Genomic DNA, 57,671 nt, shown 5'->3' with positions numbered 1-57,671 from the left:
TGTGCGAGGCGGCGGCGGAACTTGTCGCCAAAGGCCTACACCCGCGCCCCGAAATCATGGTGCCTCTGGTTGGCTCCGTGCGCGAACTCCAACTTATCCGCGAAGAAGGCGAAGCCATTATCGCCACCGTCGCAGAAGACAAGGGTGTGGACCTGTCAGGCGTCACCATTGGTGCCATGATCGAATTGCCGCGTGCAGCCATGACAGCGGAAGATCTCGCTGAAGAGGCAGACTTCTTCAGCTTCGGCACCAATGACCTCACCCAAACGGTGTGGGGCTTCTCGCGTGACGACGTCGAAGGCGTCTTCTTCCCGCAGTACATTGAGGCCGGTATCTTCGGTGTCAGCCCCTTCGAATCCATTGATGTTCACGGTGTCGGCGCTGTTGTGGCTGAGGGTGTGCGCCGTGCGCGCTCCACGAAGCCCAACATCAAACTTGGTGTCTGTGGCGAGCACGGTGGTGACCCGCTGTCGATCCACTTCTTCCACAAGGTGGGCCTTGACTACGTGTCCTGCTCGCCGTTCCGCGTGCCCGTTGCTCGCCTCGAGGCAGGACGCGCCGCGGTGGAAGCTGATATCGACGGCACCGCCTGAGCGCGTGGCGACCGTGGGTGTCCTGCGGTGACACTATTTAAGGTGGCCAGTAGGTATCCACGAAACTGACGTTGCCAGCGTAACTGTTGGGCCGCCTCGTTTATCCATGCGATAGACGAGGCGGCCCTTCGTCTTTGCGGTCACGTGCCGCAGGTGAACATTGGTCTCAGCATTGGCCCAGGTGAAGGGGAATAATGCCACTATGTAGCGATACTGACGCGCAATGCACTTTCCGCACTAGGCTTAGACGGACAGATGACAACTGCGTTACGGGAACTCAGCAGGAGGATGCCGTTCAATGAAGGTTGATTTCGAAGATCTTGGACTTGCAGAACAGCTTCTTCGCCGACAAGCAGTGGAACATGTGCCTGCTATGCGCCAGCACCTTAGCCAATGGGGGCAACTTGACGCCTCGGACCTGGGCCTCATACTTCAAGGACTGCAGCCACTCAACGTTGCCTTGCTTGACAGTGGCGACAAAATCCTTGACACCGTTGGTCAAGTTTACGGACTCGGTGCCGAAAAGATGGCCAATACGTTGGATGCCTATATTACTGTCGAACGCGAAGCGCACAATAGAATCAAAGAGCTTGCAGCACAAATGGGTGCCAGCGTCGGCCCCTATAAGGATCCTCGCGACACAATGTCCAGACTCGGCGGTGCCGTTGATGGTGCAGGGTCTTTCTATGGGCAAGGTGGCGATCCGAACCTGTTTGTCCAAGCCTTTCAGGACGGATATCGTGCTGGGGAGTGGCTTCGTGACATGCCCGGGAAATTAGAAGCCCGGGGTAAGGATGCCGTTTCGTCTGATCGTGGCGTAGTAGAACAGGTTGACGTTCAGTCTTTCCTTGTCGCGCCAACTGCGTCTGAAAGTGAAATTGAGGACCTGAGGTGGAATGCAGGGTGGTTGCTTGGCGGTCTCGATTGGCTTTGTGAGCAACTCATCGGGTTTTCTCTACTGGAAGAAATAGTCTTCAAACCGTTTGCAGGTGATTACAAGGCAGTGCAAAAAGCCAGCGGCGTCTGGGCGATGACTGCTGATGCTATGCAAGGGATCAGCCAAAATACCTCCGGTATGCTCCCAGCGTTATCCGAATGGGTGGGCAAGGGTGCACTCACCTTCAATGCTACTGCTGCCGCTGTGGCACAGGTCGACACCGTGCTCGCTAATGCGGCCTCTGCTGTTGCCAGCGTGCTGAAAGCATTTGCCTTACTGGTACGCACGATCGCGATAGCTATTGGTAAAATCCTGCGATTGATTTCCTACAAGCTTGCACGTATGGCCGCCGAAGCAATGATTCCGGTTGCTGGGTGGGTTGCAGCAGGGATTGAAGCAGTGGCACTTGTCGGAGAAATACTTGATAGCGTGAAGATGGCGTACACCATTGTCAATATGGCGTATGACTTTATCTCTAATATGGTGGAAGTCAAGGCAGGATTGGTCGATTCGTGGATGCAAGCAATGGACCTCGTTGAGGCCCTTGTGCGTGGAGGAGCAGCGCGGCTATGAATATTCCGGACATCGAAGAACAAATCCGTTCCCTGCAACAGCAGCTCCCACATCTTTCAAATATGATGGCCAATCTTCAGAGCAGCATCGCTCGCATTGATGCGCTGTCCGAACAGATTGACCGAGAAACCGAAATTGACCGACGCAAAGCTGAAGAGGCAGATGCGGCACGCGCTGAACGCGCCAGAAAAGGCGAATTAGGGCCTGAATGGCAAAAGGTTCAGCGTCGGATTGACCAAGGACACACCACCTTGGATGCTGTGCTATCTGGTCGCGATGATAGTGCGGAGGCGCAACATGTTTTCGGTGATATGAAGGCAAGGACCGCCTACCTTAGAACACAATGGGAAGAAGGCGAGCGCACTGGGCAGGACACACCGATCGGTGCTGCGCAGCGCATGATGGCACAACAGCGTGAAGTCACAGAAGGTGCCCTCGACACAATTAAGCACCAGGCGGGAGGGCAGTGACATGGCATATTCGTTGCGTGTTGACGATGGGACGATTACCCAATTACAAAACGACGTCGCTGCCCAATGCGGTCAGATGACGACGCAGCTTGGCAAGTTGAACCAGGGCATAATGACGTTACGTCAGGGATGGGAAGGCGATAGCGCTCAGGCGGGTTCAGCGTATTATTCCCAGTGGGTGCAGCAGATGGGCCAGCATACTGATTTACTGTGGGATATTTCGCGTGCCTTGGGTGAAATTGAACAGCAATATCAACAGGCTGATGCAATGGTTGAGGCACTATGGTCCCTGTGAATCGGACGTTGACGTGGAGTATAGGTAGCGTGCACCCCGTGGCGACAATGACGACGTCGCTTCGCTCAACTGAAGCCATAGCGTTGGCGACGAATGTGTTGCCTCGCCTGAAGTATCAGCTTGAAAAAGTTCAGATTCAACATGTATTAAATGAACGTGCAGCCAATTGGCAGTGTGTGTCTTATGCGCGAGGGCGCGGGTTTGGGCCACGTGAATTATTGGCCTCGATGGCGCGTGACGTTGTTCCGTTCTACGTGCCAGGCGTGTCCCAATACGATGGGGAACAGCGTCTTGTTGTTGCAGCTCGGGATCGCGAGCAGGGAAGCGAAATATTTGTTGCTGAACTTGGTGTCTCGCCGCGTTTTGCAGCGCGCTTCGTTGCGGTCGCAACCGAAACGATTATCGACGCTATCGCTCAGTGTGGTGCGACGGTAAGTGAACCTATCGCCTTGGCCCCGCAGCAGGTAGACGGTTCCTGGCCAGTGTCATACCGGACTTTTATCACTCTGCAGCAGGAGGCGAAAAAGCGGGGTGCAGGTCGTTAGCTTCTAAGGGGAGAGCGGTCGAGAAGAATATCGTCGTGCAGGGAATAGATCATCCTCGCCATGAATTACGTAACGTTGATGTTGTGAATTAATGACACATTTGGTGACGCCGTTGTTGACTATGTCGATTTAGGTCGATCGAGGGTGCTGCAAAAGTGCAGGATATTGACATTTTGGGTGGCCTGTGTTCAAAAAGGACCAATGACCCACTTAGGGTATGTAGGTAAGCCTATGCTCACTTCTATGCTTTTAGCGTCATGTCCCAGAAATACACGTGCGCGCCTAGTAACCATTGACGTTGATCCTGCACATCGCCTACGCCTGCAGGAACTCGGAATGCGTCCAGGTGCCGAATTCCATCTCACCAACCGCGCAGCTTTCGGCGGCGTCGTCATCAATATCGCAGGCACACGTATTGCCGTTGATCGACGCTCCGCGCGCCACATCACAGTTGAGGAAATCGCATGAGCTGCCATTGCGGAACCGACCGTCCTGCCCCCATCGCAACACCACATGCCGAGGCTGGTAACGAGACAGAACCCACCATCCTGCTGCTAGGAAACCCCAACGTCGGCAAATCCACACTCTTCAACATCGTCACAGGCGCCCGTCAGGCAGTCATTAACGCCCCCGGCACCACCGTTGAAGTTATGTCAGGTCGTTGGTCGTCCATTGGTGCCCGCGTCCTCGACATGCCGGGCACCTATTCACTGATAGCCAACTCGCCAGACGAACAAGTTGTCGTTGATACCCTCGCAGGCGCACCAGGTTCCTTCACTGATCCCGCACGAGGCCGCAGCGTCGACCTTGCGCTGGTCATCCTCGATGCGACAGCATTGACCCGCTCGCTGTACCTGCTTGGGCAAGTTGCCCGAACCGGGCGGCCCGTAGCAGCAGTCGTTACCTTGGCGGACGTCGCAGAGCACGAAGGCCACAGCGTCGATACATCAGCGCTGGCAGCCACCCTTGGCATACCAGTGATGATCATCGACCCGCGTAGTACCAAAGGCGTTGACGGCCTCGACGACATGGTTCACGCTGCGCTGTGCACACGCCCTCGAGTCAACGGCATCGCCCCAGACCCATCAGCACCCGGCTATAACCAGGTTGCCGCCGCCGCGGCCCTTGACCAGAGCCGTGAACGTGCCGAACGCGCTGAGGACGAAGGCCGCAACATGCTTGCCGTCGCCTCGGCAGGCTGCGCATGCGCACAAACCGGCCAGGCTCGCGGCACACAATGCTCCGCCCCTGACTCTACTGCCGCAGCCGCCGCAAAACGTGACGCTTTGGCTGATGCGGACGATATCTTCACCTGGGTTGAGGACGTCGAAAAACGTTCCTTCGGTGCCCACCAAGAAAACGCCACCCCGTCGCGTTCGGATAAAATCGACCGACTACTCTTGCACCCCATCGTCGGTATCCCTGTCTTTTTTGCCCTCATGTGGCTTCTGTTCATGGTGGCAGGCAACTGGGTAGGGCCCGTCCAAGATCTCTTCGATGGTTTCTTCGCCAGTGAAGAAGAAGGTGCCATCTCATTGGCGAATCTGGTCAATGCAGCGCTCGCAGCCCTGGGCTGGGAGGAAACCTGGCTTCAAGGGTTGCTTGTTGGAGGTCTGTGCACGGGCCTGGGCGTCGTCGCCTCCTTCCTGCCGCTGATGTTCGTCATCTTCCTCCTCATTTCCATATTGGAAGACTCGGGCTACATGGCGCGCGCCGCCTTCCTGGGTGACCGGGTGATGCGTAGCATCGGACTTGATGGCCGCGTCATCATGCCACTGATTATGGGCTTTGGATGTAATCTGCCTTCCCTTGCAGCAACCCGCACCCTGCCCAACGCCAAACAACGTCTGGTGACAACCCTGATCATCCCCTATACCAGCTGTGCAGCGCGCCTGACCATCTACTTTATGATTGCGCGTATCTTCTTCCCCAACGACACGGGTCTGGTGGTTTTCGCACTCTATGTACTGTCACTGGTGATGGTAGTGATCGGAGCGCTTGTCCTTAAGCCCTTCATCACCAAGGGAGCCAACCGAGCGCCACTAATGCTGGTGCTACCGGCCTACCAGATGCCACGTGTCTTCGTTACCTTGAAGAACACATGGATGCGCGCATGGGCATTCGTCAAAGGCGCAGGCAAAATCATCATTGCGATGACCTTGGTGGTGTGGCTCATGTCCGCGATCCCTATGGCATCAGGCTACTCGTTTGCGCAGTCAGATCTGCCGATGGAAGATTCCCTCTACGGCCGTACAGCGCAGGTCCTTGAACCTGCTTTTGCTCCAACTGGTTTTGGCGAATGGCATATGACTGGTGCGCTCATGACTGGCTTCGTGGCAAAAGAAACGGTGATCAGTTCCATTGTCGCCTCCTACAACCTTGACCCTGAGGTTGACGGTGGCGATGCAGAAGACGGCGGCGAAGATCTTGGTAGCCTGCCAGAACTCGTCACGGCCTCCTTCGAGAAATCAGCAGGTTCTGCGGCACCCGTCGCAGCCTTCGCCTTCCTGGTATTCGTCCTCACCTACACTCCGTGCCTAGCAACTGTCGCAGAGCAGGCGCGCCAAATTGGGGCGAAATGGGCAATTGGTGGTGTCCTTGTTCAACTTGCTGCAGCATGGGTGTTGGCCGTCGTGATCTACCAGATTGGTCGATTGTTCTTCTGATGTCTTACTACCACAGCAGTGGCACCGCAGCCGGTCAGCCTGGGGCACGTCAACGCCTCTACGTGGCCTTACGGCGCGGTGCCACTGTGCACTCTGCAGCAGTCCAAGCGGGCATCTCCCTTTCTCTTGCCGAGGTGATGGTTGATGAGATGCAGCGTGTGGGCTTACTTGATCGGGCAGAAACGCTTTGCGCATCTGGCCTTGGGGCGTGCGGTGGCGGGAACTCCGCAGAAGTGAAATTACACTGCGCTGGATGCCCTATCCTGCCCTGATGCCCTGATGCCCTGATGCCCTGATGCGTTGTCCGGTCCCGAGATCACCAATATCGTCGACGGGCTGGCGTCACGAGGCGTGGGCTGAGGCTGCCGTCATGAGGCGTGGGGCCCTAAGGCAAGCGTGACGCCAGTAGCGTCGCGAGGTGCTGACCGCCTCGGGAAGCAAGCTGCTGCGCCTGCGTGCGACAGGAAAAACCGTCCGCTAAGTACACCGCCTGCGGATGCTCTGCCAACGCAGGCAAAAGGGAACGCTCGCCAACAGCCACCGACAATTCATAATGTCCCTGCTCCATGCCGAAGTTTCCAGCAAGACCGCAACAGCCCTCCAACTTCGTTACCTTCGCACCCAAGGATGTGAGCAGTGCTTCATCAGTAGACCACCCCATCACCGAATGATGGTGACAGTGTGGCTGCGCAACGACTTCAACGCCAGACAAATCAGGTAAGTACCGCTGGTCTTCAGGTAGGGATGACAGTACTTCCGCCAAAGTCTTCACTGCCCCCGCCACCAACGGTGCACGAGTATCGTCGGGAAGCAAATCTAAAAGATCATCACGCAGCACAGCTGTACAGGACGGTTCCACACCAACGATTGGAATACCGTTGGCAGCAAAGGGCGCCAAAGCATCCAAGAGTCCGCGCAGCCGTTTCTTCGCACCGTCCAATTGCCCAGTCGTAATCCATGTCAATCCGCAACACACATCAGGCGCGGCGATCACCGTGAGCCCTTGAGCTTCCAGGACCTCAACGACTGCACGCGCCCCTGAGTCATCCAAGGTCTGGGAGAAACTATCTGCCCAAACAACAACGAAACGAGGCGCCGCCTGGGCAGACGGCAATGTAGATGCCATCGCGCGCTTTCGTGCCCACTGGCTAAAGGTACCTGCCTGCAAAGAGAGCATCGGGCGCCTCGTATCGAGGCCGATAACCTTAAACACCAGGTTTTTCAACGGCGCAAACCCAAAGACTGCATTACCTAAATGGGCCAATGCGGGTATGCGCGCAGTGATGCGTAGCCACCGTGGTAACCATCCCAGCGTCCAATGCGATAGTGGACGCAGACGGCCTCGGAAGCGACGAAATAACACCTCTGAACGATATTTCGCCATATCCACGCCCGCCGGACAATCTGACGAGCAGGCTTTACAAGCCAAACATAGATCCAAGGCCTCAAGAAGGTCAGGCGAATCTATCCCCGCAATGAGCTGCCCATTGGCCGCATCTTGCAGCGTGCGTGCCCGACCACGTGTCACATCCTTTTCTTCCAAGGTGGCCTGGTAGGAAGGGCACATAAAGGAACCGGGAACACTTGCGCGGCACTTACCAACCCCCGTGCAGCGGTGGATTGCCGCCGTGAAATCGCCGCCATCCTCGTGGAAAGCAAAACCACCGTCAGCAGGCATCTTTCGGGCATGCGGGCGCCGCAAATAGGCATCGAGACGATCAATACCCGGCTGTGGATCCTGGCCTTTGCCGCCCGTGTCAACAGCGTCCGGGCTGGCGGGCGCCGACAGCGAGCTGGTAGATGCCCGCAATGCTGCTGCCGACACCGCCCCAGCAGAAGCTGACGCCTCCCAGCTGCCGACGCTGGCACTGCGCTCCTGGGCGCGCACCTGTGCCTGAGCGGGCGATAACGGCGAGGTGAGCACCCCAGGGTTGAGGAAGTTATCGGGGTCAAATAAATACTTCACCTGCGCAAATAGGTCAAGCATCGTGGGGCTGTACATATAACGCAACAACTCGGTGCGTGCCCGCCCGTCACCGTGTTCCCCTGATACGGAACCCCCGAAGGACGCGCACAACGCAGCAGACGCTTCCAAGAAACGCCGTGAATGGGCCACCCCATCTTCCGTTTCAAGCGGCATATTCAACCGGATGTGTACGCAGCCGTCACCGAAATGCCCATACAGCAGGCCGTCAATGTTGTACTGCTTCATTAAGGCAGTAAAACCTCTGAGATAGTCGCCAAGTTTTGCAGGAGGAACAGCAGCGTCCTCCAACCCTGGCCACGCCTGTTCACCGCCGCGCCCCGTGGCAGGGTCATAAGGGGTGCGCCCACCCAGCCCAGCGCCGTCAGCGCGGATTCGCCACAGCGCTAGGGCTTGTGCTCCAGGTGGGTACACCTCGAAAGCGTCAGTGTGGGCAGCCTCGGCAAGCGCATAGGCACGGGCAAGAGAATCCTCGGGGCAATCGCCCCCCATTTCGCACATAATCCAGCCCTCACCTGCTGGTAAGGCAGGAACAGCGCCGGGTCCGCGATGAGCTTTCACCACGTCAACAAGGCGCGAATCGAGGCCTTCCACGGCCAACGGACGATGCTCCAACAGTGTGGGGACGTCGTCAGCGGCAGCGATCATATCGGGGTAGCCCAATACGACAAGCACAGGCGCAGTGGGCAAGGGCACGAGTTTCACGGTGATCGACAGCAGCGTCACCAACGTTCCCTCAGTGCCAACGAGCATCGCCGCAAGATTGCGGCCACCTTCGGGCGTAAGATGCTCCAACGAATAGCCAGATACTTGACGTCCAAACTGTCCAAGTTCGGTGCGTATTGGCGCCAGGTTGGAACGAATCAGCGCAGCTAATCCTGGCACCTCATCAAGCGCCTCGTCATGGGATGTACGTGCAGTAAAGCGGCGCCCCTGACCATCGACACAATCCAGAGCCACGATATTATCCGCTGTGCGTCCCCAAGCTGTTGCATGGGGGCCACAGGCATTATTACCTACCATGCCGCCAATACTTGCCCGGTTGGAACTCGACGGATCAGGTCCGAAACGCAAACCATAGGGGCGTGCTGCTGCCTGCAAGGTCTCCTGAATACAGCCGGGTTCGACCACCGCCGTTTGGGTTTCAGGATTGATTGACAGCACGCGGTTCATGTGGCGCGTGAAATCAATGACAAGGCCAGGGCCAATGGCATTTCCCGCGCACGAGGTGCCGCCACCTCGGCTTGTCACCGGAATACCTGCAGCGCGGGCTGCGTGAAGCGTGGTAAGGACGTCGTCAATAGTGCGAGGCATGACGACCGCAAGCGGTGGGATACGGTAGTTGCCGGCATCGGTGGAATAGCGTGCACGGGTGCCCGCAGAGTAGTCGACCGTTCCACTGATACGTGCTGAAAGGTCGGTGAGGAAGGCATGATCTTTGGCGTCCAGTGCGCTGCCGGGTCCCGCAGATGTCATAGGGGTATTGTCCCACCGTGCAGCGCATTCGTGGTCTTTGCGTCCATGACGCGCAGTGGACGGTCTGAACGATATTGGTGAACGCGCGGCTTCAACATAAAAATATGTACACAACACGTGTGGCATGCGGAATGTTGTGCGTACAGGCACGTGGGGATATGGGACAATGAAACGGTAGCGTGCTCAAATGTTTAGGGGAGTGGGATGGCACTGTTCGAATTCGAGGACGGTCGGCTTATTCCTGCGCAGTTTGGGCGGAATGTGCCAGGTGGGCTCACCCCAGAAGTGATTGACGCAGTCTGTTCACAGGTCCTTGAGATCGTTTCACGTCCACTTTTCCCCATCACGTGGCGTGACCTTTCGCCTGTCGACGACGGGCAGTTGGCTGAACCGCGTCTTATTGCTCTTGATGCGTCCGGGCAAGTGGTATCCGTTGAAGTCGTGCGTCACCTCGACTCCGATATCCTCATCTCGTCCCTGTCTCGCCTAGCGCAAACTGCGGCACTGTCGTGGTCTGACCTGGCTCGGGAATATCCTGGTGACGTTGACGGTTTCAAACTTGGATGGTTGCGTTTTAAAGATTCTATGCCGCCATCAGCTGGGTCTGGCCCACGCCTCGTGATTGTGGTGGCATCCATTGACCCTGCAGTGCGACCTGCTCTTGATGTCCTGGCAGCCTCCGGTGTCGAGGTCCATGAAATGGCTTTCCGGCAAATGAGTAACGGGCGGACATTCCTTGAGGTCAGTACCGTGGGGCCGCGAATGTATGGCCACGCCCCCCAAGTGGTGGTGGGCCGCAGTACACAGACTGGGCAAATTGAGGCCGTCGCTCAAGAACAGCTGACAAGTGATGTCACCCTGCCGACTCTGGGGGTCACGCCGTCTGCTGTCGACACGCTTCCACATGTGAGTGACGAGGCGGTGCCGCTTGCCGCTCAACACGAGCAGCAAGCAGGGGCACAGGATTCAGCGCCCGACTCTTCTTCGCTCGTGGCGGCAACGTCAAATGACGCCGCCGCCGCAGATGAAGCTTTCAATGAGGCGCCTGCGGCCAATGATGAGGTCGCTATTGCGACACCTGCGAACACCGTGCCTCCGTATGGTCCATATGAGGCGACCGGCGCAGCGCGATATGCTCCGGTGCATACACCTCCTCGGCCTCGCCGTCCCATTAAAATGCAGCCCGTGAAGGACGAAGCTATTGTCGGTGACGGCGTTGACGCTGTTACTGGTGTTGGCATTGGTGAGCACTCCGTTGCTGCAGAGGTAGACGCTGATGTAGCGTCACATTCGGCTGTTGACCGTGGGCCGCTCAAGGACCGGATTGAACAAGCACGTAATGAAGGTGTGCCTGTTGTGGACCGTGACGCGCAGGGATTACATGCCCTTGCAGCGGTTATCGGTGGAGACGTGCCGCTGGTGGCAAAACCGTCAGCTCACCTTCCTGATTCATTTGTTTTGGGTGCTGACGGCAACCTGTACTTGAACGGGATGGCATTTACCAGCCCACAAGAGGCGATGTCGCATCTCGGCGTTGCCAACGAGGATGCCGGTGCGCCCGAAGTGGCGTGGCACCTCCTCCACATCCTTGATTTGCAGGGGCCAACCCTTGACGAAGCCCTTGACGAGGTTAACCGCGACATTATCCGTGAGTATGCCGACCCCACGTGGCGGCAACACCGCTCTAAACACTAGTTGACGCGCGCAGTTCTCAGCGCAAATTAACACCCGCGGCCGCGTAATCCCAGCGCGGCATGTCTGTGCATCACAAAGACAGTCAGTGCGCCACGAAGGCACTTAGCCAAGCCGACATCGTCGCATAGATCTGTCGACGCACATGAGGATCCGATAAAAACAGGTCATGTTTGCCGTCAAAACGAGCAATCGTCACCAGCGGTCCTAAACGTGCCGACCTCGCGGCAACAACATCAACATCGAGGACAACGTCGGAGGTAAAAACCTTTGGTGACGGCTCGGAGTCAAAATAGGTGGACGTTGACATCATCGACAGCACCGGGCAGTCAATGCGCGCAGACTTACTGATGACATTATGTCCCGCCATCACTGCTTCAAGCCAACCTGCAAACACAGGATAGCCACCAGGGCGCTTCCACTCGGTGACATAATCCCAACCTGCCACAGCTGGATCCTTAGGGTAGGGAAGCAGTGACTCAGGTAGGTCGAAGCCAGAGTTCACCCACCCACCACGAAGCGACGGATGATAATGGTCCGTACCTTCACCACCGGGTATTTCCAAAGTCGGATAATACGGGGTAATACGACCAAGCAAGGTATGTATGGCTGGACGCATTGACGCCATGGTGTGCATCTCTAACCACGCTGCGTTGAGTATGAGCCCTGCGACAGCGCCAGGATGACGATGTGCCCACAATGTTGTGAGCAGACCACCTGTCGAATGCCCAATGAGCACCAGTGGAAGTGAGCCCACTTCCTCACGAATGACATCCAGTGCTTCAGAAATATCTTCGTCGTAAGTTGACATGTCATCGACAAAACCAATGGTTTGTCCGGGACGCAGTGATCGCCCGTATTTACGTAAATCGAGGGCGTAGAATGCTCCGCCGCTGCCAGTAATACACTCGGCAAGTTCCGTTTGGAAAAAATAGTCGTTGCGCCCATGAATATACAGAGCAACAAAATGGAACGGTTCAGGCGTGCGCAGAGCAGGATCCCAGGCAGGTACATGCCGTATCAGGGTCGCCACACATTCGCCTTCATTGTCCGGCAGCAGTGGCAGTGTGCGTGACTCGAAATCTTTGCCTAGGATGTCTTGTCTCCATTGCCCTACTGGAGGCGGACCGGCAACACCCCACGGCGCCAATACGTCAACCTGCATATGCGGGACAGTCGCAGCGGGAACAGACTGATGTTTCGCTGAACTTTCAGGGTCAATAGTTGTGCGCCGCATACCTGTGTTTTCATCCGAGGTCGAGGATGGTTTTGCAGCAAAATTACTCGAATTCACCCCACCAGGGTACGTCCAGAACACAGCAAATGCTGGACGAATAGGGCAGTGGGCGAACATATGTTCATGACCTTATCCGCAAGGCCGAATGAACGAACAGGGAGTGAGGATTGGACGTGCATCCAATTCTCACTCCCCGCTGCCTAGCTTCCACACCACATGCTCTGGGTTGACACGATGGCGGAGTGCGCCTCGGCGATTACGCTCTGCGGCGGCGCGAAGAGACCAGCGTGAGCACACCTGCCGCAGCTAAGGTGGCAGCAAAGGTCGCAAGCATCGCAGCGGTAGTCCCTGTCTTGCTGAGTTTTGAGACAACTGAAGCAGAGGAAGTTGGTGGAAGAGGCTCAGGATCCTTCGCCGTATGACGTGTCGTGCAGCCTACTGTTGTGTCGCACACGCCGCGGTCATCAGTGGAAGTCGCCGTATTATCCAGCGTCTTATCGCCGCTGCCCTTGACGGTCACTGAGTAAGTGATCGTCACAATATCGCCCACCATCAGGTCACCCGTCCATTCGAGCACACCATCGTCAATGGTGACGTCACCTGATGTGGCTTCCACGTCATCATTCATTGTGGCGTCGTCAAGCACCGCTGACAGGTCATCGGTGAGTGTCGCACCACGTGTTGGCAGGTCTCCTTGATGGGTGACCACAAGCGTATACACGATCTTTTCGCCAGAAAGTACAGTGGATCCGCTTGCGCGCTCAGCAGTCTTCGAATAGGTGAAGCTGGCCTCACCATCAGAGTCGACTGTGGCGTCGTCAGAATCGTCCACCTCTGTGTCACGCGGCGATACACCGCTGACAGTGGCCACATTGTCGATACTGTGGCCTAATTCGAGATCCTCAGCTGTCACCGTGTAGGGAGCTGTCCACACGAGGCGTTGCCCTGGTGCCAGCGCATCGACCGTACCGGTGGAGGCATTCGCGTCCAGCGCAGGTGGCGCATCCAAAGTAATAGCGTCACCGTTGGCATTGGTGAAGGAATCTTCCGTGAGGCTCACATCGGACAAGACGGTCGTGCCCGTATTGGTCGCAGTGAAGGTATAGGTGATGGTCTCACCAATACGAACACTGGTCCTATCAGCGTCCTTGACCAAGCTGATGTCAGGGCGTGAAATACCTGCATCGATATCGTCGCGATCAGTGTCGGCGGCTAACGCAACTTGTGAAACAACACCGTGAGCGTCCGCATCGGAATCCACCGTAGTGTCACTACCAGCGTGAGTTGGTGTGAACTCGTAACCCTGGTTGACTAGCCCCTCAGGAAGCCTAAAGGTCACTGTGTATCCATTGGCGTCAGCCGATCGTAGTCCATCAAATACGTAGGTGCCATCAACGACGCTTGTTGTTGTCACGTCGACCGCATTACCTAAGTCGTCAGTGCCAGTTAAACGCACGGTCACACCTTCAACACCGGTTTCACCAGTATCTTGTATGCCGTTGCCATTCGTGTCGAACCAGACGGTGTCACCAATACTTGAGGCGACGGCTTGTTCAGGGCTGGCGATGGGGCCGAGGGTGAAAGTAAAGCCCTCAGCGGCAGCTCCCACAACGTTGTCGTAGGTATCGCCGTCGTGCCCGCCAACAGCAGTTGTGGTGACAAGGAATTCAATCCGTGACGACGAGGCAAAAGGACCAGGCTGAATAGCGCGAATGGCCGTGACCTCGGCAGCAGATGCCGGGCAGTCACCCACACCGCTCACAAGGTTGCCACCAGCAGGCGCATCACACCAGGCTGTTGACCCGGCGGGGCCATTGGATGTATGCCGCGGGTCGGTGCTGATTGTTGCAGGGGCAGCTTTGGAATACCGGTAGGTGAGGTTACCAACAACGGTTTCCACTGATGCGAAGCTCATCGTGCCGTTGAAACTGGAGGCATTCAGGCCATTGGACGGCAGCACGTCAATAATGTCTGCATTTGATACTGGGGCGCCAGCTGCCAGCGTGTTGGACAGGCGCACGCGCCACACATTGTTCTGCATGGTGCTTTGAGCTGCACGGTTAGTCTGTACTACCGGCGTGACTGCTTTCTTTTCCAACTTCATTTCTGCGACATTCGTAATCTGAATATCAGCTTTAGCGGTGCGTCGATTTTCGCTGGAGGCGTCACCATTTGACCAGACCACCACCGTATTGGTGTAGGTGCCGTCAGCGGCTGATGGTAGGGCCTCTGCAATGAAGGTGATCGGCGTGATCGGTGTATTCACTTCATGGGACGGCAGCACCCAACGCAGGTAGGTGTCGCCTGGTGCACATGCGGTGCGCTGAGCGTCAGCAGGCGTTTCGTTGGCAACCAGAGTCGGTGTGAGTGAGGCCTCAACAAAAGCTTGCGATGCGGGCAAACAGTCCTCTACCCACACGTCACGCAGAATGCCTGTTGTGGGTGCAGGCGAGGTGAGTGAAGGAGCCAAACGGTATTCAGCCTGCTGGCCGCCGACAAGGCTGGGCGGCGTTGAGCTGAACTCTCCACTTCCAGCCATACGGACGGTTTTGCTGATCCGTGCCTGCGCGTCGGCGAGGAGCAGACGGTCACCCAAAGCGCCAGAATGAGCGTTGGCGTTGTATGTTGAGGGGGACCAACTGGTGGGGGTATCGGCCAGCATCTCGTCGAGGCTCATTTGCACATTGGTGCGACGTTTGGCTGCCACGTAGTTCGGAATCTTCGTTCCAACAGCAGCACCAGAATCCGCGACCTGGAGGCCAACCGAGATTTGCATGAAGTACCCTGCACCAAATGCGGGATAATTTCCAACCGGAGAGGGCAGGATGGTGTGAATACGTACACGGTTCACTGCTGTGTAGATCCCTTGTGCGGCCTTGGCTACGTCGTTGCCGGGAACGTCAGCCGGGTTGTCGTACCACTGCCCAACCGTGTTATCGCACACCGAATCTGCGCCGCTATCTGGTGCCACATTTTCCGAGGCGGAATACTGGATTTTGATCGCGGGCACTTCGGCGGTCGAGGTGGCATTGCGGGCATCAGTGCCAGCAGCGTTGGGAAGATTATTGTAGCCGGAAACCCACACTGCGGTTCCTGACGAGGGCACCATCTGTCCACCAGCGAGGGTGGAGGCTGGCCAGTTCTTTGCTTTAAGGTGCAGCAGCGAGTTATCCCATGCGTCGCACATTACTTGGCTGATTGGCACAGGGTAGGCGGGTGAAGCGCCACGGGTGTAGAGCAAGGAAATAACTTCCTGGCCAGGGGCAACGGTGATTTCACCACTGTTGCGGGTACCTCCACCTGGAAGGCCCTCAGCACGCCACGAATCCGCTGGATCAAATTCTGCGGGCGTAAGGTTATTTGCCGTTCCTGGCACCCCACCGAAGTTCTTTGAGAAACCGCCGCCTGCGGTGATGAGGTACTGGGAACTGCGGTAGTCGTTGCCGGTGTACTGGTTGGCAATCGTTTGAACATCGTTGGCGGTAAATCCGGTGGTGTGAAATGCGGTGTAGCGGTTTGTGAACGGTAATGACCACGTTGCGGCAGTCGAATTGTGGATCCCAAAGTCAATGATCGTATCTGCTGGGGTGTACATGTCAAAGGCCAATGAAACCGCGTATGCGCGGTTACCTGCCAGCGCCGTGCCCACCGGTCGTGCGGCTTGAGTGGGGATGGTGCGCAGTGACATATCAGCGCCGCTGACTGTGAAATTCACGGGTGTGCCGGGCCCACCTGGTTGTGCGATTGCCATGGTGCCGGAGTTACGCACAGCGTTGGTGGCTGTCAGCGGAATCCCGTTTTCGGTGATACCAATCTTGGAACCGGGTGCAAGATAGTTCCGTTGCTGAGCAACGATACGTGACCCGTATTTTTGCAGATTGGCCTCCATCGCAACGTATTGTGCTTCAGTCAGGCCCGGGTACAGTGTGCGTGGGCTAAGGTCATCGGTGAAGGTGATGTCGCCAATGGCGGGCATGGCGCCCTTGCCATCAGTGGGCGCAAATATTAGCGCGGTGTAGCCTGTGACGAAGCAGTGTTTCGTGCGGTCCCATGGGCACGGTGAATACGCAGGTCCATACCGGTACCCCGTGTTATCAACCAGAGCGGTGCTGTTCTTGGTGAGGTCCCATTTCAGGGCTGCCGAGGCGGTGACGGTAGGCAAAGCATTTTGAGGTGCGATCGGGGTTGTTACACCATCTGCTGTGATATTGGCTGATGTTGGTGTTAATGCGGTGCCATGGTGAACCACGTTGAGGACTTTAGCGGTGATATTTACCGTTGCAGTCGAATTAGCTGGCCGCGACCCCAGGTTGCAGGTGAGGGTCTGGGCGTTGAGTTCATTGACAGAATTTGCGGTCAACGGCAGTGCAGGTGTTCCTGCGGTGGCAGGTGTGATCGCACTGCCTGCACCGCTGCATAAAGCTGGCAGGGTCGAAAACTCCATGCCCTGAGGCAAGGCGAAGGTGATGGTGGTGTTATTGGCGTTGTTTGCGCCAATCTGATACTGCAGCTGGTAGGTCACCGTGTCATTGACGCGGACAATGCCGTTGGAAGGGCCGGAGTCATTGCCCGCGTTATCGTTGGCATCGAAGGTAGCGGTGCCGTCGTTTGTGACCACCACATTCAGTTGAAGCGGAGCATTCGGGTCGGCGTTACCAGGCGTATTTAACAGCAAGGTAGTTGTGGCGGCGATGGCGATTACCGCACCTGCAGCGCCAATACGGCGGAAGAACGTCATCTGTGTTTCCTCATCAGTCGGCGTGTGGGCAGCGTCATGTGCCGCACATCGTCGTCGCGGCGCCGCTGGGATATCAGCGCCATTTAATAGTCTTTTCAAGTACAGCAGATGCTGAATGAGCCTGTAAAGCCTGTGTGCCTATTTCACATACGTGCCTGGAAGGGATGGTGCCTCGGGTGCTCGATGGCAAAGAAATTCCTCGAAAAGCGCAGCTAGCTGGCTGTGCTCAATGAGGAAACCGTCGTGGCCGTGGTCAGAATGGATTTCACGATAAAAGGCGCCAGGGACGCCGTCCGCAATTGACCACACTTGATGAGGGAAAAACAGCCGATCTGAGTCAACGGCGACGACCAGCGTGCGGGCAGTGACCTGGGCCAGCGCCTCTTTAAGTCCACCTCGGTCACGTCCAACGTCGTGAGAGATCATCGTGCGACACAGGGTCACATAGGAGCCAGCATCGAAACGGCGAATGAGCTTATCGCCGTGATGATCCAGGTACGACTGGACTGCAAGCCGACCCCCATGAAGAGGGTCTTCCTCGTGCTGCGCGAGTCTGCCAAAACGCGCATCCAATTCGCTGGGAGAACGGTACGTGGTGTGAGCGATCTGGCGGGCGAGGGCAAGCCCGGAGGTGGGGCCAACCGCATTGTCGTAGTAGTCGCCCCCGCACCATGCTGTGTCGAGTTCAACGGCACGAATCTGTGTGTGCGCCCACGCCACCTGTTCAGCGGTACTTTGCGCACCTGAGGCAACGACGATGAGTCGGCACACCCTTTGCGGGTAGGCGACAGCCCATTCCACTGCGCGGTGCCCACCTAAGGATGCGCCCACAACAAGATTCCACGCTGCAATGCCCAGGTAATCGGCCAGGCGCACCTCCGCCTCGACCTGGTCACGTGTGGAAATCACCGGGAAGCGTGACCCCCAAGCGCGACCATCTGGGTGAAGAGAGGCAGGTCCGGTAGAACCTTGGCAGCCGCCAAGCACATTGGCTGCTACGACGTAGTAACGCGTAGTGTCGATGATCTTTCCTTCACCAACGATGTCGCTCCACCAGCCTGCTGTGGGCTGGCCAGGGGCGGCGCCGCCTGTGACATGCGCATCTCCAGTGAGGGCATGCTCAATGAGTACCGCGTTACTGCAGTCCTCATTGAGCGTCCCCCAGGTCTGGTAGGCGAGGCGGATGGCAGGTAGGCACCGCCCATTTTCGAGGCGCAGCGGCCCCAAGTCAGCGAAGCGGCGCTGGGCGATCGGGTCGCCTTCATGCCATCCGCCACTGACGGGGATCGGCGAGGAGGGGAGGGGACGTGCAGACATGGTCTCTCCTGACTAATCGCAAGCTGGCCCGAAGCTGTACCTAGGAGCGGGCAGCCGCGAAGCCGAGTTCGAGGTCAGCGATTATGTCGTCCACATGCTCGATGCCAATGGATAGACGAATCGTGCCCGCCTCCACACCTGCCGCTCGGAGCTGTTCCTGGTTGAGTTGCGAATGCGTGGTGGACGCGGGGTGGATGGCAAGGGTTTTCGCGTCGCCAATATTTGCCACGGTGGGAATGAGTTCCAGCGCGTCAACGAATGAACGTCCAGCTTCCAGTCCACCAGAGATAACGAATGAGAACAGTGCCGAGGCTCCTCGTGGGGCATATTTTTGCTGAAGAGCGTGGAAGGGGGAACTTTCAAGTCCTGCGTAACTCACGGATTGCACCTGCGGATGTGCTTCGAGGTAGCGCGCAACAGCTAACGCATTTTCCACGTGGCGGTCGAGACGCAAGGACAGTGTTTGGATGCCTTGCTCAATGAGGAAAGTGTTGAGGGGAGCGGCAGAGAAGCCATAGTCACGTAACCCTAGGGTGCGTGCACGCAGAATGTAGCTGAGGTTAACACCGAATATTCCGTCTTTGCCGAGGTCACGACCATAGACCAGCCCGTTATATGACAGGTCGGGGGTGTTGAAATGGGGGAACCGCTCAGGCTGTTCGGTGTAGTCGAAATTGCCAGAATCAACGATGAAGCCGACGATAGACGTGCCGTGACCGCCCAGGTATTTTGTTGCCGAGTGAACAACAACGTCGGCGCCCCACTCAAAGGGACGGATAAGATACGGTGTGGCCACGGTGTTGTCGACGATGAGAGGTACCCCAACCTCGTGTGCGGTGGCGGCGACGTTTTCAATATCGAGGATTTCACCATTGGGGTTGGTGATTGTTTCACCGAAGAAGGCCACTGTTTTTTCGTCTGCTAGCTCTTTCCATTGCGCAGGATCAAGTGGGTCAGTGACAAAACGGGTCTCAATGCCGATGCGACCCAGGGAGTTTTTCAGCAGGGTCACGCTGCCACCGTAGATAGAGGGCGAAGCAACGATGTTATTGCCAGAGTCTGCAATATTGAGGATGGCGAGGGTTGTGGCCGATTGGCCTGAGGATAAGGCAAGCGCTCCAACGCCACCTTCAAGGGCTGCCAGACGTGCTTCGACAGCATCATTGGTGGGGTTCGTGATGCGTGTATAAATTGGGCCTAGTTCTTGCAGGGCGAAGCGTTTGGCTGCCTGGTCTGCGCTGGCGAATGCAAATGAAGAGGTTTGATGGATGGGGAGGCTTGTTGCGCCTGTTGCTGGGTCGCGGTCCCATCCAGCGTGGATCTGTTGTGTTTCGAATTTCCAATGTGCCGCGTTGCGTTGCGTGGTCATGGTAGCTCCTCAGGTGTCGTAAATTGGGTCTTCTGATGGAGCGGGCTTATGTGGTGCCGTTGGCCGGGATAAGACAAAAAGGGGTCGCGACCGTGGGCGCCACCCGCACTTGGGGGCGCTGCTGCACGGCAGTGCCTCACACGCGTTGAGCTCGACCCCGCGGCACAATGGCCATCCGGCTGTCGGCTATGCGAGCGCTGACGTGCAGTCAGCTGGGCATTCGGCAGGTTAATGTCATGGCATTAGATTATTGTGCGCGCATTGTGGCGTTGCGCCCTGTCCGTTGCGCAGACATCTGTAACACGGGTGTCGTTTTTTCGAGGCGCTTGGTTGCGCATGCAGATCCGACCGGCGTGCCTGACCGTGTCTGCCTCTTCCTTGCCTTGTTTGCGCATGCCCGACCCGATCCTGGGCGCGCTGCCGTCCTATTTGTCGCGTGCTCCACCCCTTGCCTTGTCGCTGTGCTTGGTGGGGCTGTCGGTGACAAAGTGAAAAAAATATGTGAAGTGAAAAGGACTTGCATGATAATGGGGTGCCTATTAGTGTGGAGTGCGGACTTTACTGTATGACGACAGTCAATTGACTCGACGGGTAGGACAGTGGCGCGACGACACTTTCTCACGGCTGCCTTTGCAGCAACGATGCTGCTTTTGCCGGGCCTCGCACAGGCCACCCCCGGCACTGATGATATTGATGCCGCCCGCAAAGCCGAAGAAGTTGCGGCGTTGTCCGTTGCCCAAATTGAAGTGCAACTGGCGACGCTCAGTGCCGAGGCCGAAGCTGCAGGGATGCACTCAGCCCAGGTCACAGAAGAATACAATGCGGCGATGCAAAACCTGGACATTGCGAAGGCGACGGCGCAGGCGGCGCAGGCTCAAGCAGCGCAAGCGGAATCTGATTTTGAAGCGTCAAAGAGCCGCGTGGGGGCGGTTGCGCTCGCGGCTTATCGCGATGGAGGCGCGTCTCTGAACGCGTTCATGCCGTATATGCAATCTGATGGTTTGCGTACGATCGAACGGCAAAGCAAAGCCGTTGACATGTTGTCTTCTCATGCAGATCAGCGGATGCAGGAGGTTGCCGCCCTTGAACAGGTCGCGCAGGTGATGCGTGATGCGGCTGATGGTGCGGTGGTGCGTGAACAAGAGGCCGTTGCGCAGGTTGAAATACGAGCACAGGATGCGCAGGCTGCTTTTGACGAGGCAATTGCGATTCAACAGCGCGTCGAGGCTGAACGTTTGGTGCTTCTTGAAGAACTTGCTCAACGTCAAAATACAACTGTTGCCCTCATTCAGGAGCGACAGGCAGCTATTGAAGAGCAGCATCGTATTGCGCAGGCACAGGAGGCTGAGCGGCAAGCGGCAGCACAACAGGCTATTCCCACGCCGACACCTATTCCGGCTCCGACTCCAGCACCTACGCCAACCCCAACACCCACGCCAACCCCGACACCTACGCCCGCCCCGACTCCAGCACCTACGCCAACCCCGACTCCGACACCCACGCCGACCCCAAGCCCTGCACCATCGAGTGGCGTTGGACAGGGAGCCTTGGCATTTGCACTCAGTCAAGTAGGGAAACCCTACGTGTGGGGCGGTACCGGCCCCAACGGGTATGACTGCTCGGGTCTGGTGATGGCTGCAATGCGCTCCCAAGGCGTGTCAATACCTCGTGTCACCTGGGATCAATACGCTGCGGGTACGAAGGTGCCCTACAGTCAGAAACAACCAGGGGACCTTATTTTCTGGGGCTATCCGGCGCACCATGTGGCAATCTATGTCGGCGATGGAAAAATCGTGCACGCGCCGCGCCCTGGTCGCAGCGTCGAAGTGATTTCCATCTACGGGACGCCCCACGGCTACGTCGTGCGCTACTGAAAGGTAAAGGGGTGCGCAAATTGCGCACCCCAACGCCCCTTCGTGGGCAACTCCACGCGTTCTAGTGGGCGTGGTGCCCACCAGCAGCTTCAAATTCTTTGAGCCGCTCAAATGAACGCCGGATTTCTTCTTCGGCTTCTTCGCGGCCAACCCAGTGAGCGCCCTCCACAGACTTTCCTGGTTCAAGGTCCTTGTACACTTCAAAGAAGTGCTGGATTTCCAAGCGATGGAACTCTGATACGTCGTCGATCTCGGTCCTCCACGACGCACGTTGATCCGAGGCTGGCACACACAAAACCTTGTCGTCACCGCCTTTTTCGTCGCGCATGCGGAACATGCCAAGGGCACGGCAGCGAATAACACACCCTGGGAAGGTGGGTTCTTCTAACAGGACAAGAGCATCCAAAGGGTCGCCGTCTTCACCAAGCGTATCGTCAATAAATCCGTAGTCATCGGGATAACGGGTCGAGGTGAACAACATTCGGTCCAAGCGGATGCGTCCAGTCTCGTGGTCGATCTCGTACTTGTTACGGTTTCCCTTCGGAATCTCGATCGTGACGTCGAACTCCACTGTGATCTCCTTCGTCGGGGACCACGCCGCGTTGGCGTAGTACCGGTTTTCCTCCACATCTCTACTACCCTGTTGGGTAAATAGTCACCAGGGGGACCCATGAAACGTGGAACTGTTGTTGCGATTGTAGGGGCAACAACACTGGCATTGCTGACATCTACCTACGTTGTGGCAAATATCTTCGATCGCGTGCCAGGAGTGTTAACCTTAACCAAGGTCGCAAGTCCCACACCTGCTGCCGAACTGCCGCGGGCAGAATTGAGCGCAGGTTCACAAATGGTTGCCTCAGCTGGAAATCCGCTCACTTCAGCCGATCTTCAAGACGCATGGCAGCGCCTCGCAGCTGCGGCTGCCGCTGGTTTGGATGGCACAACGACGGGCGAAACCCCAGACCATTGGACCTCGTGGGCGCTGGTCACCGATCTTGAAAGCGGTGAAGTCCTGCTTAACGAAGGTGGCGACGAGGTTCACACGCCCGCTTCAATCACCAAAGTACTTGCTGCCTTCACTGCACTTAGCCACCTTGATCCCGCATCGCGCCTGTCCACGGGGGTTGCGGCGCAGGACGGTGCCCTGTACCTGTGGGGCGAAGGCGACCTGCTCCTTGGCGCAGAGCACGGCGACGCCTCGGCAACCGCAGGCCACGCAGGCCTGGCCGACCTCGCCACCCAAGTCGTCCACACACTCAACAGTGAAGGACGTACCTCCGTCACCCTGCACCCCGCGCAGCCGCTGAGTGCAGGTCCCGCATATGTCAGTGCGTGGATGCACCAAGGTAATGCCCACTATGAGGGCCGTGTCGCAGCCTATGCCTTTGACTCAGGCAAGATCAACGGAGAAATCACCGCCTACTACAACGACCCTGTCGGGGTCGTGTCCGAGCGTTTCGCTGAACATTTACGGGCGGCGGGTATCAGCGTCGATATTGCCGAGGCCAGCGCAGTTCCACCCACCGCCAAAGAGATCGGGCGCATCCAATCCGCCACTGTTGCACAACAGCTTCGATACATGCTGCGTCATTCTGACAACACGATGGCTGACCAGTATTGTCAGCTTGCCGCCAAAGCTGCTGGTCGCGAGGTGTCATACCGAGGTGCCACCGAACTTGTGGCCAACACGCTAAAAGATGCGGGTATTCCTACAGCAGGGCTTGTCCTTGATGACTGTTCTGGATTGTCCGAAAACAACCGGATATCGGGCAATACGTTGGTGTCAACACTTGTCACAGCCCTTAGCGATGGCAAGGCAGCCACCGCTGAACTGGTACGTTCTTTGCCGTGGGCTGGCGGGGAAGGTACGCTCCACGACCGTATGACTGCAGCAGCAACGGCGGGCAATGTTCAAGCGAAAACAGGCGCCTTGGGTTTGACGTCAACACTTACAGGCGTTGTTTCCACGTCATCGGGCCGGGTGCTCGTATATGCGGTCGGTAATGACAATGTCATTAACAACTCTGGGTGGGCCACCAGACGCCATATTGACGCCTTCGTCAGTGCCCTGGCTGCCTTGCCGTAGTCGAAATATGACGTGGGCGTGATCGCAGGCGGAGTGCAGTTGCGCTCACCTTAAGGCAACGCGCGACGCCAACGGCTGTGATAACTCCTGACGCTACCTGCTTTGACGCCGACTACTTCGGTGGCCTATCAGCGGACACAAGATGACGCGTCACCGGGCATGCTCTGGCGCACGCATACAAGGAGAAGGCGCACTAGACTGGGCGTATGACTGACCCTCACGCTGTGTTACGAATGGCTGCATGGGCGGCGCTGGTGACCCCATCTGGCCCTGCCACATCCCCGGTTCATGCAGGTGCCACAGTGGAGCGTTTACGTCGTGCCCTGAAGTGGACTAACCGGCGCCTCGGCGAATTTTCCCCGCTTCCTGAGGCTGCGCATGCGGTGGCGGATAGTCCAGTGGAGATCCTTGAACGACGCAATACATTGCGTGTGTGCGCTGCACTGATGAATGGCGTCGCACAGAGGCAAGGGCTCCAATTGCGCACCCTGGCATTGGTGGACGCTGCGCGGATTGGGCGGATTGCCGCCTTCCAACTCAAAGGAATGTGGGATCTCAGTCGAGGTGTACGCATCTTTGTTGCCCCCAATATTTGGTCTGAGGCGCGTCGATATGAATTGGACCAGACCGATTGGTCTCGGTGGGTGACGCTACGTACCTCACTGAATGCCGCACACCATGTCCATGCTCCATTCCTTGAGGATCACCTCATTGCCCTCCTGCTGGGACTGCCACATACGGGGGAAGAGCTCGCCCGATTTACCCTGTTGTCAAACTGTCTTGCGCGCGCAGAAATGCAGGCGTTGACTACGGTTGATATGCCCTCCCTTGGGTGGATTCGAAGCCATGATGGTGACGTGGTTGAATCCGCGTACGCCACAGTGCTGAATGCCCTCACGGGAGGTGCGGTCAATATGGTGGTCGCGGGCAGACAATGCCAGCATTTCGCGCAAACCGTGGTGGACCAGGGCATGGTGACTGAGCTTCTTGATAGCCCGCGCACATTGCCATCCCTTGAGGAATACGCTGACCCCCAACGTTGGGTGCGCCGTGTCGGCAGGTGACCCGTTGGTGCCGCACGCCTCGGCAATCGTTGGGGCCACACCGCGCGGCGCAGTGCGGACACTGAGTCTTAGTGTGCGCGACTCGATTGGGCGCCTCAAAGACCAGGGTGCCCGTTTCGTCTTGTTGGCATTGTCAGGCGGGGCAGACTCAATGGCGATGGCTGTGGCAACGATTGACGTTGCCCAGCGTCATGGCCTTGCGGTTCACAGTCTCACTGTGGATCACGGGGTGCGCAGCGAATCGAGCGAGGAAGCCCAGTGGGTTGCTCGCCTTGCCACCGATTTGGGTGCGCAGGCAGCTACACGTCGTATCCAAATGCCGCCGACGGGTGGTCCTGAGGGCAGCGCGCGGCAGGGGCGGCGGGAAGCGCTGATGGACGAGGCGGTGAGGCTGCTTGGTCAATACGGTGGCGACTTCGCGCCAATCCTCGTCGGACATACGATGGATGACCAGGCAGAAACTGTGCTTCTTCGTCTCGCGCGTGGCTCTGGTGTCTCATCCCTCAAAGCGATGGCTCCCCTTCGCGCTGAAGGCCAGGTAATGTGGGTGCGCCCTGTTTTGAATCTGCGTCGATCCCTGCTGCGTGCCGCCCTTGCAGAGGCGAAGGTGCCATGGGTGGACGATGTGACCAATGCGGCACAGGGACCGTGGCGTAGTGCTGATGGCTCCCCTTTGCGTCGAGCGGCGGTACGTGACTATGCGCTACCAACCCTGTCTCAGGCACTCGGCGTTGACGTGGTGCCTTCCCTTGCTCGTACAGCGCTTCTTGCGGCAGATGACGAGGCGGCGCTCGCCCAGTGGGCTGATACGGCGTATCGGGCCGCTGGCGTGGAGGGGCAGCCAGAACGGCTAATTGTGAGCGAGATCATGGAACTGCCGGTGGCGGTACTGCGCCGCGTCCTGCGTCATCATTTGCTGACCCATGGGGCGCGCGGTGGGGACCTTGGGTCCACGCACGTAGAAAAAGTCCTCGAACTGGTCACCAAATGGCACGGCCAAGGGCCGGTGAATGTGCCCGGTGTGAGCGTACAACGCCTCGGTAAAGGTAAAGATGCCCACATTTGTGTATTTTCACTGCCCGCAGGCCAGGCCCACAGTGCGGGCAATGGGTAAGGTGTGGCAATCTAGAACGGTTGCATCTTCAACGCCAATCGTCGCGTATGGGACAACCGAGAACAAAGGGGACACAGTGGACGCAACCGATATGGGACAGGACCTCAAAAGCATCCTGGTTGACGAAGCGGAGCTTGATCGACGGCTCACCGAAATGGCGGCCGAAATTGACCGCGACTATGCAGGACGCGAGATCCTTCTCGTCGGCGTACTTCGTGGCGCCGTCATGGTCATGGCGGACCTTTCCCGCAAAATCCACACACCGCTGAATATGGATTGGATGGCAGTATCGTCATACGGGTCGGGAACAAAATCCTCCGGTGTGGTGCGCATCCTCAAAGACCTCGACACCGATGTTCACGACAAACACGTCCTCATTGTGGAAGACATTATCGACTCCGGGCTGACCCTGGCCTGGCTGAAGAAGAACCTCGAAGGCCGCGGCGCCGCCTCGGTAAGGATCGCGACAATGCTTCGCAAACCTGATGCAGCAAAAGTGGACGTGGATGTGGCCTACGTTGGCTTTGAAATCCCGAACGAATTCGTTGTCGGATACGGCCTGGACTATGCAGAAAACTACCGCCACCTGCCCTTCATTGGCACACTTGCGCCGCATGTGTACGGCGGCTAGCCACCGGCAATACGACAGGAACACGGAAGAATCGAAGGACTGGCGTGGCAGAACAAGCCAAAAAGAAACGGATTAACTGGGCGTGGGTAGCCATCCCTATGACGGCACTGCTCCTTGGCGGCTGGTTGCTGTGGCAAGCCTTCCAGCCGAAGATCGTCGACACCTCTGAAGGCCTTGAAATACTCAAACAAGCCTCAGTGGAACGTGTCGTGGTCAATGAAGGCACCCAGCAGGTGACGCTGCGCCTTGCAGAAGACTGGACCCATAAGTCCACGGGCATTGGGGATTCGACGCGCAATATCGGGCGCAATGTCGCTTTCAGTTATGCACGTGTCCAAGCTGAGGAGATCCTGGCGACGGTGGCAGAAAAGGCTCCGGCGCGCGGGTGGAACGCCATGTACCCGCATACCAATGCTTTCATGGCTGTTATCCAGACTGTGGTGCCTCTGCTTATTCTGCTTGCCGCATTTTGGTGGATCATGGGCCGCATGGCGGGCGGACGTATGCTGGGCGCATTCGGCCAATCTAAAGCGCGGCAAGTCAACCAGGAACGCCCAGATATTACCTTCGACGACGTGGCCGGTGAAGACGAGGCCGTTGAAGAACTCGAAGAAATACGCGAATTTCTGTCGGCACCTGAGAAGTTCCGTAAGGTAGGCGCCAAGATTCCACGTGGTGTACTGCTCTATGGGCCGCCCGGAACTGGCAAGACACTGCTGGCGAAGGCTGTTGCGGGTGAGGCACGTGTGCCCTTCTACTCAATCTCAGGTTCAGAGTTCTTGGAGCTGTATGTTGGTGTCGGTGCTTCGCGCGTGCGGGACCTTTTCGGTGAAGCGAAGAAGGCTGCGCCTGCGATTGTCTTTATCGACGAGATTGATGCCGTTGGTCGTCACCGTGGCTCCGGTATTGGCGGCGGCAACGATGAACGTGAACAAACACTCAATCAGCTGCTTGTGGAATTGGATGGCTTCGACGACCGCGCCAATGTCATCCTCATTGCGGCGACAAACCGGCCTGACGTGCTCGACCCAGCTTTGCTGCGGCCGGGACGTTTTGACCGTCAAATCGCTGTCGAGGCTCCAGACCTGAAGGGCCGCGAAGCAATTTTGCGTGTCCACGCAACTGGCAAGCCGATGACACCCGAGGTGGATCTACGTCAGGTTGCCAAGCGAACCCCTGGTTTCACGGGCGCCGATTTGGCGAATGTTCTCAATGAAGCGGCGCTGTTGACTGCTCGTTCGAATGCCGACTTGATTGACAACCGTGCCATTGACGAAGCCATTGACCGTGTGATTGCTGGTCCGCAGAAACGGACCCGTGTCATGAACGACCACGATAAGGCAGTCACGGCCTACCATGAGGCAGGACATGCTCTGTGCGCGGCAGCATTAAATTACTCAGATCCCGTCACAAAGGTCACGATTCTGCCTCGTGGTCGGGCGCTTGGTTACACCATGGTGATGCCTGTCGAAGACCGCTATTCCAAGACACGTAATCAATTGCTTGACAACCTCGTTTATGCGATGGGTGGGCGTGTCGCTGAGGAAATCGTTTTCCGTGACCCGTCGACCGGGGCGTCCAATGACATCCAGAAAGCCACTGAAACCGCGCGTGCGATGGTGACCGACTATGGCATGTCGTCGCAGATTGGCAATGTCAAACTCGGGTCGGACGACGCTGATCCGTTCCTTGGTCGCGAAATGGGACGAGGCGGCGCCAAGTCGTGCTCTGATGCGGTTGCGGCCGTCATTGACAACGAGGTGCGTGCCCTTTTGGATAATGCCACTCGGGAAGCCTGGGAGATCCTTACCCGTAACCGCGATATTTTGGACACGTTGTCGGTGCGTCTCTTAGAAGAAGAAACATTGGATGAGGCGGCTTTGGCTGAAATATTTGCCAATGTCCGCAAGCAACCCGATCGGCCGGTGTGGAACTACCTGGCTGATGCCGCAGTTGAAGGCGCTGTTTTCGGTAACCCACGCGGTCTTGAGGCGTCAGCGGAACGCCTCGACGCCCGGTTCGAAGATGGCACTGTGTCCGCAGCTGATGCTACTGTCGATGCTGGGCCTTCCAGCAGTGCTGTCCCCACCGCTGACACTGCCGATGCCACCGCCCCAACCGTGGAACCTTCCGCATCACTGGAGCAGCCCGATACACCCGCTGAGGGTAAGGCATGAGCTACGACGAAGCAGCGGTCGTTGAAGCGATGCGTCAGCTCCTCGTCGCTATCGGTGAGGATCCTGACCGTGATGGTCTGCGTGATACGCCGATGCGTATGGGGCGTGCCTGGAAAGAACTGCTCAGCGGGATGGGGCAAGACCCTCGGGAACATTTGAAGACAGTTTTCGAGGCTGGCACCGATGAATTGGTCCTTGTTCGCGATATCGGTTTTCACTCCGTATGCGAACATCACCTGCTGCCCTTCCATGGCAATGCGCACGTGGGGTATATCCCCCGAGGTGGCCGAGTTACTGGCTTATCTAAGCTTGCGCGGGTTGTTGAAGGTTACGCGCGACGACCGCAGGTACAGGAACGTCTGACCGCACAGATCGCGGATGCCTTACACGAGGTGCTGCGACCCCAAGGTGTCATTGTCGTTGTTGAAGCCGAGCATATGTGTATGTCCATGAGGGGTATCAATAAGCCAGGTTCGTCCACTGTGACGTCAGCATTGCGTGGCATTATGACTGATGCGGCCACTCGTGCCGAAATGATGTCACTGGTTTTGGGGGGTCGCCGGTGAGGTCCAGTGTCGTGAGCTTGCCTCACGGCCTGACTTTGCCTCAAGGGCGCACGTTGGTCATGGGCGTACTCAATATGACGCCCGATTCCTTCTCGGACGGGGGTGCCTGGATGGAACCCAGCCGCGCACTCGACCACGCGTGGCAGATGCGGGAAGCGGGGGCAGATATCGTTGATATCGGCGGCGAATCGACACGCCCTCATTCGACTCGCCTCAGTGCAGATCAGGAATGGAACCGTATTGACGAGGCGGTGGCGCGCCTCGCGGATGAAGGCATCGTTGTGTCCGTGGATACGATGCACGCCGAAACGGCGAAGCGGGCCGCGGATGCTGGGGCCGCCATTATTAACGACGTGTCCGGTGGCCGACGTGATGGTGCAATGAACCACGTGGTTGCCTCAAGTGGATGTGCATACATTATCCAGCGGTACCATGCGCTGCCGGGTACACCGGAAGAAACCTTCGACCATGGTTCTGATGTGGTGGGTACGGTTTGTGCCCGTTTGGACGAGCAGGTCAGTGCTGCCCTTGAAGCGGGTGTGGCGCCTGAGCGGATTATTGTTGACCCGGGTTTGGGTTTTTCTCTGACATCAGAGCAATGCTGGGAAATAATCGCGGGGTGTGACCGACTGGCAAATCTAGGTTACCCTGTACTTATTGGAGCCTCCCGGAAACGTTTCCTCGCAACTGCTGCAAACACTGATCGGGATGCTGCAACGCTGAAAATCACTGAACAGCTTGCCTCGCGGGTGTGGGCTGTGAGGGTTCACGATGTCGGCCCACATGCGCGCGTTGTGCGTGCGAGCGTGAATGAAGAATACGGAAGGCAGCCTCGATGACGCGCAGCTTTGACGTCATTACCCTGACAGGGCTCAGTGCGCTCGGTGTCCACGGCGTCTTTGATTTCGAGCAGCAGCAGGCACAGCTTTTTAGTGTCGACGTGTCATTGTGGATTGATGCCACACAAGCGGTGCTCACAGATGCGATCGAGCATACGATCTCTTATGCTGATGTAGCACGCGAGGTAGTCTCGATTATTCGCGGCCCGTCCGTTCATCTCATTGAGACCCTGGCGGCACGGATCGCAGATACCGTCATGACATTTGACGGTGTCAAGGGTGTCGAGGTGACCGTACATAAACCTCATGCGCCAATAGACGAAGACTTCTCAGATGTGGCGGTTACGCTGCGTCGGGGGAGTGTACCGCAGGCGTTCCCGCGGCATGACCGAAAGGCGAACGATATGACGACCGACCGCAGCGGCAAGGCTCACGTAGGTAGCGCTGCGCTGCCGCCACAGCTCGCCACCGCGCATTTTGCCGCGCCAGCAAGCCCGGCCTCGTCACACCACGCTGTGCTGGCACTCGGTGGCAATGTTGGCAATGTGCCCGAAACACTTCGCAGTGTCGTTGAGGCGCTGATCGATCACCGATACATCACCGTAACGGCAGTATCACCACTATTGCGTACGCGCGCTGTCACCCTTGGAACAGACAAGGATCAGGCAGACTACTGGAATGCTGTCGTGCTCATCGAGACGCAGGTGAGCGCCGAAGAGCTTCTCACTATTACTCGCGGCATCGAGGATCGTTTCGGGCGGATTCGGCGCACGAAATGGGGGCCACGCACCATTGACATTGACCTCATTACTTTCGACCGTCTGCGCACGTGGGATCCGCATCTTACACTGCCGCACCCCCGAGCCCACCAGCGGGCATTCGTGTTGGCACCGTGGCTTCTACTTGACCCTGACGCAGAGATTCCAGGCCGTGGCCGTGTTGACATGCTGCTGGAAAAAGCAGCCGATCGGGACGGTATCCGTGATGCGGTAGAAGACTGGTTGGACGACGCTGCATCCGTACAGGAAGAATCCGACCGCTACGTACTCGAAAACAACGTGGCGACTCATGACGGTGATGAAGAAGAACCTGAGACGCCTCGTTCCCTTGCAGTCCCAATGATTGACGATGTTCGCCTGAAACTGCCTCACACCTCGGTTCCCAGTCGCCTGGATCTGGTGCCTGAAGCATCAAAGGTGGGACTCGCCCCTGGGGACGACCGGGACGACATTGTGTGGCGCGAATTGTGGAACCGCTGGTCGAAACCAATGGATCTGCGCGATGCGGATAGTGCACAGCGACGAACCGGACCTTCGAAGGCTTCGACCGCGGGATCAGCCACCCCTTCTCGTCTGCGCGTCCCGCCAATTCAACCGCTCGGACGCTCAGTGGCGCCTACGACACCCAGGGGGACCGACAGTCGTGACGCTGCGGCGACGCCTCCGCCACATGCTATCCGAGGCGGTGCTGCTAGTGCCCCAACCGCTGCGACACTGAGTAGCGCGAGCGGCGCCTCGTCAATTGCTCGATCTGCGCGACTTGCACCCGCGGCGCCAAAAACGCCCCCAACTGCATCAAAAACCATGCGTGCACCGTTGATGAGTGCGGCAGATACCCCAAAGCGCGTACCTGAACCGCAGAAGAAGACGAGTGCGACGGAAGCTCCGAAGCGCGTTCCTGTGCCACCGCAAGTGTCACCTGTAACTATGCAGCGCCCACCACGGGAGGCTCCTTCTGCATCGCCTGCGCCCTCGTTGGCGCGCACCCCGCAGGGGACACCCGCCCCCCAACGGCAGCGCGTATCGCAGTCGGCACCCGCGCCCGCAAGGCCTTCGATGCAGGTAGCGTCAGGTGGCACATCGTCCGCTCAGGATTCGACATCGGCACGTCAAATGCCGCCAACGCGATCATCTGCATTGGGACAGCGAACAGCAACTCAGCGCCCAGCAGCACCCGTGCAGCAGGCACCGTCAATGCGAACGTCTGTGCCTGTGCAGCAGACTTCAGTGACGTCACGGGCATCAGCAACGTCCGCACCACGTTCCACAACTCCGTTACGTCCGAACCTCAAGCGTGAACTGCGTGAAACACATGGCGAAACTGGGCGGCAAAGCCCGGTGTCGACAGCAGCCAGTGCACCGAAGAGACCCACGGTGCCTGAAGTACTGGATAGACTTCCCAAATGGATGGCACAAAGCAGTGCCGTTCAGCGCGCAGTAAGCTCTGAGGAAGTTGCGCAAATGCCAGCCCTGCCGTCATGGGATTTTGGCGGGCGAGAGGTCCGTATTGTCGATGAAGCACCCAATGGTGCCATCGCGTCTCATGATGTTGCTGACACTCATGATGTGATCGCAACACCGGATGACACGGTCGCAGCGCGCGTTTTGCGGCCCGACCTGCCTGAGGATATTGCTCGCGGACCCCTCGACACGCAGAGCGCACGGCCACGGTTACGGCGCTCAGTTACTGTGCGTCCAAGTGTGACCGGACAAATCCCTATCACTAAAGGACCTGAGGCACGGCAGTGAAACCCCTTTCACCGTGGGTACTGCTGGCGATCGCTGGACTTTCAGCAATCGTCGCGGCAGGTCTCACAGGTGCCATCATTGTTTTCGGTGGTACCCCGCTGCAACCAACGCCCTACTTGGCGCTGTTGTTTATCGCTCTGTCGGTGGTGGTGATCTACTGTGGACGCCACGTTCGTCGCCTCCGCAAACGTCGAATGACCTGGATGTCACCTATTGGAGCTGCCCGCACAGCTGCTTTTGCACGTGCAGGCACCTTTGTGGCACCACTGTGTGGGGGCTTTTTCCTTGGATTGTCGCTGGTTGCGCTGACGCGAGCTGAAGCCACGTTCCTGCTTCGCTCAGGCATATATGGACTGGTCATCGTGTTGGCGGCGCTGCTGTGGTGCGTGTCGTCTGCTGTCGTAGAGCGCTGGTGTGTTGTTGAAGGTTCTGACGGGGATGACTTGCCGCCATCAAATGCGACATCTGGCCGACCTGCATGACGACGGGTGGTATCCATTCCCGTGTCGGGTGAAGGCCGAAGCAATATGCTGGATTCCTTGTCGCCACGATTGCACCGATGGCTGTGCGCGCACCGATTTTCCCGTGAGGAAGTTCCGACTATCCGTCAGGGCTGCTTCGCGCGTCATCCTCGCTCGAAACCGCAATGCGCGGTAGCGTCGCTATATGCCTACGTCTACACCCAACCCCCGACGGAAACGTACCGTTAATCTGTGGCCACGTCGAATTATCACCGGAACCGGTCTTCTTGCGGTCATTGCCTTGCTTGGTTGGGGAATCTGGGCTGGTATATCGGCACTTCTTGCACAAGCTTCAGCAGTGCAAAGTGCGCCGGTGGTCCAGACAGGTGACGAAGTAACCGCTGATGGAATTGTTTCTGGCGAAAACACGTTGAGGATTCCCACCTGTGACGAATCAGGGTTGACAGTGACACCAACAGTGGCATCCACTCAGGTTGGTAAAGGCGTGACGGTGGAGGTGAACCTTCATAACCCAGGGCAAACAGCGTGTTCAACGAGTGCCGGCCGCTACGCCATCGTCGTTGGGAGCGGTGAGGATGTGTATTTTGATGGACGCATCTGCGAAGGACGCGACGTGAATGCCATACCTTTGTTACTGAGCCCCGCGATGAGTTGGGGAACCTCATTACGTTGGGAGGGTGCACGCTATAACGGCTGCACGCTCAGTTCGTCGGATGCTGCGCCTGCTGGCGCCTACTGGGTACAGCTCTATACAGGTGATGCGCCACTTGGAGAGCGCCTTCCTTTTACTGTGGAGGCAGTCCCAACACCTGCCCCTGAAACAACGAGTACTGATGCGACTGGGGAACAAAGTGCTGAAGGAGCTGCGGAAGGGACAGCTGGAACGCAGACCCCTACCACTGAAGCAACCCAATAACTGAGACAACCCAATAGGGGGCACGTAGATGCCGACGACCGCGTGAAGCAGTTCATGGGGTACTTCGTGCAATGCACTGTGAGTATGCATAAAAGGGTGTGGGGCTATTACTACAGGTAATAGCCCCACACCCTTGAAGAGATTGCACGTCCTAGCGGTCAGTTCTTGGCCAGAAGATCGCGGATCTCGGTAAGAAGCTTGGTTTCTTCTGAAGGTTCTGCTGGTTCTTCGGCAGGCTCTTCCTTCTTCTTGGACAGTTTGTTCATCGGTACAACGATGGCGAAGTACACGGCGGCGGCGATGAGAAGGAAGTTCACCGCGGCGGTGAGGATGGTGCCAGGCTGAATGACAGTACCGTTAACGGTGAATTCAAAAACATTGTCGAAGCTGGGCTTACCAACGACGGCGCCAATCAGGTTAAGGATTACCTTGGTGATTGCGTCAACGATGGGAGAGAAAGCGCCAGCAATGATCACTGCGACGGCGAGATCGAGGACATTGCCTCGCATAATGAACTCTTTGAAACCCTTAAGCATGGGAATACACTCCTGTTCAAGAGCCCGGCGCATTTGCGTCACGATGACGTAGGCTCAGGCTCAGCGTTCCAGTCCCGGAATGTCCCAGGACCATGTCAGTGTCAGAGTCAGACGTAATGAGGTCGACTCGCAGTGCAGAGGAAGTCCCCCAGTAGGATCCTTCCAATGCCTCGGTAGAGACTATTCGGACATCGCTGGCGATTAAAGAGGCTGAACATACAGATTGATCACACAGACTTGGTATTGCCCACACATCGACGTGATCACCAGGGGCAAGCGGTGGCGTGGATGCGGCGTCTAAGGTGACGGAAATGCGGCTGTGTCCTGATGGTACAGCCCGCCCTTCCGGGGATCCTTCAAGGAGTGAACGAGTGAGGATTGTGTCGGCCTGAACCGCAATACCATGCCACTGATCTGCGATTTCATCCACTGAGTGAAATGCGTCAGAGGGCGCGAGTTCCTTGGGCACATACTGTATTGAAAGAGGTGCTGTTGCTTTCGGTGTGCCAGTCATCAGTGATCCCTGAGTCATCACCACAGGTACCCGACCTATACGCGACGTGATTGTGCTCACGATGACATATGCTGCGCATATCGTTATAAGAGCTACCGTGAATCGACGGATCAACGGCCAATATTTCCAAAGGTCCATACATCAGGATTACCTGAATGCACTGATCGCGACCCAACAATGTGTGACTTCTGGGGAAATAGGTGCGCACCATGTGATACCTGTGTAAATCAAGAGATATCCACAAGCAAACTATGCTGCGATAAACGCGGTGAAAAGCATTCCGCGGCACACATTCCATAGACGAATCAGTGATATGCCAAGCACCGACACCAGCCAGGCAATGATCTACCACGAAAAGCACCCACTGAGCCTTGCTCATCACCACCGCGTAGTAACGTCTGGCGCGCCCCCAGCACAATACTGCGTACCCAATGTGCAGGGGCGTTATCACCGGACCCAGTGTGTCTGTGGCGTTATCACAGTACCCAATGCGCCTGCGGAGTTATCACCGCATCCACGGGCACGTCATGAGATTGGCGAGGAAGCGACCCAGCAGGAAGAAAAGCCTCAACATCAACGACCGCAACGATGGGTACCCCTGCTCGCCGATAAGTGAGGGCACGGTCATACCAGCCGCCCCCTTGCCCTAACCGCGTCCCTGACCGATCAACAGCAAGAGCAGGCACCACAATGGCGCCAACGTTCGCCAAAAGTTCAGGTCCGACCGCTCCAACGGCAGGATGCCACGCCAAAGGATCGCGTTCCACGGACTCAAAGGAGGCCTCGGCCCACGCCCATGCAGGACCCACAAGGTCAGCCCCAGCCTCGTCTCGCAAGACCGGCAACAGGACCTGCGCGGCCGAACGAAGAATGAAGCGAATATCCGGTTCCCCAGCGATAGGCCAAAATGCAGCGATCGGAGAAGAAGCGATCCCAAGTGTGTCGCGCAGAAGGTGCCATTGCCTTTCAAGTTGCTCCGATTCACGTCCATCTCGTGGACGAAGGTTTCTTTGTCGGCGAAAAAATGTGCGCAGTTGCGACTTCTCCAGCGCGATCACCTCCCTAAATGGCGCGATACCTACTAGTGTGGCAGTCATGACAACACAAACCAAACGCGTACGCCATGCAGTCGTCCCCTCCGCAGGTCGAGGAACCCGTTTCCTCCCCATCACCAAAGCGGTCCCCAAAGAAATGCTGCCCATCGTTGACCGACCCGCCATTGAGTATGTGGTCCGTGAAGCGACTGATGCTGGTATTGACGACATGCTGTTCGTTACGCGCACAGGCAAAGAAGCCATCGAAGCCCATTTCGACGCCGACCCAGGCCTTGAGGGAGACCTTGCCAAAGCAGGTAAAACTGAACTGCTGGAACTCGCCACCGAATACACGACGCTGGCGCGCACCCACTCGGTCCGCCAAGGACACCCGTTGGGACTAGGACACGCTGTCCTCCAGGCAAAACACCACGTTGGCGACAGCCCCTTTGCTGTAATGCTGCCCGACGACCTCATGCATCCGGCATCGCAACTGCTGCGCCGCCTGATTGAGGTGCGCCACGCTCTGGGTGGCTCTGTCGTAGCCCTGCTGCGTGTGACACCCGAGCAGGCGACCGCCTACGCCACGACCGACGTCACTCCTATTGCGATTCCCGACGGGGTGGGCCTAGCTGATGGCGAATTGATGCGCATCAATCAGGTCGTTGAAAAGCCACCGATTGACGAGGTCCTCTCTGAGTACGCTGTCGTCGGTCGTTACGTATTCGATCCGGCGATCTTCGAAGAACTCGAAGCCATTGAGCCGGGCCGCGGCGGCGAATACCAACTCACTGACGGTTTTGCTCGTCTTATTGACCGTAAAGCGGAAGATGGTGGCGGCCTATACGGCGTGGTGATTAACGACCGTCGATTCGACACAGGCGACAAACTGGGATACCTCCAAGCCAATATTGCCTTAGCGTTGGAAGACCCGGATCTAGGCGAAGCAGCCCGTGAGATCGTTGCTGCCGAACTTGCGCGCGTGACACAAGGCTGATCATTCGCCGCACTATTGCCCTGCGGTAGCTGTGCCGCCATCGTCAGGTGGCGGCACAGCCGCAGAAGTCGCAGCTGCGACTAGTGCAAACAGGCTGCCCTGCGATAGTAGTTGCCCTTTGTGCTGGACGCAGCGGGCCAGCTCGCGCGGCCCGGCTCACGCGGCACCGCCTCGTGCATATACCTAGCCAGCGTCAACCACCTGCAATAACACAACCCAAGGGAGCCTATGCGTAGCGTCGCAGAGTTTTTCTCCGATTGTCTAGCCATTGTCAGCCAGCAGCCTCCACTGGAGGTTCAGCTTGCTGACGCCGTTGCCTGTGTGCTCGCTGAAGACGTCGAAGCTCCTTTCCACTTGCCGGTAGCTGACCTTGCTGCCTGCGATGGTTACGCCGTGATGGCCTCGGATTTGCGAGGTACACACCCGGAGATGCCCACCGTCCTGCCTGTTATTGATGAGGTGCGGCCCGGCAACGTCAATCCCACCGCCATTGTGGCGGGTACTGCTGTGCGTATCGCTTCGGGGGCACCCCTGCCTAGCGGCGCAGATGCGGTCATACCGGTGGAGTTTACCGACCACGGGATGGCCACCGTATCTTTGCAACGTCAAGTTGAAGCGGGCGACAATATTCGCCGCAAGGCTGAAGACGTTGAACAGGGCACCATTATTTTGCACAAGGGGACCCGCCTGGGAGCCCGCCAAATTGCCTTACTCGCTGGTGTGGGACGTTCACGGGTCGTTGTACATCCCAAGCCGCGCGTCGTCATTGTGTCGATTGGTGACGAGATTGTGGAACCGGGGATGCCCGCGCGCGCTGGCACGGTATTTGACGCCAACGGACATGCGCTTGCCACCGCCATGAAGGACGCAGGCGCACAAACCTTCCGTGTGGCGGCGGTGCCTGATGAACGCAAAACCTTACGTGAAACCCTTGAAGATCAACTGGTGCGGGCTGACCTTATTGTTACCACTGGCGGTATTTCCTATGGTTCAGGTGACACCGTGCGCGATGTCCTCGGCTCTTTGGGTACGGTTCGTTTTGACAATATTGCTTCCCGTCCAGGGCATTTGTTAGGAGTGGGGCATCTCGGCAGCGATGACGAAGGCCATGGAGGCACGCCGATTTTCTGCCTGCCGGGGGATCCTGTTGCCGCTCAAGTGTGTTTTGAAATCTATGTGCGGCCAGCTTTGCGGCATATGCAGGGGTGGACATCCTTATCGCGACCACGTGTGCATGCTGTCGTTGACCGAGGGTGGGCATCGCCTCAGGGGCGTCGCGAATTTGTTCGCGTGCGTTTGGTTGGGGATCCGCACGGTGGATACCAGGCTAAAGTGGTGGGGACGCCGACAGGTTTGCTGTTGTCAGCCTTGGCTCAGTCCAACGCGCTCGCGGTGGTCCCCGAAGACGTCACCCAGGTCAATGCAGGCGACGAGTTGATGTGTTTGGTGCTCGACTAATGGGTACATGGTTGAGCGGTGTGATGGGTCGGCAGGTGTGGGGTCGTCGGGCCGCCGATTTTCAGGTGATTTACGAGGCGCCCGTCCTTTCCGGCATCATACGACCGGCACCCGACGGGAGTGCGCCGCGCCGCCTCGTCATGCGCCCGATGATTGGCCGTGACCATGATCGTGTGGATCGTGTGCGTCAACGTGACCGAGAGTGGTTGCAGCCCTGGGAGGCAACGCTGCCGCCGGGAGACGTCGCCGCGCCGTCAACGATGGGTGAATATATTCGTCGCTGTGACCGCTCCCAGCAGCGCGGTGAAGCGCTTTTCATGATGGTTGAAGTTGATGGTGTACCTGTCGGCCAGTTTTCGCTGCAAAATGTCCACTGGGGAGCTGCCCAGATGGGGACCCTCGGGTATTGGCTCACTTCTGCTTATGCTGGTCGCGGCTTAGGGGCAAGTGCTGCGGCCACCGTGGTGGATTTGGCGTTAGGGGAGCTGGGATTGCATCGGGTGGAAATCTGCGTGCGGCCAGAAAATGCACCGTCGCTGGGCCTGTGTCGCCGTTTGGGTTTTATCGAAGAGGGCTTGCGTCCACGCTACCTGCATATCGCAGGGAGGTGGGCCGACCATATTGCTTTTGTTGCTGATAGGGAATCAATGCCTCCAGGTGGGTACCTGAAGGCGCTGCTTGAGGCGCGAGGTTTCTCGTGCGGGTAGCAGGGGGAGTGGCCTGCTCCGCTGCCTTGAGTTGCACGTGCTGAGTGTGCCAGCGGAAGCGGAGACCGCCTCGTTAATGTGGCTGCTGTGACGGATGTGGCTGCTGTGACAACTGTGACGCCTTTCAGGGAAAACAGCACAGGCCAGCCCTCAACACGCCCAAGGTTTTCAACCATTTCAGTGCTGCCTACCCATAACCTTGCTGCTGTGGAGTATGGGGGTTTTGCCGTTATCGCGGCGCTTGTTGCGGTCGTGGCACTGATCCCTGCGCTGGTTGCTCGACGGTCGGTCATCACCCAGTCGCGCCAGGACGATCGGTTCTCACCGCACTTAAGGCTCGTGCCCGCGCAATCCACACCCCGACGTGAATCCTGCGAAGAAAGCCATGTGCTTCTTCTTCCCGAAATTTCGCGTCTTCATACAACTTTGGAGGGCACAATGGCACAGCGTGATATCACCGGCAGCGCACATGTATCTCGAAATGCTCCCGTGCGGGAACTGTCGCGTCTGCGTGCCCAACGTGCTGCGCGTTTAGCGCGTGACGCTGCTGCAGGTCAGCGTCGTATGCTCCTCGCAGGCGTTGCATTCGTTGTCACCGTTGCTGTCGCCGCATTCGGCATGGCAGGTACGATCGCGCTGGGTTGGGTGGCAACTCCACTGTCCGCACTGGTTGCCGTGTTGATCTGGTCGCGTTTCGCAGCGGTCCGAGCCCAGCGTGCCGACGACGCCGAAAAAGCTCAATTGCAGGCAATTCGCCAAGGCGCGAAAGCTTATGTAACGACGCCGTATTCAGCAAGTAGCCGCGTGGTTGAGGCCTTGGCACACGTTGACGATGCTCCTGCCGATACGGATGTGCCAACAGGTGAGCACGAACAGACCGCTGCCGATGGGCGAGCCACTGCGGAAGAGCAGGCCACTGCGGAAGAGCAGGCAGCGCGCCAGGTAGCGGATGCTGAAGCGACAACGGCGATTGACACAGAGGCTGTCAGGGAAAGCGTGCAGGTTGAACGACTCACGTGGTCGGTGACGCCGATCCCAGCGCCCACGTATGCGATGCGTGGCCGGGTGCGGGGCCGTAATATCCACGTCGATACCGATTTACGAGGCATCCCGCAGGTGGCCTCAGCGAAGGTTCCTGCGCGCCCGGTTGCCGTATCAGCACCAACCGAAGGTGCGATGAGCACTGAAGAAGCGGTCGCATTCGAGCCCGTGGCACTGAGTTTGGACGCTGTACTGGAGTCTCGCCGCGCCCAGTAAGCGTGGGGAATGCGCGGGTTCGCACTTCGCGTCGAGGAGGTGCTAAACTGGTCGCGCTTGGGGCTATGGCGCAGTTGGTAGCGCGTCTCGTTCGCAATGAGAAGGTCAGGGGTTCGAATCCCCTTAGCTCCACATAAAAATGGCCCCAACATTGAGGAAACTCAACGTTAGGGCCATTTTTCATACAGTTGCGAAATTGCCTACGGTAGCCATTGGTATAGCCATCGGGGCTTTAAGTCGGACCAATGCCCTCACGATGCCTGACCAGCGCTCGTGGTTTGGTGGGCAAAATAGCAAAATTGCCTGTGAATATTTAATGCCCGCAAGCGAACGAGATTACGAACCGATCTCAAAACTTCCCATCCAGGTTTAATTTCGCCAGATCCAACTTGCAAACTTTTATTGTTCTTGTGCGCTAGGGTCGTTGGAGAAGGTCGCGTGATACTGTCATTCCAGTGGGTACTGGTATAGCCCAAACCCCATGAGCAAGGAAGCATCGTATGGACAAAAATACCTTTAGCCTTGAGTTGCGGGCGCGCCGCGGAGCGCTCGGACTCAGCCAAGACGACCTGGCTCGACTGCTGGGCGTGAAACAGACTGCTGTCTCCCTCTGGGAGACAGGGAGACGCACACCCCAAGACCCGGTGAACATCATGATGGCTCTCGCCGCGCTTGAGGACACCCAGGATCAGATCATCGACGAACTGTGCGAGCAGGTGGAGCACGCTAGCGCAGTACCCGACACTCCGTATCCGCTTGCGCGTACGTACAGGTGCGATGCGGATTATTGGGCGGCGGACGCGCGGGCCATGCAGCAGGGGATACCCGCTTCTTTGCATCGCACTGCTGCCGCATGGGCGGCGCGGATTATGAGGGAGGAGCAGGAGAAAGATCTCCATCAAGGTACATAACTTCGAGACGAATGAACTTAAAGTTAATGACTCTGATGGTAACCCGATTAATATTGCCGCCATTATCGTCTGGTAAGTCGTTGACACTGCTCGTGCGGTATATGCGGTAGAAGAATACGAACAATTCGTCAAGACTCAGTCCGAATGCGCATCTCTTCTCTGGCATACGCGCCCGAAATTGCTCAAGCGATGCTGCAGCGTCAGCAAGCTGGCGCCATTATTTCTGCGCGTGAACAGATTGTTGAAGGTGCTGTCAGCATGGTTGAACAAGCGCTCAATCGCCTTGAAAACGAGAATATTGTTGTTCTTGACGAAGACCGTAAGGCACAAATGGTGTCCAACCTCTTGGTCGTTCTTTGTTCCGAACAGCGCACAACACCTGTGATTAACGCTGGCTCACTTTACGCATAGTCTGTGTATTGCTGACAATACAATGGTGACCCGCGATCAAACATCCGCCTGCGAGTCCTCCAGCAGCAACGTTGAAGGACTTGTGGGCGTGGCTCGTGACGAAAACGCAAGCGCAAAAAACACTCGCAAACAACTCTTGTTGAGGCTTGACCCTGCAGTTCATGCAGCTGTTGCAAGGTGGGCGGCGGATGACCTTCGATCCGTTAACGCTCAAATCGAAGTGATTATTCGCCGCGCACTGAAAGAAGCTGGCCGAGCACCCGATGTCGCCCCGATGCGGGCGCGCGGCCGCCCTCGAAAAGAGAACTAACCACACAAACAACGCAACTTCAGCCTCGTAAGGCTCTTCATAGGAGGCGGTGAGTGATGGGTTCGGGCGCTCCTTGATGAAGGCCGCGGGATCATCGTTGCAGGTCCCCATTTCCTCATCGATCCACTGTTGGGTACTCGCCTGATTCGCCTCACACCCCTCTAGCGCAGGTTGTGAGTAATCTTCGTTCAGGACAAGGGTAACGTCACCATTAGTGGTGTTTTCCGGTACGGTTGAGCCAAAATGAGGAGCGCGTTATGCAGATCAGACCAATGACTATTGCCGACTATGACGCGGTCTATTCACTGTGGATGTCGTGCAGCGGTATGGGTCTCAATGATCTTGACGATTCCCGCCAGGGGATTAGCGCATTTCTTTCCCGCAACCCCACCACATGCTTCGTTGCCGAAACGGATGAACTCATCGGTGTGATTATGGCTGGGCATGACGGACGTCGCGGCTACATTTACCACACGGCAGTTCACCCTCAATGTCGCGGTCAACAAATTGGGCGCGCACTGGTGGACGCGTCGCTAAAAGCTCTTGAAGAACAAGGAATTGCAAAAGTTGCCCTTGTAGTCTTTGATCGCAACACCTCAGGTAACGCATTTTGGGAGCAACTTGGCTTCACGGTGCGTGATGATCTGGTGTACCGAAACAAAGCATTGACGGAGATTGTCCGTATCGACACGTAGAACAGGTCGCTCATGAGGGGCGCAATCGTGGGCATCTCGCGATGGGCGCAACCAACGCCCACTGCGGACAGCAAAGCGCCCACTTGGGAGGGCGGGTGCGTACCTTGGCCCACCTTGGAAGAAGGCCAAGCGTTCGCCTCGGGAGGACCTTCGCCTACCTCGGGAGGGCGAGGAAGGCCCCGTCAGCCCTTCGGAATCACAAGCAAATTAAAATGATGGCCGTCCAAGTCGGTAAAGCCTGCGCCGAACATGCCATTGAACTCCATCGGGGGAGCAGTGACAGTCCCGCCAGCCTCCTCGACCCTAGCGATGACCTCAGCCACTTCATCGCGCGTTTCCACCCCGATGCTGATCAATACTTCAGTGCGCGTGTTTTCGTAGGGAACAGGGAGGAACTGCTCTAAGGCTTCGTGTGGGAACAACATAATGTAGCTGCCGTCCGGCAACGTCACGCGCCGCATCGCTTGGGGCATATGTGAATCTTGTTCGAAACCAATCGCAGTGAAGAAAGCGGCCGATTTTTCAAGGTCAGCAACGCCGATATTAAACCAGAGTGAATGCATCACTCATTCCTACCAGACTTTCCAGGCGCAAGCTAGACCAAGGTGCGCAAGCGACATGAAGCAGCCGTCCCGTCAGAGACATCAACCTCTTTGACGCAGCGTCACCACGACCAGTTCAGGACGGTTATTGAAACGGACTGGGAAGATACTGTTGCCAATACCGCGGCTCACCACCATTGTCGTATTTTTCTTCGTATATGTACCCGCGTCGAAACGAGGAAAAAATCCCTGATCAGGCGCTACCAGGCCACCTATGAATGGCAGGCGAATCTGCCCACCGTGCGCATGACCCGCAAACACCAGATTTACGCCAGCATCCGCATAGGTCCGCAGGTGCTCGGGTCGGTGCGATAAAAGCACACTGTAGCGTGCCGTGGCCTTCGCCTCGGCAATTTCCGAGGCGACAATATCGCTTGCCGACGCACCTGTCCTGCCGCTCATATCGGGGTCGTCAATACCAAGCACATCAATGGCATGGTCGGCGCGCGTCAGCGTGACGTGCTCATTGCGCAGCACATGCACACCTAAGCCGCGAAGTTGCCGTTCAAGGTCGGTGTACTGTGCGCCGAGCCTGGCCTCATGGTTCCCTGTGACGTAGTAACACGGGGCAATGCGGCAGGCGCGGCTGACGAAGTCAACGGCCACCGCAATATTTGTGCGGTTGGAATCGACTAGGTCGCCAGTAAAGGCAATAATGTCTGGCCGAGCCTGACGGAGTAAGTCCAGCAGCATCGAATGGTGAGTAGCGACGGTCGTGTTGTGAAAATCGGAAACCTGGGCGATGGTGTAGCCATCGAAACCTGCTGGCAGATGCGCGGAGGTCACCTCAATGCGGGTAGCGTCGACGGTGAGGTTTTCCCATGTGGTCCACGCAGTCAGCGCGACTAAGACTGCGCAGATAATGGTAAGTATTTTGCCTCGCCTATTCACGCGCTTTTTGACGTATCGACTCACTGGACCATTGTGACAAAGGCGTGGCTCAGCGTCATCTCGGGTGCAGTGTACGAGTGGCCTACAGCACCAAAGCCGACGGGTATGCGTCGCGGACGTCTTCCGCAGGACTGCCGCGACGTGGGCAAAGGATCCGGCCTACGCCAGGATTTGCGCACGCCACACCAGGGTCTGCACGCTCTCCACTAGGTCTTGCACACGGTACGCCTGGACCTGCGGCAATCTCACCCGGGTGTGCGCTCTGCTCCTACCGCCAACGGGGGTGGCGCCTCAGGCAGCACCACCCTGCATCAGGATTTGCAAGCCGTGGCGAATATCCATGGGCAGTGCTCGGCCTTGTTTGGAAAGCTGGCTTGGTAGCGCTGCATCCAAACTAATCGAGGCGTAACGTGCCTGCGGGTTGGAGGCGGTGAGCTTCCAGAATGGGTACTTGATGATGCCAGGCGTATTTGCGCCTACTCCAAGTTCGAGGAGGAAAATCTTGCCGTGGCCGTGCGCCTGGACAAAGGCGCTGTAGCGTTCAGCTGCCGCATACCACCCGGCGTCTTGCACGAAACGTCCATCAGCACGAAGGTTAGTGTCCATCGCTTCACCGCAGCGTGGACAAGTGGGCAGCAACTCGCTGGGGATCCGTCGGTTTTTCTGCTGTGACACCATTGCTTGTATCTGCTCGGCGTTGTCGTAGGTGGTGTCGTGGCATGGTGTTGCACATTGGAATAGCCCGTAGTCGCCCTGCGTGTAGAACAGGCGGTGTTTATCAAAGCCTGCGCGTTGAAAACAGTGGTCAACATTCGTGGTGAGAACAAAATACTCTTTGCTTTCAACCATGCGTAGGAGATCCGCGTAGGTCTGCCCAGGTTGGCGATCGTAACGGTTGTGGTAGATATAGCGACTCCAATACCCCCATTTTTCTTCAGGGGTACTGAAAGGATAAAAGCCTGCGCTGTAGGCATCGGTGAATCCGTACACGCCAACAAAATCTGCGAAATGCGTGGCAAACCACTTCCCTGAATACTCGAATCCGTCAGCGGCCGACAAACCTGCGCCAGCACCGATGAGCACAGCGTCGGCTTGCTCTAATTGCTCGCGTACCCAGGCCAGATCTGCGCGGCTCTTAGAGTCCAAGGTGTTGTGCGTAAAGGACATAGTCACGCTCCGTAAAGACGTTAAAGACAATCGAAAAATCTGTGTCGGTTGGGAGGGAAGCCAGGAAATGCTGTGCCTGCTTGATGGCGATAGCGCTGGCCGCCTCTTGTGGGAATCCAAAGACTCCCGTGGAAATACAGCACAATGCGATGGAACGCAGGTTGGTATTGTGCGCTGCCTGCAAACATGAGCGATACGAGGTGGCGAGCAGTTCTCGTTGCTCAGGCGACGGTTCGACGCCTCCGACGATAGGTCCGACCGTGTGGATCACGTACTTCGCAGGTAGGTTAAAGCCGGGTGTAACAAGGGCCTTTCCGGTCGGTTCCACATATGTGGGACCCTTCGCTCTCATGTAGTCGGCGCAGGCCGCCCGCAGTTGGAGTCCCGCGGCAGAATGTATCGCGTTGTCTATGCAGTGGTGTCCCGGGCAAAACAGCCAAGCATCTGCTGGTTAGCAGCGTTGACAATGGCGTCAACGGCCAGGCGTGTAATGTCGCCGCGCCACAGGCGCAAGCGGTGATCCACTGGACTGGGCGTAGTTTCTTCGATGGTGACAACGCCTTTGCGTTGTGCCTGCGTCTGAAGCCATGCGTCCTGTTGTTCGTAGAACGTTGGAGGTAACGGGCGTGTGTCCCACTGATTCATTAGCGCGCGAAAGATCGTCGCTAGGTCACCCTCAGGTGCCGTGCGGATATCAATGTCTGCAGGCAACGAATTGCCCGCAAGCATTTCGATGAGAAAGGCAAGGTGGTGATTGTCTGCGGTCAATGCTGTGCCTTTCGTGCTAGCAGTTCGTTATCTGCAAGGTCGGTGTCTCGCCCGCACCCTTTATGCCCATTTAAAGCCCGATAGATACCATAGTATCTTTAGGTAATTAGGAACCAAATGGTAACTAGGTGTTAATGTGGTGTCCATGGATGACCTGTGCGTCTTGGTGGACGCGCCTGACGATCTGCCGACCACTAGCCACACATCGCCAGAGTATCCGCATATACACGTACCCACACACAAAGGAGTCTTAATGCCGACCCGTATTTTGGAAGTCACCCAATGGGACCCCTATAACCGTGACTGCCCTACCCGCCGACTGCTTGACCGGATCGGGGACCGTTGGACGGTACTCGTCATCGGGTCACTAGAGGAAGGCCCACGACGTTTCGGCGAATTAAAGAAAGCCGTCGACGGCATCTCTCAAAAGATGCTCACCCAAACACTGCGTGGCCTCGAAGAAGATGGCCTAGTCACACGTACAGTGACACCGCAGATCCCTCCTCGCGTTGACTATGAACTCACCGAACTCGGGCGCACGTTGATCGAACCGCTCGCGGGCCTAGAATCGTGGGCACGCACCCACATGCAAGAGGTCCTTCAAGCGCGAGAAGCAGCTGCGCGCACCCCCAATTCCAATTGACGAGGCATTGCTCGGGTACGCAAGGCACGTGCCGATTCGCCCGGGTACGCAAGGTGCGTGGGTTCCCCGCACTTCAATTTGCCCGCGATGGCGCTCTACGCCCGGGTACCTAAAGCGCGTAGAGCGCGTGTCGCTTCGCCTGGATGCGCAACGCGCACGAAACTTTGACGGGTCCGTTATTGATGAACCCCTTAGTTTCGCCTTTTACGCACCTGCGGGTGCTCAGCATTTTGCTTAAAAGTGTGGGCATAGGTATTAGCAACGCTATCGCGCCGTCGAATAATGGCCAGGCACGAATCGCGGAACTGAACAGCCACCTCGTCTGTAGGGTCAAGTTCAAGTGCGGCCTGGAAAGCAGCAAGGGCCTCATCGTCTCGATCCAGATAGTACAACGCGTATCCGGTGCGGAAATGCCACAGTGGGTCAGTCTTCCCCTCATCGGCCACCGACGCAAGCAGCTCAAGTGCCTTGCCTAACAGCTGCGAGAAATTCGATGCCCCTGGCTGCGCAAGGTTGTTATAGGCGCGAGCTAAAAGGCACGTCAGTGCATATCCCCGCTCTGCCGACGAAACTGTCTCAATGGCCTCGACAATTCGTTCATGCTCATTGGCGTCATGCCACGCATTAACGCACGCAATAAGATCATCACTTCCCGACATTGGACCTCCATCACCGCCCACGAACTGTAATCGCTGACTAACGTCAATGTTAAGGGTGTTTCATGCTAGAAGGTTCCGATTGACTCAGTGCTTCAGTTTCAATTTGGAATGTCGAATGCTGCACGGATACTTCAAAATGCTCTGCGACACAACGCCGCACCTTCATCAGCACAACGGCGGCATTGCCGTCAGTAAAACACTCATCGTCCACCACAATATGCGCCGAAATGGTTGGCAAGCCTGTGGCAACCGTTGAGGCATGGAGATCGTGAACCTCCCTCACATGGTCAACACTCAAAATATGGCGTCGCACCGCGTCCAAATCAAGACCAGCGGGTGTGAACTCCATCAGCACAGCCGTTGTTTCTCGCATGAGTCGTGCAGCGCGCGGCACAATCAACGCAGCAATAAAAAGGCCAGCAATCGCGTCCGCCTGCTGAAAACCTGTGGTCGAGATGACGATGGCCGCCACAATCACACCCACTGACCCCAACGCGTCATTGAGTACTTCCAAAAAGGCTGCCCGCATATTGAAATTTGCCGCGCGCTGTGATGAAAGAACAACGACAGCAGCACCATTTGCTACAAGACCAACAACGCCGAATACCAACAGTTCAAGCGAGGGAACCTCAGGTGGCGCAAATAGGCGCTGAATACCTTCAAATGCCGCATAAAGGCCGACCGCCAAAAGCAGCGTCGACTGCCCAAATGCGGCAAGTACCTCGATACGACGAAAACCCCATGTGCGTCGCGGCGTCGCCGGGCGCACCATCATCGTTGCGGCAATTACCGCCACAAGTAACCCGGACGCGTCAGTAAGCGCATGGGCTGTATCCGTCAACAATGCAAGACTGCCCGTCAGCACAGCGCCCACCGCTTGGGCAATAACAATGGTCAAGGTCAACGCAAAAGCCACCCATAAACGTCCACGATGGTCACCTGAACCTATCCCGTGGTTGTGTCCGTGTCCATGGTCGTGCGCTGCGCCCACCACATCACCTCCACCTGCAAATAGCCCGGTCGCCTCCACTGTAGGCGGCCCTTACGGGCGTTGAAAAGAGGTGCCTTCCTGCAGCAATGGGAACGCCACCTGCCACCCTCCTAAAGTACGTGCCACCTTACCGGCCTCGACAATCAGACCATGAAAATGCCCCGCCTCGTCAGCAGAAAAACCCGCTTCGTGAAACTGGGTATCCAAGCTACGGCGCGCGGCCTCGTAAGTGCGATACGCCCCCATATTCGCGGCCTCCAACAGGCGCCGTGCATATAGGTCATAGATGAACACAGGTCTGCGATACACATACAGCACAATATCGTCAGCTGTTTCAGGACCAACGCCGACAAGAGCAAGCAGATGTTGACGCAGACTGTCGGTGCTCAATTGTGCGGCCGCATCACCGTTGGCGATATACCACGCCGATAAACTCTGCAAATACGCTGATTTAGCGCGGAAAAAACCTGCAGGGCGAATAAGGGACTCAAGATGGGCCTTGTCGCAATGTGCCAATGCCTGCGCATGCAGCATATTGGCGTCACGCAAATTGTCTAACGCTAAACACACATTCGTCCACGACGTATTTTGTGTGAGCACTGCCCCAACCATCACCTCAAAATCAGTCTGCGCCGGCCACCATCGTCCAGCGTCAACACGTGAGGCAAGTAGGTCAAATAGCGCACGAAAGGTGGTCACAGGAACAGTCTAGGCAGTGCTTCGTCAATAAGGTGCCACAAGCGAAGAAAGTGCACTGCAGGGACGAGGCGCCGCAGCGCGGACACTGCAGGGACGAAGCGCCATAGCACAAAGCCAAGCAAGGCACGAAAACAAGCCCCTCCAAGTGTGCAAAACACCCCGCCCCAGGTGTGTGCAGACTCAAAATATGAACCTTTACGGCGCTTCTGGCTGCCAACGTCGCATGAGCAAACTACCGTTGAGGAGTGGCCACATTCTTTACGCGTCCCTTCAACGCCAACAGTCGAAGCGCCGACACTGGAGCTAGCGAAACTCCACAAGAGTCATCACTAGCAGCCTTTGACGCTGCCCTGGACACTTGGCATGCGCACCTTACTCGCATCACCTCCACCGAGGACGACAAAGACACGCCACGGCTTCAACTCACCGCCCCCCACCCAGGGGGACTTGCACAACTCTACGCCGAACACACCACCCGCCTATCGAACCTTGTACGCGAACCCGTCGCCCAGGCCTCGGCAATGTCGAAAGCGAAAGCCATCGCCGCACGCAGCGCTGAACTGACCCGATACCACGGCGTTGGACCCATCCACCTTGCCATCGGACGCGCCACGTGGACCACCGCAGACGAAACCGTGTCCTCGCCCGCCTTGCTGCGGCCCCTTCACGTTGAACGCAGCGAAGGCGACATCCTCCTCACCCTCACTTCCGGTGCGCAGCTTGCCCCCGAATTTGCCACCGCCCTGGCACGAGCAGGAGTGAGTATTGACCTTGATGCGCTTCTGCGAGGCGCCACCACCGTCCACGGATTTTCCTCCTCCCGCCTCATCGCAGGCCTTAAAGAAGCCGCACGCGACCTTGAACATTTCGAACTCAAAGACGAACTCGCCTTCGGCATATACGAACACCCCGCATCGCACCTGCTACGCGAACTCGACCGCAAAGACATCCTGAGCCGATCCACCTTCATTCGGGCACTCGCAGGCGAAAGCACCCACATTGCCGACCTCCAGCAGGACCTGCCCAAACCTAACCCTCGCGACCGCGACCCATGGAAGGAACTGGGCGTCGGAGACCTCACGCCACGCCAGCACGATGCCATTGAAGCTATCGCCGCAGGTCGTTCCCTGGTCATTGACTTGCCTGACGGTGCTGATGACACCACACTGACCAGCGCTATACTTGCCGACGCTGCCTCCGTGGGACGCACCACCGTTCACATTTGCGGAAACCCGCAACGCAGCAGCCGTGTCCACACGCGACTTGTCGACCTTGGCCTCGAAGAAATCGTCGCCCCCATTGATGGTAGCGCCACCAGCACGCAGCTGCTAAGGGACCGCCTGCACGCAGCAATGACTGATACCTCACCGGCAGCAGACAGCACCGATATTGACAATATGCGCAGTCGGCTTACCGAAATCCGGGCAGCCCTTAACGCCCACACCACCCAACTGCACAAACCATTCAAAGCCTTCGGTATCAGCGCATTCGATGCCCTGCAAGTCCTCACCGACCTGACAGCAGCGAACCCGAAGCCGCGAACAAAGGTGCGTCTCCGGGAAGATATCCTTCTCGATATCGCCTCCGACCGAGGCAAACGCGCCCGTGATCTGCTGCACCGTGCAAGCCAACTCGGAATCTTCTCACGGACATCAGAACACGCCGCATGGCAAGGTATTGTCATTAACTCTGGCGAACAAGTCAGTGACATCCTTGAACGCGTCTCACGTCTGGCACGCGAACACCTGCCGGTGCTGCGCGTCAATATGACGACCCTTGCCGCCGAAACAGGGATACGTCCCGCACTGAACCTGCGGCAATGGGAAGCACAACTGTCCATGTTTGAAGGCGTAAGAGACGTCCTCGACACCTTCCTGCCACGTATCTTCGAACGTTCAGCAGCAGATATGGTATTCGCCACCGCCCCAGCGACATGGCGCCGCGAACACGGCATCACGATGTCGCGCTCCCAGCGGGTGCGCCTAGTGAAACAAGCGAAAGATCTTGTCCGCCCGGGCGTCCACGTGAAAGATCTCCACCGAGAACTGCTGGTCGTTCAGGAACGCCGTGATATTTGGCGGCAGCACTGCGACGCTGACGGATGGCCAACCCTGCCCCAGCACCTTGACGAAGCCATCGCGCTCACGCGCGCGGTGTGCGACGACATTGACCGTCTTGCGCCCGTATTTGCTACCTCGCATCGAGACCTGTCGCGCATGCCAATCGCCGACTTGGCGCACCTTTTTGACCGCCTCGAAGCAGACCCGCAAGGCGCAAAAGAACTTCCCAAGCGTGTCGCAGTTCTGAAAGCACTTGCGGCCATTGGCCTCGATAGCCTCACACAGGATTTCCGTAAACGACATATTCCTGAAGAGCTCATTGATCCTGAGCTCGATTTAGCCTGGTGGGCGTCCGTTCTTGCGCTGATGATCGCCAGCGAACCGAGCCTAGGTGGTTTCGACCCTGTCCACCTAGAACAGCGCCTCGCGGAAGGGCGCCGCCTAGACCAACAACAGGTGGACACACTGGCACCCCAGGTTCTCACACAACTGCGTCGCCGCAGGCGGAGCATCCTCGCTTCCGAAGTAGACGACGTTGCTCAACTACAGACAGCACTCAGTACCTCCACCCGCGCGGTGGAACTGTACGCAAAATACCCCATGACGCGCGCCATGGTGCCGATTGTACTGACTGTGCCCAGCCTTGTCCCGTGGATACTGCCAGCCCAACAACGCGTTGACCTGCTAGTACTTGATGACGTTGATAACCTGTCGCTAGCCGAACTTGTCCCCATAATTGCCCGCGCCAACCAAGTGGTGCTGCTCGCTGACCTCGACGGCGCCAGTAGCGACGGAAGCGTTGTGGCATTGACGAAGATCTTGCCGCAGATGCGTATGGAAGTGGCACCGCGTCGCCTCAATGACCAGGTGGCTCTGCTCCTGGCTCGGCATGGTGTGGGTTTCCTGGGGGTGCCGGTGCCGTGGACATCTGTGGGTGCGCCTATCAGTGCCACGTGGGTTAACGGCAACGGGATGCCCGCCCTCAACACCGCGGCAGTGGAATCAACCGAGCAGGAAATCGCCGCAGTTATCGAGGCGGTTCTTGCGCACGCCATCGAATTCCCTGACCGCAGCCTGGCCGTAGTTGCCCTCAATGCGCGCCACCGCTCACGTATCGAGGCTGAACTTAACCGCGCACTCGCGCGAGAGCATGGCGTCGCCTCGTTCTTCAACCCCGACGCCCCAGAACCCTTTGTTGTTGTGGACCCCGATGGTGCACGAGGTATCAGCCGTGATCATGTCATCATGACCGTCGGCTACGCCAAGACGCCACACGGACGCGTCATCCACGACTTCGGTGTGCTCTCCACCCGTGACGGCGTGGCGTATATGGTGGCTGCCTTAGCGACGGTCCGCGGTGAAATGACGCTGATCTCAAGCCTGCGCGCTGACGACATTGATCGTGGGCGCGTACACGCCCAAGGCGCACAGATGATGATTGACCTGCTTGAAATAGCTGAAGGACAGTCAGGTCTGGGTTCCGACTCGTGGCCAACACTTCAAGCTGCACCTGACCGGTTGCTCCTGGACCTTGCCGAGCGCCTGTACAGCAAAGGCTTAGAAGTTGTCCCCAATGTGGGAATCCCCGGCGGTATGCGTATTCCACTCGCAATCGGCCATCCCGAGATACCTGGGCGTCTGCTTTTAGCGGTTCTCACCGACGACGAAAGTTACGTTGCCCAGCCGTCACAGCGAATGCGTGACCGGGTGCTGCCTGCCCTTTTGGAAGCCCAAGGGTGGAAGGTCTACACCGCCCTGTCCATGCCGGTCTTCATTGACCCCGCTAAAGTTGCTGAGACGATCGTTCAACTGGTCCTTGACGCCGTGGATGAGGCCACGGGACATCAACAGGTTGAAATTGTGGTGCCGCATGTGGATATGGCTGACGACCTTGACGAGACCTTGCCTGTTGAGTTGGATCTGGTCATCGACAACGATGATACGCATGTGCGTGAGGAACATGCTTCTGCGGCGCCCGCCCAATCGAATGGCGCCGCATCGGACGACGATGAATCGAGTAGTGTGCCTGCTCGTGGGCCACGTCCTGCGGTTGCGCGAGGCCTCCCGCTGGCTGCCTATGGTGACGATCAGCTTGATGAACTTGCCCTGTGGATTCGTTCTGACAGGGTGGAGCGTAGCCAGGCAGAGCTTGTTGAACTATTACGTGACGCCCTTGGCTTGCAACGTCGAGGCGCCCAATCGGACGCTGTGCTTGGCAACGTCATTCGACGCACGGCAGGACAGGTCGATGCGGTCACATCAATAAGTACCGCCTCCGATGCGTCTGCGCCTTCGGCGCAGTTTGACGCGCGTGATACCAAGGAATAGACAATGGGCCAAGAGATTGACGGTGAGTCAACGCCTGCGCCACGACGGCGACGCGCCACCTCCATTAGCGCGGTCGATCAACATCTGATTGATCAAGGCCTGCCACCGTCATGGGAAGAATCCGAAGGCGCCGCTGTGATAGCAGCGCGGGCTGCACGAAAAAGCACCGATAGAGCCAGCAGGGCAGTCAGCCACGGACAAGGACACGGTGGCCGTAGACAAGGCGGCGCCAAGCAGAACAAAGACTTGGCAGACACAACGGGTGGCAACGACGACCGACTACTGTCAGAGGTGCCACCGCACTGGCACAGCGGCCTCGATTAGCAACTGCGGTGCACCCGCGCACTACCAGCCGACGATACCCGTCGACGCCATTGCGTACTGATTTTCCAAAGACTCCTGAATGAGTTTGGCACGGTACGGGCCGATACCTTCAATTGCCTGCAGTTCATCAACCGAGGCATCGCGCAACTCCGACAGGGTGGACCAGTGGGACGAGACCTCTTTGATGACTGCCCACGGCAGGCGTGGCACCAACGAGAGGGCACGAATACCGCGCGGCAATATTGTCCGATCTAAATCGGCGACATCGAATACGCCAAGACCCACCACGTTAGCAATCGCAGCCAAATCGACCAGTTTGTCGCCTGTCAGCGAAGATAACCGTTCTTCGACGCTGCCCAAAGCATTGGGATCACGAACATAGTCACGTAACACTAGGGCCCGCTCCGAGGCCGAGCCACGCACGAGGTCGTCAAGTTGCAGTGCCAACAGACGCCCAGAAGACCCTAGTTCTTCAAGGTATCCGTTGATTTCGGTGGTGATGCGACGAATCATTTCCATCCGTTGTAGCACGGTTGTCACATCACGGATTGTGGCGGCGTCACGCATTTCCAACACGGTAAGTGTTTGCAAGACTTCGTCAAGACGTTGCGTATAACGGTCAAGCGTATCGACCGCCAGGTTTGCGCGGGACAATAATGCGTCAGGTTCTTCGACCAAATAATGCTCATTCCCCACGTAAATGGAAATCATGCGCATCGACGCTGAGAGTGACAAAACCGGCAGATGGATTTGCTTCGCGGTGCGCTGCGCTGTGCGGTGCCGCATCCCCGATTCCACTGTCGTAATATCAGGATCAGGGATGAGCTGCACATTCGCTTTACGAATGCGCCAATGATCAACGTCGATCACCACTGCGCCATCCATTTTGCATAACTCGCGCAGACGAGAAGGTGTGAACTCTACATCCAGGTCAATGCCACCCGAACAGATTGCTTCGACATCCTCGTTATAGCCAAGAACGATGAGAGCACCCGTATGGGAGCGCTGAATACGTTCCAAACCTTCACGCAAAGCCGTCCCTGGTGCTACTTCTTGAATCGCACGTCGCAACATTGTCGCCTCAGTGGTCATGAACCCACCTTTCCGATGCTTTGCATACCACGATCCTACGGCAGAGCGACCGTAACTGCGGTACGCAAGTCCGAGACTGTGAACACGTCCATACCTTCGGCTGCCTTCACATCCTGGCTGCCGTGGCTCGGAATGATCGCCCGCGTAAAACCTAAGCGCGCCGCCTCCTGCAAACGTTGAGTCATCCCCGTACAGGCACGCACCTCACCCGTAAGCCCCACTTCGCCGATGATCACCTGATGGGGGTGCGGCGCTACGCCTCGTAACGCAGAAACGGCAGCGACCGCTGTGGCCAGATCCGCTGCAGGTTCTGACGTGCGAGCACCACCCACCGTCGACATGTAGACATCAAGGGATGACGTGTCAGCGCCGAGGCGCGCCTGCAGTACGGCCAAGACCATCACCACCCGGGAATAATCCAGGCCAGAGGTGGTCCTACGTGGCGCACCGCCAGAACTTGGGGCAACGAGGGCTTGGACCTCAGTGGGAATGGGACGGCGCCCCTCCAACGACACTGTGACACAGGACCCCACCATAGATGGCTGCCCATGGGAAAGAAACAGCCCCGAAGGGTCAGGAAGCCCACGTATTCCCGTGTCGGTGAGCTCGAAACACCCCACTTCGTCAGTGGGACCGTAACGATTTTTTACCGATCGCAGCAGCCGTAGACGCGAATGACGATCGCCCTCAAACTGACAGACCACATCTACCAGATGCTCCAAAACACGCGGCCCTGCAATTCCGCCGTCTTTTGTCACGTGCCCCACCAAGAGGATCGGCATATCGCGGGTTTTTGCGATGCGAATCAAAGCCGAGGCCACGGCCCTCACCTGCGTTGTTCCCCCAGCACCCCCGTCAACACCGGGCGCGTGAATGGTCTGAACTGAGTCAACAATAAGGAGCGATGGCTGACAAGATTCAACATGCCCAAGGATAGTCGGTAAGTCATTGTCGTCAGACAGAAGTAAATCCTGGTCAAGGGCTCCGATACGTTCGCCACGTAAACGCACCTGCGAGGCAGATTCTTCGCCGGTGATGTAAAGAACGGGACCACGTCCGTCACGGCGACTACCAGAAGCTATACGCGACGCGATATCAAGGAGCAACGTTGACTTGCCTACGCCAGGTTCGCCAGCCAGCAGGATCACCGAGCCACGTACAATACCGCCGCCAAGTACACGATCAACCTCACCATCCCCCGTGGGGAGTGCTGCTGCATGACGGGCGTCGATAGTACCTATTGGAACGGCAGGGTGTGCTGGTGTGCGAGACGTAGGGATCGTTGGCTGAAGGGAGGGACTGTCTGATTCTTCGACAGTGCCCCAGCCCATACATTCGCGGCACTGGCCGACCCACTTGGGTGAGGTCCAGCCACAGTCAGCGCAGCGAAATAACGTCTTGTCTTTTGCCATGTCTTCACCATAAAGGAAGGCACTCACAGCTGCGGTGCGCGGTCGGAGCTGAGATATCACAGGCGTTGTCGCGTCGACCATCAGGCACGCATGGTCGTGGCAGTCCGCTATTCACGCGGCAATCCCAGCGTCGCGTTGACGCAGAAACGGTTATCACTATGGGCGGTGCGCGAAATACTCCCGTGGTGAATGATTGCGTGTTATGCCGCGGGCCTCATCACTATGGGCGGTGCGCGAAATACTCCAATAGTTGAGAATCTCCCGAAACGATGATGACATCTTCGGCCTCGATACGCGTCTGCGCTGTGGCATATTCGAAAGGTTCACCTGGGCGCAACAAACCAAGCACATTGACACCGTAACGCCCGCGCAGATCGAGCTCCTCTAAGGTAAACCCTTGGACTTCCCGCGGCGGGCGCAGCTTCATAATGGCGAAGCCATTCTTTTCCATTTCGATGTAGTCCATCATGCGTCCGCCAACGAGGTGAGCAGTACGTTGACCAGCATCAAATTCTGGGTACACCACATGATGTGCCCCGATGCGACGCAAAATACGGCCATGTTCGCGGCTTGTGGCCTTGGCCCAAATATTCTTCATACCAAGGTCAACGAGGTTAGCGGTGATCAGCACTGATGCTTCCAAAGATGTCCCAATGCCAACCACAGCACTGTGGAAATCCTTGGCCCCAAGCTGCTCCAAGGCCTCGATTGACGAGGCGTCAGCCTCCACCAGCGGGAAACGGCCCGTGAACTGTCGGACCAGTTTCGGATCTTTCTCAACGGCTAATATTTCGTAGCCGAGTTTTTCTAAGGTGACGGCCACCGCCGAGCCGAAACGACCCAAACCAACGACCAGGGTGCCTGATGCTAAGGCTCTTTCCTCTGCCATAGATGTATTGTCCCACCTTCTTACCGGTGATGATGACCACCTGCGCCCAGAGCGATCAACCGACGATTGGTCGCTCCTCAGGGAGGCGGATCATGCGGGTACGTTCGCGCAGCGCAAGGGCGGCAGCAACGGTTATTGACCCGGTGC

Annotated in this window: 52 protein-coding genes, 1 tRNA gene and 1 pseudogene (2 of these 54 running past the window's edge); 32 read left to right on the top strand and 22 right to left on the bottom strand. The window is 57.4% G+C overall.

Features of this window, described 5'->3' with window-relative positions; translation table 11 throughout:
• On the top strand, positions 1-593 hold the 3' portion of the coding sequence (gene ppdK, locus G438_RS0106655; RefSeq protein ID WP_026460643.1) for a pyruvate, phosphate dikinase. It extends 2,128 nt beyond the left edge of the window; only the last 593 of its 2,721 coding nucleotides appear in the window; its start codon lies off the left edge, out of view; it ends in the stop codon at positions 591-593.
• Between the two features lie 33 nt (positions 594-626).
• Here ppdK and G438_RS12495 read toward each other — a convergent pair whose 3' ends face one another.
• Positions 627-794, bottom strand: coding sequence for a hypothetical protein (locus G438_RS12495; RefSeq protein ID WP_165569239.1), 168 nt, complete (start codon positions 792-794; stop codon positions 627-629).
• Positions 795-891: 97 nt separating this feature from the next.
• Here G438_RS12495 and G438_RS0106650 point away from each other — a divergent pair, with 97 nt between their 5' ends.
• From G438_RS0106650 to G438_RS11255, 7 genes are all read left to right on the top strand, one after another.
• Positions 892-2,103, top strand: a complete 1,212-nt coding sequence (locus G438_RS0106650; protein ID WP_026460642.1) for a hypothetical protein — start codon at positions 892-894, stop codon at positions 2,101-2,103.
• Positions 2,100-2,573, top strand: coding sequence for a hypothetical protein (locus G438_RS12025; protein ID WP_051259383.1), 474 nt, complete (start codon positions 2,100-2,102; stop codon positions 2,571-2,573). The genes G438_RS0106650 and G438_RS12025 overlap by 4 nt, the downstream gene beginning before the upstream one ends.
• Position 2,574: 1 nt before the next feature.
• Positions 2,575-2,868, top strand: a complete 294-nt coding sequence (locus tag G438_RS0106640; protein ID WP_026460641.1) for a WXG100 family type VII secretion target — start codon at positions 2,575-2,577, stop codon at positions 2,866-2,868.
• Entirely contained in the window at positions 2,865-3,413 is a 549-nt protein-coding gene (locus G438_RS0106635; RefSeq protein WP_131245816.1) for a hypothetical protein, read from the top strand. Before G438_RS0106640 ends, G438_RS0106635 begins: the two co-directional genes overlap by 4 nt.
• 231 nt (positions 3,414-3,644) lie before the next feature.
• A complete protein-coding gene (locus G438_RS11260) occupies positions 3,645-3,881 on the top strand; it encodes a FeoA family protein (RefSeq protein WP_034285528.1) in 237 nt (78 codons plus the stop codon).
• On the top strand, positions 3,878-6,079 hold the full coding sequence (gene feoB / locus G438_RS0106625; RefSeq protein WP_026460639.1) for a ferrous iron transport protein B: 2,202 nt from the start codon (positions 3,878-3,880) through the stop codon (positions 6,077-6,079). Before G438_RS11260 ends, feoB begins: the two co-directional genes overlap by 4 nt.
• Positions 6,079-6,351 (top strand): hypothetical protein, encoded by a 273-nt coding sequence (locus tag G438_RS11255; protein ID WP_051259382.1) that lies wholly within the window; start codon positions 6,079-6,081, stop codon positions 6,349-6,351. Before feoB ends, G438_RS11255 begins: the two co-directional genes overlap by 1 nt.
• A 113-nt stretch (positions 6,352-6,464) precedes the next feature.
• Here the strand turns inward: G438_RS11255 and G438_RS0106615 are convergent, their stop codons facing one another.
• A complete protein-coding gene (locus G438_RS0106615; RefSeq protein ID WP_051259381.1) occupies positions 6,465-9,539 on the bottom strand; it encodes an FAD-binding and (Fe-S)-binding domain-containing protein in 3,075 nt (1,024 codons plus the stop codon).
• Positions 9,540-9,743: 204 nt separating this feature from the next.
• Between G438_RS0106615 and G438_RS0106610 the strand changes: the two genes are divergently transcribed.
• A complete protein-coding gene (locus G438_RS0106610; RefSeq protein ID WP_026460637.1) occupies positions 9,744-11,234 on the top strand; it encodes a hypothetical protein in 1,491 nt (496 codons plus the stop codon).
• A gap of 82 nt (positions 11,235-11,316) precedes the next feature.
• Here G438_RS0106610 and G438_RS0106605 read toward each other — a convergent pair whose 3' ends face one another.
• The 4 genes from G438_RS0106605 to G438_RS0106590 all read right to left on the bottom strand — a co-directional run bounded on the left by G438_RS0106605 (position 11,317) and on the right by G438_RS0106590 (position 19,892).
• Positions 11,317-12,396 carry an alpha/beta fold hydrolase gene (locus G438_RS0106605; RefSeq protein ID WP_034285572.1) on the bottom strand — a complete coding sequence of 360 codons (1,080 nt, stop codon included), beginning with the start codon at positions 12,394-12,396 and terminating at the stop codon, positions 11,317-11,319.
• A 328-nt stretch (positions 12,397-12,724) separates the two neighbouring features.
• Positions 12,725-17,206 (bottom strand): SdrD B-like domain-containing protein, encoded by a 4,482-nt coding sequence (locus G438_RS0106600; RefSeq protein ID WP_026460635.1) that lies wholly within the window; start codon positions 17,204-17,206, stop codon positions 12,725-12,727.
• Positions 17,207-17,344: 138 nt separating this feature from the next.
• Positions 17,345-18,523 carry a homoserine O-acetyltransferase MetX gene (gene metX / locus G438_RS11250; RefSeq protein WP_034285526.1) on the bottom strand — a complete coding sequence of 393 codons (1,179 nt, stop codon included), beginning with the start codon at positions 18,521-18,523 and terminating at the stop codon, positions 17,345-17,347.
• 40 nt (positions 18,524-18,563) lie between these two features.
• Positions 18,564-19,892, bottom strand: a complete 1,329-nt coding sequence (locus G438_RS0106590) for an O-acetylhomoserine aminocarboxypropyltransferase/cysteine synthase family protein (RefSeq protein WP_026460634.1) — start codon at positions 19,890-19,892, stop codon at positions 18,564-18,566.
• 599 nt (positions 19,893-20,491) lie between these two features.
• On the opposite strand from G438_RS0106590, the gene G438_RS12375 reads away from it, so the two are divergent.
• Positions 20,492-21,766 (top strand): C40 family peptidase, encoded by a 1,275-nt coding sequence (locus G438_RS12375; RefSeq protein WP_026460633.1) that lies wholly within the window; start codon positions 20,492-20,494, stop codon positions 21,764-21,766.
• Between the two features lie 61 nt (positions 21,767-21,827).
• Here the strand turns inward: G438_RS12375 and G438_RS0106580 are convergent, their stop codons facing one another.
• Positions 21,828-22,337: an inorganic diphosphatase gene (locus G438_RS0106580; protein ID WP_026460632.1), complete on the bottom strand. Its 510-nt coding sequence runs from the start codon at positions 22,335-22,337 to the stop codon at positions 21,828-21,830.
• A gap of 99 nt (positions 22,338-22,436) precedes the next feature.
• On the opposite strand from G438_RS0106580, the gene dacB reads away from it, so the two are divergent.
• From dacB to G438_RS0106530, 10 genes are all read left to right on the top strand, one after another.
• Positions 22,437-23,852: a D-alanyl-D-alanine carboxypeptidase/D-alanyl-D-alanine endopeptidase gene (gene dacB / locus G438_RS0106575; RefSeq protein ID WP_026460631.1), complete on the top strand. Its 1,416-nt coding sequence runs from the start codon at positions 22,437-22,439 to the stop codon at positions 23,850-23,852.
• Between the two features lie 206 nt (positions 23,853-24,058).
• Complete coding sequence (locus tag G438_RS0106570) at positions 24,059-24,916, top strand: zinc-dependent metalloprotease (RefSeq protein WP_026460630.1); 858 nt, start codon at positions 24,059-24,061, stop codon at positions 24,914-24,916.
• Entirely contained in the window at positions 24,867-26,030 is a 1,164-nt protein-coding gene (gene tilS / locus G438_RS0106565) for a tRNA lysidine(34) synthetase TilS (RefSeq protein ID WP_240471012.1), read from the top strand. The genes G438_RS0106570 and tilS overlap by 50 nt, the downstream gene beginning before the upstream one ends.
• A 76-nt stretch (positions 26,031-26,106) precedes the next feature.
• Positions 26,107-26,661 (top strand): hypoxanthine phosphoribosyltransferase, encoded by a 555-nt coding sequence (gene hpt, locus G438_RS0106560; protein WP_026460628.1) that lies wholly within the window; start codon positions 26,107-26,109, stop codon positions 26,659-26,661.
• 44 nt (positions 26,662-26,705) lie between these two features.
• Complete coding sequence (ftsH, locus tag G438_RS0106555; RefSeq protein WP_026460627.1) at positions 26,706-28,838, top strand: ATP-dependent zinc metalloprotease FtsH; 2,133 nt, start codon at positions 26,706-26,708, stop codon at positions 28,836-28,838.
• Complete coding sequence (gene folE / locus G438_RS0106550; protein ID WP_026460626.1) at positions 28,835-29,404, top strand: GTP cyclohydrolase I FolE; 570 nt, start codon at positions 28,835-28,837, stop codon at positions 29,402-29,404. Before ftsH ends, folE begins: the two co-directional genes overlap by 4 nt.
• A 59-nt stretch (positions 29,405-29,463) precedes the next feature.
• Complete coding sequence (gene folP / locus G438_RS0106545) at positions 29,464-30,243, top strand: dihydropteroate synthase (RefSeq protein WP_026460625.1); 780 nt, start codon at positions 29,464-29,466, stop codon at positions 30,241-30,243.
• Positions 30,240-32,771: a 2-amino-4-hydroxy-6-hydroxymethyldihydropteridine diphosphokinase gene (gene folK, locus G438_RS12020; protein WP_051259380.1), complete on the top strand. Its 2,532-nt coding sequence runs from the start codon at positions 30,240-30,242 to the stop codon at positions 32,769-32,771. The genes folP and folK overlap by 4 nt, the downstream gene beginning before the upstream one ends.
• Complete coding sequence (locus G438_RS11240) at positions 32,768-33,253, top strand: DUF3180 family protein (RefSeq protein ID WP_051259379.1); 486 nt, start codon at positions 32,768-32,770, stop codon at positions 33,251-33,253. The genes folK and G438_RS11240 overlap by 4 nt, the downstream gene beginning before the upstream one ends.
• 184 nt (positions 33,254-33,437) lie before the next feature.
• Positions 33,438-34,169 (top strand): hypothetical protein, encoded by a 732-nt coding sequence (locus G438_RS0106530; RefSeq protein ID WP_026460624.1) that lies wholly within the window; start codon positions 33,438-33,440, stop codon positions 34,167-34,169.
• Positions 34,170-34,327: 158 nt separating this feature from the next.
• Here G438_RS0106530 and mscL read toward each other — a convergent pair whose 3' ends face one another.
• The 3 genes from mscL to G438_RS0106515 all read right to left on the bottom strand — a co-directional run bounded on the left by mscL (position 34,328) and on the right by G438_RS0106515 (position 36,316).
• Positions 34,328-34,705 carry a large conductance mechanosensitive channel protein MscL gene (mscL, locus tag G438_RS0106525; protein WP_026460623.1) on the bottom strand — a complete coding sequence of 126 codons (378 nt, stop codon included), beginning with the start codon at positions 34,703-34,705 and terminating at the stop codon, positions 34,328-34,330.
• Between the two features lie 16 nt (positions 34,706-34,721).
• A complete protein-coding gene (locus G438_RS0106520) occupies positions 34,722-35,279 on the bottom strand; it encodes a CpaB family protein (RefSeq protein ID WP_131245815.1) in 558 nt (185 codons plus the stop codon).
• Positions 35,280-35,695: 416 nt separating this feature from the next.
• Complete coding sequence (locus G438_RS0106515; RefSeq protein WP_051259378.1) at positions 35,696-36,316, bottom strand: 5-formyltetrahydrofolate cyclo-ligase; 621 nt, start codon at positions 36,314-36,316, stop codon at positions 35,696-35,698.
• Between G438_RS0106515 and G438_RS0106510 the strand changes: the two genes are divergently transcribed.
• The 9 genes and pseudogenes from G438_RS0106510 to G438_RS0106470 all read left to right on the top strand — a co-directional run bounded on the left by G438_RS0106510 (position 36,315) and on the right by G438_RS0106470 (position 42,999).
• Positions 36,315-37,250, top strand: coding sequence for a UTP--glucose-1-phosphate uridylyltransferase (locus G438_RS0106510; protein ID WP_026460620.1), 936 nt, complete (start codon positions 36,315-36,317; stop codon positions 37,248-37,250). The two genes, G438_RS0106515 and G438_RS0106510, sit on opposite strands and share 2 nt — an antisense overlap.
• Positions 37,251-37,478: 228 nt before the next feature.
• Positions 37,479-38,708: a molybdopterin molybdotransferase MoeA gene (locus G438_RS0106505; RefSeq protein ID WP_026460619.1), complete on the top strand. Its 1,230-nt coding sequence runs from the start codon at positions 37,479-37,481 to the stop codon at positions 38,706-38,708.
• A complete protein-coding gene (locus G438_RS0106500) occupies positions 38,708-39,415 on the top strand; it encodes a GNAT family N-acetyltransferase (RefSeq protein WP_240471010.1) in 708 nt (235 codons plus the stop codon). The genes G438_RS0106505 and G438_RS0106500 overlap by 1 nt, the downstream gene beginning before the upstream one ends.
• Before the next feature lie 180 nt (positions 39,416-39,595).
• Positions 39,596-40,672 carry a hypothetical protein gene (locus G438_RS0106495; RefSeq protein ID WP_131245813.1) on the top strand — a complete coding sequence of 359 codons (1,077 nt, stop codon included), beginning with the start codon at positions 39,596-39,598 and terminating at the stop codon, positions 40,670-40,672.
• 59 nt (positions 40,673-40,731) lie between these two features.
• Positions 40,732-40,804: transfer RNA gene (locus tag G438_RS0106490), tRNA-Ala, on the top strand.
• Between the two features lie 368 nt (positions 40,805-41,172).
• On the top strand, positions 41,173-41,583 hold the full coding sequence (locus G438_RS12015) for a helix-turn-helix domain-containing protein (RefSeq protein ID WP_051259376.1): 411 nt from the start codon (positions 41,173-41,175) through the stop codon (positions 41,581-41,583).
• Positions 41,558-41,994 (top strand): annotated as a pseudogene (locus tag G438_RS12255) (SPFH domain-containing protein); the annotation flags it as partial. The gene G438_RS12015 and the pseudogene G438_RS12255, both read left to right, overlap by 26 nt.
• A gap of 88 nt (positions 41,995-42,082) precedes the next feature.
• The gene (locus G438_RS11220) at positions 42,083-42,304 is read left to right on the top strand and encodes a type II toxin-antitoxin system antitoxin (protein WP_051259385.1); all 222 of its coding nucleotides are present in this window, start codon (positions 42,083-42,085) and stop codon (positions 42,302-42,304) included.
• Positions 42,305-42,561: 257 nt separating this feature from the next.
• A complete protein-coding gene (locus G438_RS0106470) occupies positions 42,562-42,999 on the top strand; it encodes a GNAT family N-acetyltransferase (protein WP_026460615.1) in 438 nt (145 codons plus the stop codon).
• 182 nt (positions 43,000-43,181) lie between these two features.
• Here G438_RS0106470 and G438_RS0106465 read toward each other — a convergent pair whose 3' ends face one another.
• The 5 genes from G438_RS0106465 to G438_RS12655 form a co-directional block, all read right to left on the bottom strand.
• Positions 43,182-43,562: a VOC family protein gene (locus G438_RS0106465; RefSeq protein ID WP_034285515.1), complete on the bottom strand. Its 381-nt coding sequence runs from the start codon at positions 43,560-43,562 to the stop codon at positions 43,182-43,184.
• A gap of 81 nt (positions 43,563-43,643) precedes the next feature.
• Positions 43,644-44,516 (bottom strand): metallophosphoesterase, encoded by an 873-nt coding sequence (locus G438_RS0106460; RefSeq protein WP_205618419.1) that lies wholly within the window; start codon positions 44,514-44,516, stop codon positions 43,644-43,646.
• 267 nt (positions 44,517-44,783) lie between these two features.
• A complete protein-coding gene (locus G438_RS11215; protein ID WP_034285512.1) occupies positions 44,784-45,659 on the bottom strand; it encodes an SIR2 family NAD-dependent protein deacylase in 876 nt (291 codons plus the stop codon).
• Positions 45,628-46,035, bottom strand: a complete 408-nt coding sequence (locus G438_RS12660; RefSeq protein ID WP_240471016.1) for a macro domain-containing protein — start codon at positions 46,033-46,035, stop codon at positions 45,628-45,630. Before G438_RS12660 ends, G438_RS11215 begins: the two co-directional genes overlap by 32 nt.
• Before the next feature lie 32 nt (positions 46,036-46,067).
• On the bottom strand, positions 46,068-46,427 hold the full coding sequence (locus G438_RS12655) for a macro domain-containing protein (protein WP_240471008.1): 360 nt from the start codon (positions 46,425-46,427) through the stop codon (positions 46,068-46,070).
• A gap of 253 nt (positions 46,428-46,680) precedes the next feature.
• On the opposite strand from G438_RS12655, the gene G438_RS0106445 reads away from it, so the two are divergent.
• Positions 46,681-47,070: a winged helix-turn-helix transcriptional regulator gene (locus tag G438_RS0106445; RefSeq protein ID WP_026460612.1), complete on the top strand. Its 390-nt coding sequence runs from the start codon at positions 46,681-46,683 to the stop codon at positions 47,068-47,070.
• Positions 47,071-47,261: 191 nt separating this feature from the next.
• On the opposite strand, the gene G438_RS11205 is transcribed toward G438_RS0106445, so the two are convergent.
• From G438_RS11205 to G438_RS0106430, 3 genes are read right to left on the bottom strand one after another with little or no spacing between them, the layout of a single operon-like run.
• A complete protein-coding gene (locus G438_RS11205; RefSeq protein ID WP_051259375.1) occupies positions 47,262-47,729 on the bottom strand; it encodes a tetratricopeptide repeat protein in 468 nt (155 codons plus the stop codon).
• A gap of 49 nt (positions 47,730-47,778) precedes the next feature.
• A complete protein-coding gene (locus G438_RS0106435) occupies positions 47,779-48,720 on the bottom strand; it encodes a cation diffusion facilitator family transporter (RefSeq protein WP_026460611.1) in 942 nt (313 codons plus the stop codon).
• 51 nt (positions 48,721-48,771) lie between these two features.
• Positions 48,772-49,419 (bottom strand): endonuclease III domain-containing protein, encoded by a 648-nt coding sequence (locus tag G438_RS0106430; RefSeq protein WP_026460610.1) that lies wholly within the window; start codon positions 49,417-49,419, stop codon positions 48,772-48,774.
• A 245-nt stretch (positions 49,420-49,664) separates the two neighbouring features.
• Between G438_RS0106430 and G438_RS11200 the strand changes: the two genes are divergently transcribed.
• Together G438_RS11200 and G438_RS11195 are read left to right on the top strand one after the other, a co-directional pair.
• Positions 49,665-53,807, top strand: a complete 4,143-nt coding sequence (locus G438_RS11200; protein ID WP_084403166.1) for a prevent-host-death family protein — start codon at positions 49,665-49,667, stop codon at positions 53,805-53,807.
• Between the two features lie 3 nt (positions 53,808-53,810).
• Positions 53,811-54,131 (top strand): hypothetical protein, encoded by a 321-nt coding sequence (locus G438_RS11195; protein ID WP_034285509.1) that lies wholly within the window; start codon positions 53,811-53,813, stop codon positions 54,129-54,131.
• A gap of 21 nt (positions 54,132-54,152) precedes the next feature.
• Here G438_RS11195 and disA read toward each other — a convergent pair whose 3' ends face one another.
• From disA to G438_RS0106395, 4 genes are all read right to left on the bottom strand, one after another.
• Positions 54,153-55,223 (bottom strand): DNA integrity scanning diadenylate cyclase DisA, encoded by a 1,071-nt coding sequence (disA, locus tag G438_RS0106410; protein ID WP_026460609.1) that lies wholly within the window; start codon positions 55,221-55,223, stop codon positions 54,153-54,155.
• 35 nt (positions 55,224-55,258) lie between these two features.
• The gene (radA, locus tag G438_RS0106405; RefSeq protein ID WP_026460608.1) at positions 55,259-56,635 is read right to left on the bottom strand and encodes a DNA repair protein RadA; all 1,377 of its coding nucleotides are present in this window, start codon (positions 56,633-56,635) and stop codon (positions 55,259-55,261) included.
• Positions 56,636-56,855: 220 nt separating this feature from the next.
• Positions 56,856-57,524: a potassium channel family protein gene (locus tag G438_RS0106400; protein WP_026460607.1), complete on the bottom strand. Its 669-nt coding sequence runs from the start codon at positions 57,522-57,524 to the stop codon at positions 56,856-56,858.
• A gap of 55 nt (positions 57,525-57,579) precedes the next feature.
• On the bottom strand, positions 57,580-57,671 hold the final stretch of the coding sequence (locus G438_RS0106395) for a TrkH family potassium uptake protein (RefSeq protein WP_051259374.1). The gene runs 1,333 nt beyond the window's last position; 92 of the gene's 1,425 nt are visible here — the last part of the coding sequence; its start codon lies off the right edge, out of view; the stop codon is at positions 57,580-57,582.

The organism is Schaalia suimastitidis DSM 15538 (assembly GCF_000429105.1).
In the GTDB taxonomy this organism is placed as follows: Bacteria; Actinomycetota; Actinomycetes; order Actinomycetales; family Actinomycetaceae; genus Pauljensenia; species Pauljensenia suimastitidis.
This window is presented reverse-complemented; position numbering and strand designations above follow the sequence as displayed.

What these genes read in the sequence shown, in the direction of transcription:
- G438_RS0106650 (WP_026460642.1), top strand. Translation starts at nt 892, where the DNA reads ATGAAGGTTGATTTCGAAGATCTTGGACTTGCAGAACAGCTTCTTCGC.
- G438_RS12025 (WP_051259383.1), top strand. Translation starts at nt 2,100, where the DNA reads ATGAATATTCCGGACATCGAAGAACAAATCCGTTCCCTGCAACAGCAG.
- G438_RS0106640 (WP_026460641.1), top strand. Translation starts at nt 2,575, where the DNA reads ATGGCATATTCGTTGCGTGTTGACGATGGGACGATTACCCAATTACAA.
- G438_RS11260 (WP_034285528.1), top strand. Translation starts at nt 3,645, where the DNA reads ATGCTCACTTCTATGCTTTTAGCGTCATGTCCCAGAAATACACGTGCG.
- feoB (WP_026460639.1), top strand. Translation starts at nt 3,878, where the DNA reads ATGAGCTGCCATTGCGGAACCGACCGTCCTGCCCCCATCGCAACACCA.
- G438_RS11255 (WP_051259382.1), top strand. Translation starts at nt 6,079, where the DNA reads ATGTCTTACTACCACAGCAGTGGCACCGCAGCCGGTCAGCCTGGGGCA.
- G438_RS0106615 (WP_051259381.1), bottom strand. Translation starts at nt 9,539, where the DNA reads ATGACATCTGCGGGACCCGGCAGCGCACTGGACGCCAAAGATCATGCC.
- G438_RS0106610 (WP_026460637.1), top strand. Translation starts at nt 9,744, where the DNA reads ATGGCACTGTTCGAATTCGAGGACGGTCGGCTTATTCCTGCGCAGTTT.
- G438_RS0106605 (WP_034285572.1), bottom strand. Translation starts at nt 12,396, where the DNA reads ATGCAGGTTGACGTATTGGCGCCGTGGGGTGTTGCCGGTCCGCCTCCA.
- G438_RS0106600 (WP_026460635.1), bottom strand. Translation starts at nt 17,206, where the DNA reads ATGACGTTCTTCCGCCGTATTGGCGCTGCAGGTGCGGTAATCGCCATC.
- metX (WP_034285526.1), bottom strand. Translation starts at nt 18,523, where the DNA reads ATGTCTGCACGTCCCCTCCCCTCCTCGCCGATCCCCGTCAGTGGCGGA.
- G438_RS0106590 (WP_026460634.1), bottom strand. Translation starts at nt 19,892, where the DNA reads ATGACCACGCAACGCAACGCGGCACATTGGAAATTCGAAACACAACAG.
- dacB (WP_026460631.1), top strand. Translation starts at nt 22,437, where the DNA reads ATGAAACGTGGAACTGTTGTTGCGATTGTAGGGGCAACAACACTGGCA.
- G438_RS0106570 (WP_026460630.1), top strand. Translation starts at nt 24,059, where the DNA reads ATGACTGACCCTCACGCTGTGTTACGAATGGCTGCATGGGCGGCGCTG.
- folE (WP_026460626.1), top strand. Translation starts at nt 28,835, where the DNA reads ATGAGCTACGACGAAGCAGCGGTCGTTGAAGCGATGCGTCAGCTCCTC.
- folP (WP_026460625.1), top strand. Translation starts at nt 29,464, where the DNA reads ATGGGCGTACTCAATATGACGCCCGATTCCTTCTCGGACGGGGGTGCC.
- folK (WP_051259380.1), top strand. Translation starts at nt 30,240, where the DNA reads ATGACGCGCAGCTTTGACGTCATTACCCTGACAGGGCTCAGTGCGCTC.
- G438_RS0106530 (WP_026460624.1), top strand. Translation starts at nt 33,438, where the DNA reads ATGCCTACGTCTACACCCAACCCCCGACGGAAACGTACCGTTAATCTG.
- mscL (WP_026460623.1), bottom strand. Translation starts at nt 34,705, where the DNA reads ATGCTTAAGGGTTTCAAAGAGTTCATTATGCGAGGCAATGTCCTCGAT.
- G438_RS0106510 (WP_026460620.1), top strand. Translation starts at nt 36,315, where the DNA reads ATGACAACACAAACCAAACGCGTACGCCATGCAGTCGTCCCCTCCGCA.
- G438_RS0106515 (WP_051259378.1), bottom strand. Translation starts at nt 36,316, where the DNA reads ATGACTGCCACACTAGTAGGTATCGCGCCATTTAGGGAGGTGATCGCG.
- G438_RS0106505 (WP_026460619.1), top strand. Translation starts at nt 37,479, where the DNA reads ATGCGTAGCGTCGCAGAGTTTTTCTCCGATTGTCTAGCCATTGTCAGC.
- G438_RS0106500 (WP_240471010.1), top strand. Translation starts at nt 38,708, where the DNA reads ATGGGTACATGGTTGAGCGGTGTGATGGGTCGGCAGGTGTGGGGTCGT.
- G438_RS12015 (WP_051259376.1), top strand. Translation starts at nt 41,173, where the DNA reads ATGGACAAAAATACCTTTAGCCTTGAGTTGCGGGCGCGCCGCGGAGCG.
- G438_RS0106470 (WP_026460615.1), top strand. Translation starts at nt 42,562, where the DNA reads ATGCAGATCAGACCAATGACTATTGCCGACTATGACGCGGTCTATTCA.
- G438_RS0106465 (WP_034285515.1), bottom strand. Translation starts at nt 43,562, where the DNA reads ATGCATTCACTCTGGTTTAATATCGGCGTTGCTGACCTTGAAAAATCG.
- G438_RS11215 (WP_034285512.1), bottom strand. Translation starts at nt 45,659, where the DNA reads ATGTCCTTTACGCACAACACCTTGGACTCTAAGAGCCGCGCAGATCTG.
- G438_RS0106445 (WP_026460612.1), top strand. Translation starts at nt 46,681, where the DNA reads ATGCCGACCCGTATTTTGGAAGTCACCCAATGGGACCCCTATAACCGT.
- G438_RS11205 (WP_051259375.1), bottom strand. Translation starts at nt 47,729, where the DNA reads ATGTCGGGAAGTGATGATCTTATTGCGTGCGTTAATGCGTGGCATGAC.
- G438_RS11195 (WP_034285509.1), top strand. Translation starts at nt 53,811, where the DNA reads ATGGGCCAAGAGATTGACGGTGAGTCAACGCCTGCGCCACGACGGCGA.
- disA (WP_026460609.1), bottom strand. Translation starts at nt 55,223, where the DNA reads ATGACCACTGAGGCGACAATGTTGCGACGTGCGATTCAAGAAGTAGCA.
- radA (WP_026460608.1), bottom strand. Translation starts at nt 56,635, where the DNA reads ATGGCAAAAGACAAGACGTTATTTCGCTGCGCTGACTGTGGCTGGACC.
- G438_RS0106400 (WP_026460607.1), bottom strand. Translation starts at nt 57,524, where the DNA reads ATGGCAGAGGAAAGAGCCTTAGCATCAGGCACCCTGGTCGTTGGTTTG.